This is a genomic window from Pantoea sp. Cy-640 (genome assembly GCF_011752635.1).
GTDB lineage: Bacteria > Pseudomonadota > Gammaproteobacteria > Enterobacterales > Enterobacteriaceae > Pantoea > Pantoea dispersa.
This window is the reverse complement of record NZ_VWXB01000002.1, coordinates 115344-172602: the sequence shown is the minus strand read 5'-3', so window position 1 is coordinate 172602 and position 57259 is coordinate 115344. Positions and strand designations below refer to the sequence as shown.

Annotated in this window: 52 protein-coding genes and 3 pseudogenes (2 of these 55 only partly in view); 30 read left to right on the top strand and 25 right to left on the bottom strand. The window is 57.0% G+C overall.

The genetic code is table 11. The features are described 5' to 3' along the window. The 7 genes from F3J36_RS06315 to F3J36_RS06285 form a co-directional block, all read right to left on the bottom strand. On the bottom strand, window positions 1-579 hold the 5' portion of the coding sequence (locus F3J36_RS06315) for a LysR family transcriptional regulator (RefSeq protein WP_166719227.1). 321 nt of this gene lie to the left of the window's left edge; only the first 579 of its 900 coding nucleotides appear in the window; it begins with the start codon at window positions 577-579; the stop codon falls past the left edge of the window. A gap of 142 nt (window positions 580-721) precedes the next feature. Next, window positions 722-1837 (bottom strand): M20 family metallopeptidase, encoded by a 1116-nt coding sequence (locus F3J36_RS06310; RefSeq protein ID WP_166719226.1) that lies wholly within the window; start codon window positions 1835-1837, stop codon window positions 722-724. After that, entirely contained in the window at window positions 1837-2592 is a 756-nt protein-coding gene (locus tag F3J36_RS06305; protein WP_166719225.1) for a glutamine amidotransferase, read from the bottom strand. The genes F3J36_RS06310 and F3J36_RS06305 overlap by 1 nt, the downstream gene beginning before the upstream one ends. A 14-nt stretch (window positions 2593-2606) precedes the next feature. Next, complete coding sequence (locus F3J36_RS06300; RefSeq protein ID WP_166719224.1) at window positions 2607-3686, bottom strand: phosphotriesterase; 1080 nt, start codon at window positions 3684-3686, stop codon at window positions 2607-2609. A 3-nt stretch (window positions 3687-3689) separates the two neighbouring features. After that, window positions 3690-4691, bottom strand: a complete 1002-nt coding sequence (locus F3J36_RS06295; RefSeq protein ID WP_166719223.1) for an ABC transporter permease — start codon at window positions 4689-4691, stop codon at window positions 3690-3692. A gap of 18 nt (window positions 4692-4709) precedes the next feature. Continuing rightward, entirely contained in the window at window positions 4710-5456 is a 747-nt protein-coding gene (locus tag F3J36_RS06290; RefSeq protein ID WP_021509459.1) for an ATP-binding cassette domain-containing protein, read from the bottom strand. 360 nt (window positions 5457-5816) lie between these two features. Beyond that, a complete protein-coding gene (locus F3J36_RS06285; protein WP_058775032.1) occupies window positions 5817-6854 on the bottom strand; it encodes a LacI family DNA-binding transcriptional regulator in 1038 nt (345 codons plus the stop codon). 340 nt (window positions 6855-7194) lie between these two features. On the opposite strand from F3J36_RS06285, the gene F3J36_RS06280 reads away from it, so the two are divergent. After that, window positions 7195-8145: a substrate-binding domain-containing protein gene (locus F3J36_RS06280; RefSeq protein ID WP_166719222.1), complete on the top strand. Its 951-nt coding sequence runs from the start codon at window positions 7195-7197 to the stop codon at window positions 8143-8145. 35 nt (window positions 8146-8180) lie between these two features. Here F3J36_RS06280 and F3J36_RS06275 read toward each other — a convergent pair whose 3' ends face one another. After that, entirely contained in the window at window positions 8181-9044 is an 864-nt protein-coding gene (locus tag F3J36_RS06275) for a PfkB family carbohydrate kinase (RefSeq protein ID WP_166719221.1), read from the bottom strand. A 27-nt stretch (window positions 9045-9071) separates the two neighbouring features. On the opposite strand from F3J36_RS06275, the gene F3J36_RS06270 reads away from it, so the two are divergent. The 7 genes from F3J36_RS06270 to F3J36_RS06240 are packed head-to-tail and all read left to right on the top strand — an operon-like array spanning window position 9072 to window position 15561. Beyond that, window positions 9072-9917 (top strand): BtpA/SgcQ family protein, encoded by an 846-nt coding sequence (locus tag F3J36_RS06270; RefSeq protein WP_166719220.1) that lies wholly within the window; start codon window positions 9072-9074, stop codon window positions 9915-9917. Then, window positions 9917-10573, top strand: coding sequence for a TenA family protein (locus F3J36_RS06265; RefSeq protein WP_058775030.1), 657 nt, complete (start codon window positions 9917-9919; stop codon window positions 10571-10573). Before F3J36_RS06270 ends, F3J36_RS06265 begins: the two co-directional genes overlap by 1 nt. Then, window positions 10566-11333: an ATP-binding cassette domain-containing protein gene (locus F3J36_RS06260; protein ID WP_166719219.1), complete on the top strand. Its 768-nt coding sequence runs from the start codon at window positions 10566-10568 to the stop codon at window positions 11331-11333. The genes F3J36_RS06265 and F3J36_RS06260 overlap by 8 nt, the downstream gene beginning before the upstream one ends. A 24-nt stretch (window positions 11334-11357) precedes the next feature. Further along, a complete protein-coding gene (locus F3J36_RS06255) occupies window positions 11358-12329 on the top strand; it encodes an autoinducer 2 ABC transporter substrate-binding protein (protein WP_166719218.1) in 972 nt (323 codons plus the stop codon). An 11-nt stretch (window positions 12330-12340) separates the two neighbouring features. Continuing rightward, complete coding sequence (locus F3J36_RS06250) at window positions 12341-13282, top strand: ABC transporter permease (RefSeq protein WP_166719217.1); 942 nt, start codon at window positions 12341-12343, stop codon at window positions 13280-13282. Further along, window positions 13279-14223, top strand: a complete 945-nt coding sequence (locus F3J36_RS06245; protein ID WP_166719216.1) for an ABC transporter permease — start codon at window positions 13279-13281, stop codon at window positions 14221-14223. The genes F3J36_RS06250 and F3J36_RS06245 overlap by 4 nt, the downstream gene beginning before the upstream one ends. A gap of 3 nt (window positions 14224-14226) precedes the next feature. Then, window positions 14227-15561: a M20 family metallopeptidase gene (locus tag F3J36_RS06240; RefSeq protein ID WP_058758757.1), complete on the top strand. Its 1335-nt coding sequence runs from the start codon at window positions 14227-14229 to the stop codon at window positions 15559-15561. A gap of 50 nt (window positions 15562-15611) precedes the next feature. Here the strand turns inward: F3J36_RS06240 and F3J36_RS06235 are convergent, their stop codons facing one another. The 5 genes from F3J36_RS06235 to paoA all read right to left on the bottom strand — a co-directional run bounded on the left by F3J36_RS06235 (window position 15612) and on the right by paoA (window position 20038). Continuing rightward, a complete protein-coding gene (locus F3J36_RS06235) occupies window positions 15612-15899 on the bottom strand; it encodes a type II toxin-antitoxin system RelE/ParE family toxin (RefSeq protein ID WP_058770149.1) in 288 nt (95 codons plus the stop codon). Further along, complete coding sequence (locus F3J36_RS06230) at window positions 15896-16147, bottom strand: type II toxin-antitoxin system Phd/YefM family antitoxin (protein WP_088517619.1); 252 nt, start codon at window positions 16145-16147, stop codon at window positions 15896-15898. The genes F3J36_RS06235 and F3J36_RS06230 overlap by 4 nt, the downstream gene beginning before the upstream one ends. 131 nt (window positions 16148-16278) lie before the next feature. Beyond that, window positions 16279-18468 (bottom strand): aldehyde oxidoreductase molybdenum-binding subunit PaoC, encoded by a 2190-nt coding sequence (gene paoC / locus F3J36_RS06225; protein ID WP_166719215.1) that lies wholly within the window; start codon window positions 18466-18468, stop codon window positions 16279-16281. Further along, the gene (locus F3J36_RS06220) at window positions 18465-19421 is read right to left on the bottom strand and encodes a xanthine dehydrogenase family protein subunit M (protein WP_166719214.1); all 957 of its coding nucleotides are present in this window, start codon (window positions 19419-19421) and stop codon (window positions 18465-18467) included. The genes paoC and F3J36_RS06220 overlap by 4 nt, the downstream gene beginning before the upstream one ends. Further along, window positions 19418-20038, bottom strand: coding sequence for an aldehyde dehydrogenase iron-sulfur subunit PaoA (paoA, locus tag F3J36_RS06215; protein WP_021509446.1), 621 nt, complete (start codon window positions 20036-20038; stop codon window positions 19418-19420). Before paoA ends, F3J36_RS06220 begins: the two co-directional genes overlap by 4 nt. Before the next feature lie 236 nt (window positions 20039-20274). Between paoA and F3J36_RS06210 the strand changes: the two genes are divergently transcribed. The 5 genes from F3J36_RS06210 (at window position 20275) to F3J36_RS06190 (ending at window position 26771) form a co-directional block, all read left to right on the top strand. Further along, window positions 20275-21201: an aminoimidazole riboside kinase gene (locus F3J36_RS06210; RefSeq protein WP_166719213.1), complete on the top strand. Its 927-nt coding sequence runs from the start codon at window positions 20275-20277 to the stop codon at window positions 21199-21201. Between the two features lie 129 nt (window positions 21202-21330). After that, a complete protein-coding gene (locus F3J36_RS06205; protein WP_211072899.1) occupies window positions 21331-22887 on the top strand; it encodes a carbohydrate porin in 1557 nt (518 codons plus the stop codon). Between the two features lie 64 nt (window positions 22888-22951). Further along, on the top strand, window positions 22952-24322 hold the full coding sequence (locus F3J36_RS06200; RefSeq protein WP_058775023.1) for a sucrose-specific PTS transporter subunit IIBC: 1371 nt from the start codon (window positions 22952-22954) through the stop codon (window positions 24320-24322). Further along, on the top strand, window positions 24322-25731 hold the full coding sequence (locus tag F3J36_RS06195) for a sucrose-6-phosphate hydrolase (RefSeq protein WP_166719211.1): 1410 nt from the start codon (window positions 24322-24324) through the stop codon (window positions 25729-25731). Before F3J36_RS06200 ends, F3J36_RS06195 begins: the two co-directional genes overlap by 1 nt. 29 nt (window positions 25732-25760) lie before the next feature. After that, a complete protein-coding gene (locus F3J36_RS06190; protein ID WP_058770156.1) occupies window positions 25761-26771 on the top strand; it encodes a substrate-binding domain-containing protein in 1011 nt (336 codons plus the stop codon). A 24-nt stretch (window positions 26772-26795) separates the two neighbouring features. Here F3J36_RS06190 and F3J36_RS06185 read toward each other — a convergent pair whose 3' ends face one another. Then, complete coding sequence (locus F3J36_RS06185) at window positions 26796-27500, bottom strand: MgtC/SapB family protein (RefSeq protein WP_166719210.1); 705 nt, start codon at window positions 27498-27500, stop codon at window positions 26796-26798. Between the two features lie 387 nt (window positions 27501-27887). Between F3J36_RS06185 and F3J36_RS06180 the strand changes: the two genes are divergently transcribed. Then, window positions 27888-28577 (top strand): hypothetical protein, encoded by a 690-nt coding sequence (locus tag F3J36_RS06180; RefSeq protein WP_166719209.1) that lies wholly within the window; start codon window positions 27888-27890, stop codon window positions 28575-28577. A 144-nt stretch (window positions 28578-28721) separates the two neighbouring features. On the opposite strand, the pseudogene F3J36_RS06175 reads toward F3J36_RS06180, so the two are convergent. Then, window positions 28722-28964 (bottom strand): annotated as a pseudogene (locus tag F3J36_RS06175) (cysteine hydrolase family protein); the annotation flags it as partial. On the opposite strand from F3J36_RS06175, the gene F3J36_RS06170 reads away from it, so the two are divergent. Further along, the gene (locus tag F3J36_RS06170; protein WP_166719208.1) at window positions 28958-29803 is read left to right on the top strand and encodes a GlxA family transcriptional regulator; all 846 of its coding nucleotides are present in this window, start codon (window positions 28958-28960) and stop codon (window positions 29801-29803) included. The pseudogene F3J36_RS06175 and the gene F3J36_RS06170 overlap by 7 nt on opposite strands. A gap of 544 nt (window positions 29804-30347) precedes the next feature. On the opposite strand, the gene F3J36_RS06165 is transcribed toward F3J36_RS06170, so the two are convergent. The 3 genes from F3J36_RS06165 to F3J36_RS06155 form a co-directional block, all read right to left on the bottom strand. Next, window positions 30348-30725: a hypothetical protein gene (locus F3J36_RS06165; RefSeq protein ID WP_166719207.1), complete on the bottom strand. Its 378-nt coding sequence runs from the start codon at window positions 30723-30725 to the stop codon at window positions 30348-30350. Window positions 30726-30727: 2 nt separating this feature from the next. Continuing rightward, window positions 30728-31768, bottom strand: coding sequence for a VENN motif pre-toxin domain-containing protein (locus F3J36_RS24160; protein ID WP_247653146.1), 1041 nt, complete (start codon window positions 31766-31768; stop codon window positions 30728-30730). A gap of 508 nt (window positions 31769-32276) precedes the next feature. Beyond that, complete coding sequence (locus F3J36_RS06155; protein WP_166719206.1) at window positions 32277-33353, bottom strand: LacI family DNA-binding transcriptional regulator; 1077 nt, start codon at window positions 33351-33353, stop codon at window positions 32277-32279. Between the two features lie 195 nt (window positions 33354-33548). Here F3J36_RS06155 and F3J36_RS06150 point away from each other — a divergent pair, with 195 nt between their 5' ends. From F3J36_RS06150 to F3J36_RS06120, 7 genes are all read left to right on the top strand, one after another. Next, window positions 33549-34370: an ABC transporter substrate-binding protein gene (locus F3J36_RS06150; protein WP_166719205.1), complete on the top strand. Its 822-nt coding sequence runs from the start codon at window positions 33549-33551 to the stop codon at window positions 34368-34370. A 73-nt stretch (window positions 34371-34443) separates the two neighbouring features. Next, window positions 34444-35250, top strand: a complete 807-nt coding sequence (locus F3J36_RS06145; RefSeq protein WP_021509434.1) for an amino acid ABC transporter permease — start codon at window positions 34444-34446, stop codon at window positions 35248-35250. A gap of 1 nt (window position 35251) precedes the next feature. Beyond that, entirely contained in the window at window positions 35252-35998 is a 747-nt protein-coding gene (locus F3J36_RS06140) for an amino acid ABC transporter ATP-binding protein (protein WP_021509433.1), read from the top strand. Then, entirely contained in the window at window positions 35998-37071 is a 1074-nt protein-coding gene (locus F3J36_RS06135; RefSeq protein WP_166719204.1) for a Gfo/Idh/MocA family oxidoreductase, read from the top strand. Before F3J36_RS06140 ends, F3J36_RS06135 begins: the two co-directional genes overlap by 1 nt. A gap of 34 nt (window positions 37072-37105) precedes the next feature. After that, window positions 37106-38224, top strand: coding sequence for an FAD-binding oxidoreductase (locus tag F3J36_RS06130; protein ID WP_166719480.1), 1119 nt, complete (start codon window positions 37106-37108; stop codon window positions 38222-38224). 271 nt (window positions 38225-38495) lie between these two features. Next, a complete protein-coding gene (locus tag F3J36_RS06125; RefSeq protein ID WP_166719203.1) occupies window positions 38496-39506 on the top strand; it encodes a GlxA family transcriptional regulator in 1011 nt (336 codons plus the stop codon). A gap of 158 nt (window positions 39507-39664) precedes the next feature. Continuing rightward, window positions 39665-41314, top strand: a complete 1650-nt coding sequence (locus F3J36_RS06120) for a methyl-accepting chemotaxis protein (protein WP_132464012.1) — start codon at window positions 39665-39667, stop codon at window positions 41312-41314. 91 nt (window positions 41315-41405) lie between these two features. Here the strand turns inward: F3J36_RS06120 and alsS are convergent, their stop codons facing one another. Together alsS and budA are read right to left on the bottom strand one after the other, a co-directional pair. Then, window positions 41406-43085, bottom strand: a complete 1680-nt coding sequence (gene alsS / locus F3J36_RS06115) for an acetolactate synthase AlsS (protein WP_058759171.1) — start codon at window positions 43083-43085, stop codon at window positions 41406-41408. Window positions 43086-43099: 14 nt separating this feature from the next. Continuing rightward, the gene (gene budA, locus F3J36_RS06110; protein ID WP_166719202.1) at window positions 43100-43882 is read right to left on the bottom strand and encodes an acetolactate decarboxylase; all 783 of its coding nucleotides are present in this window, start codon (window positions 43880-43882) and stop codon (window positions 43100-43102) included. 104 nt (window positions 43883-43986) lie between these two features. Between budA and F3J36_RS06105 the strand changes: the two genes are divergently transcribed. Then, a complete protein-coding gene (locus tag F3J36_RS06105) occupies window positions 43987-44868 on the top strand; it encodes a LysR family transcriptional regulator (protein ID WP_166719201.1) in 882 nt (293 codons plus the stop codon). A 497-nt stretch (window positions 44869-45365) separates the two neighbouring features. Further along, window positions 45366-47147, top strand: coding sequence for a sensor domain-containing phosphodiesterase (locus F3J36_RS06100; protein WP_166719200.1), 1782 nt, complete (start codon window positions 45366-45368; stop codon window positions 47145-47147). 211 nt (window positions 47148-47358) lie between these two features. Here F3J36_RS06100 and F3J36_RS06095 read toward each other — a convergent pair whose 3' ends face one another. The 3 genes and pseudogenes from F3J36_RS06095 to F3J36_RS24065 all read right to left on the bottom strand — a co-directional run. After that, window positions 47359-48018: a DUF2931 family protein gene (locus F3J36_RS06095; RefSeq protein WP_166719199.1), complete on the bottom strand. Its 660-nt coding sequence runs from the start codon at window positions 48016-48018 to the stop codon at window positions 47359-47361. Next, on the bottom strand, window positions 48009-49883 hold the full coding sequence (locus F3J36_RS06090; protein WP_166719198.1) for a phospholipase effector Tle1 domain-containing protein: 1875 nt from the start codon (window positions 49881-49883) through the stop codon (window positions 48009-48011). Before F3J36_RS06090 ends, F3J36_RS06095 begins: the two co-directional genes overlap by 10 nt. A gap of 55 nt (window positions 49884-49938) precedes the next feature. Further along, a pseudogene (locus tag F3J36_RS24065) lies at window positions 49939-50325 on the bottom strand (resolvase); the annotation flags it as partial. Between F3J36_RS24065 and F3J36_RS24155 the strand changes: the two are divergent. Beyond that, window positions 50315-50452: pseudogene (locus tag F3J36_RS24155) on the top strand (NAD-dependent dehydratase); the annotation flags it as partial. The pseudogenes F3J36_RS24065 and F3J36_RS24155 sit on opposite strands and share 11 nt — an antisense overlap. Before the next feature lie 64 nt (window positions 50453-50516). On the opposite strand, the gene F3J36_RS06080 reads toward F3J36_RS24155, so the two are convergent. Both F3J36_RS06080 and F3J36_RS06075 read right to left on the bottom strand, forming a co-directional pair. After that, window positions 50517-51545 (bottom strand): methionine synthase, encoded by a 1029-nt coding sequence (locus F3J36_RS06080; RefSeq protein WP_166719197.1) that lies wholly within the window; start codon window positions 51543-51545, stop codon window positions 50517-50519. Between the two features lie 27 nt (window positions 51546-51572). Next, window positions 51573-52556 carry a DUF1852 domain-containing protein gene (locus tag F3J36_RS06075; protein ID WP_058776344.1) on the bottom strand — a complete coding sequence of 328 codons (984 nt, stop codon included), beginning with the start codon at window positions 52554-52556 and terminating at the stop codon, window positions 51573-51575. 585 nt (window positions 52557-53141) lie between these two features. Here F3J36_RS06075 and F3J36_RS06070 point away from each other — a divergent pair. The 5 genes from F3J36_RS06070 to F3J36_RS06050 form a co-directional block, all read left to right on the top strand. Beyond that, on the top strand, window positions 53142-54164 hold the full coding sequence (locus F3J36_RS06070; RefSeq protein WP_088517597.1) for a tyrosine-type recombinase/integrase: 1023 nt from the start codon (window positions 53142-53144) through the stop codon (window positions 54162-54164). Between the two features lie 569 nt (window positions 54165-54733). Then, window positions 54734-55702 (top strand): sugar-binding transcriptional regulator, encoded by a 969-nt coding sequence (locus F3J36_RS06065; protein ID WP_088517596.1) that lies wholly within the window; start codon window positions 54734-54736, stop codon window positions 55700-55702. Between the two features lie 327 nt (window positions 55703-56029). Beyond that, on the top strand, window positions 56030-56479 hold the full coding sequence (gene gatA, locus F3J36_RS06060) for a PTS galactitol transporter subunit IIA (protein WP_088517595.1): 450 nt from the start codon (window positions 56030-56032) through the stop codon (window positions 56477-56479). A gap of 18 nt (window positions 56480-56497) precedes the next feature. Next, entirely contained in the window at window positions 56498-56791 is a 294-nt protein-coding gene (locus tag F3J36_RS06055) for a PTS sugar transporter subunit IIB (protein WP_088517594.1), read from the top strand. Window positions 56792-56818: 27 nt separating this feature from the next. Next, window positions 56819-57259, top strand: the beginning of a protein-coding gene (locus tag F3J36_RS06050) for a PTS transporter subunit IIC (protein WP_166719196.1). The gene runs 813 nt beyond the window's last position; 441 of the gene's 1254 nt are visible here — the first part of the coding sequence; the start codon lies at window positions 56819-56821; its stop codon lies off the right edge, out of view.

Here is a 57259-nt window from a genome sequence, read left to right as displayed (position 1 = left end):
CTGCGCAAAATACTCCTGCCAGCTGAGCTGCTGGCGCGTCGCCAGCGGATGATCGCGGCGACAGGCGGCGACGTAAACATCTTCCACCAGCGGCGTGAAGGTAAGCTCCGGCGGTAAATTGCGCGCAAAACAGATACCGAAATCGGCCTGTCCGCTGCTCACCGCATCCATCACGTTGCCGACGCTGCTATCAATCAGCTTGATGCGCACGCGCGGGTAACGCGCCTGAAAGCGGCGGATCACCTCCGGCATAAAATAGTACGCGCCCGAGGGCACGGTAGCGACGGTGATCAGGCCGGTGCGATCCTGGCTGGCGCGCTCGACGTCGGCCAGCATCGATTCGACATTATCCAGCAACTGCTCCGAGCGCTGAGCAAAGTTCTGGCCATACAGCGTTAGCGTGACGCGCCGCGTGGTGCGGTCAAACAGCCGGGTGCCGAGCGCCGCTTCCAGCTTCTCAATTCTGCGGCTGAGCGCTGACTGCGACAGGCAGATTGACTCCGCCGCCAGACGAAAGTTGCCGTACTCCACCAGCGCGCGGAAGGCGTAGAGATCGTTGAGGTCAAAATTGACGGGCATAACCGCGACTATCCTGCGTAATAACGCCAGCACACTGCGCCGCTGACGTTAAAAAGTTGTTATAGCCGACGAGTGTAACAGGCTGCTGGGCGTTTCCGGCGGCGCAGAGGGAAAAAATCCGTTTTAAGCGCATCAGCGGCACTCAGCGCATCCAGTCAGCGATGAGCTGCCCGTAAATCTGCTCTGCCTCGCTCAGACGGCTCACCAGGCAGTATTCATCGGTCTGGTGCGCCTGCGTCGGCTCACCGGGACCGAGAATAATGCAGGGCGGATCGCCGAGCGCCGGCAGCAGCAGCGAGGCATCGGTAAAATAGGGCACGATGCGCGCTTGCGCAGGTTGCTGCGTCACGGCTTCGCAGGCACGGTACACCGACTGAATCCACTGGTGCCGCTCCGGGCTTAGCACCGCCGGCAGATCAACCAGCGTGCTGATGTGCACGCTGTCACCGAGAAAGGTCGCCAGCTGCTGGCGAATCACCGCGTGTTGCAGGTTGGGCGCGCTGCGGATATCCACATCAAACGCGGCGCGGTCCGGCACCGAGTTGATGTTGAGGCCGCCCTCAATGCGGCCGACGTTCAGCGTCGGCTGTTTCATCAGCGGATGCGGCGCGCCCGGTGAAAAGTGACGAATCTTACCCAGCGCATCGGCCGCCAGGTAGATGGCGTTGATGCCCAGCTCCGGCATGGCTCCGTGCGCGGTTTTACCACGCGTTTCGCAGCGCAGCCACAGCGCGCCTTTGTGGCCGATCACCGGCTGGTTGGCGGTTGGCTCGCCCACGATCAGCGCACCAACTTCAGGCAACAGCCCGGCCGCGATCAGCGCCTGCGCACCGTGGCAGCCGGTCTCTTCACCGCCGGTCAGCAGCAGCACCACGCCGCGCCCGGCCATAATCGCCGCTTTGTGCTGCACGCAGGCCAGCACAAACGCCGCGACCGCCGCTTTCATATCGCTGGCGCCGCGTCCGTACAGCCGGTCGCCATCAATGTCGTGACCAAACGGATCAAACTGCCACGGCTGATTACCCAGCGGCACGGTGTCCAGATGGCCGGTAAAGGCCAGCGGTTTGCCCGGCATCTGGCCCGGCAGGCGGGCGATCAGGTTGGCGCGCTGCTCGCCAAACGCCGTCAGTTCGACCACGAAGCCCTGCTCCTGCAGCCACGCGGCGAGGAATTGCACACAGGCCAGCTCATTGCCCGGTGGATTGATGGTGTCAAAGCTCAGCAACTGCTGCGCCAGAGGCAGTGATCGCGCTGGCATCAGTCACGCTCCGTCAGCCAGTCGAGACAGTTAATCCACAGCTGGCGATAGCCCGGCCAGCGGCTGAACTCTTCCGGCAGCCAGTGGGCTGACATGTCACTGGTCCACACCAGCGAGCGGCCTTGCTGATATTCGCGCACCGCCAGCAGCGGATGGCCGGTGCCCGCCACGGTGGCCAGTAGCGTGCCTTCCGGCTGCATCTCCACTTCGTTGTAACCGAGCAGCCACGGCCAGTCGCCGGGAAGATCGGTAACCACTTTGTGTGACGTTGTCACCTCAGTGTAACTGCCTTCCGGCGTTTCGATGCGGTCGTCCCAGGCCAGACAGCGCACCGGCAGCACTTTCTCCACCAGCGTATTGCGATAGCGTGCGCCGCCGTTAATCCCCTGAAAACTGTAATAGCCGCCTACCATCATTAATGCGCCACCCGCGGCAACATAGTCGTGAATCAGCGCCAGGCGATTGGGCGTGCGCCGGCTTTTCAGCCAGGTGTCCGGATGCAGCAGCAGGGTATTGGCACCGATATCGGACAGAATAATCACGTCCCAGCGCTGCAAATCCTCCAGCGTCTGCGGAAAATCAGTGGCGGCGGCGTGAGCCGGCATATGCGTGACGGCATAGGTGCTATCCTGCAGCGCAGCGAGAAAATCCGCCGCACCGCTGTGCCAGGTGGCGGTAGCAAACTGATCAAAGCCTTTTACGTGCATTGCGGTACTGGTCCAGGATTCACCGACCAGCAAGACGTTCTTTTGCATGCCAACTTCTCCGTTTATCCGCCAAACACCCGTTGCGGATTAGTGATCATGAGGGTTTCGAGTTGTTCGCCGCTGACGCCATGACGTTTCAGGCGCGGCACAAAATGTTTGAGGATGTAGCCATAGCCGTGACCGCCGTAGCGCGTCAGCATGGTTTTCAGGAACACGTCCTGGGACAGCAAAATCTGCTGCAGATAACCGTCGTCGATCAGTGCGCAAATGGCGCGCGCGTTCTCCTCATCGGACGGTGACTGCGCCGATTCGTCGGCGTAGTAGTAGCTCATGCCGATCATGTCGTATTCGAGGAACACGCCGCGATCCGCCAGCTCGCGCTGGTAGGTTTTGTCGGCAAAGCTGGGGTTCATGTGACACAGCACGGTGTGGCGCAGATCGGCACCTTCCTGCGCCAGAATATCCAGCACCTTATGGCCGAGCCGCTCCCAGCCTGGCAGATGCACCTGAATCGGTACGCCGGTGGCCGCGCTGGCGCGTCCGGCGGCACGCAGCGATTTTTCTTCATCGGCCGTGAAGCGGCTGGAGATACCGATTTCACCGATCAGCCCGGCCAGCACCTCCGGCTTCTCCGGCAGTCCGCCGAGGTCGTAAATCAGCTTGTCGGTCAGCTGTTCCACGCTGATGGTTTTTACCCACTCCGGATGCGACGGCTCCAGATACAGGCCGGTGCCCATCACAATATTCAGGCCGGTGAGACGGGCGATGCGCTGCAGCGCTTTACCATCGCGGCCGATGCCGATATTGGTCGGATCGATCACCGTTTCGCCGCCCAGCGCGCGGTATTTCATCAGCTCGTCAATCGCGGTATCGACGTCAAACAGCTGGCAGTTGTCGCGACTCATCAGCGGGTTGAGCGACAGCTCGCCTAGGTTCTCGATGCGCACCGGCATTTCAGCAATGTGGCGGTCGCTACAGCAGCAGGGCGGCACCCATTTACCGGAGGCATCCAGTAAAATGTGCTCGTGCATCAGCGTGACGCCCATCTCCGCCACCGGCAGCGGACCGAGCACCGTCATTACCTGACCGCTGCTGACGCCGAGCGGCAACGGATCCGCATGGCGAAAAATTGATCCTTTCATGGGCTATCCTTTGGCGGGCGCGCGGCTCGGGTTGAGAATGCGGGTGTTGAGCCAGATGGCGAGCAGAATGATGGTGCCAGTGGCGATCTGGGTATAAAACGGCGAGATATGCGACAAAATCAGGCCGTTCTGGATAATGGCAATCGACAGCGCGCCGAGCAGCGTACCGATCACAGTTCCAAAGCCGCCAAACAGGCTGGTACTGCCCAGCACCACCGCCGCAATCACCTGCAGTTCAAAACCTTCGCCCTGGTTAGAGGAGCCGCTGCCGAGGCGCGCGGTGATGATCATGCCAGCCAGCGCCGCCGCCATGCCGCTGAGAATGTACACTTTCATGGTCACCGCTTTGGTATTGATACCGCTGCGCCGTGCGCCTTCCGCGTTGGCACCGATGGCGGTGACGTAGCGGCCAAAGCGCAGGTGATTAAGCACAATGTGACCGGCCAGTAGCACCACGATGCCGATCAGCGCCGGCATGGGAATCCCCAGCACCCAGGCGCGACCCATAAATGTGAACAGGCTGTCAGCCGGCACCGGAATCGAATAGCCCTGCGTCACCAGCAGCGCGATGCCGCGCACCACTGCCAGCGTGGCCAGCGTGACGATAAATGCCGGTATCCCTTCCCAGGCGATAAAGAAGCCGTTGATGGCGCCCACCAGCGCGCCGAGCAGCAGCCCGCCCAGCAGCACCACCGGCCACGGCAAGCCCCAGTTATTGAGCGCAATGGCCGACAGCGCGCCCACCAGCGCCAGCGTCGAGCCGACCGACAAATCGATGCCGCCGGTAGTAATCACCAGCGTCATCGCGGTGGCGACGATCAGCAGCGGCGCGCTTTGCCGGATGATATTCAGCCAGTTGGTACTGGTAAGAAAGTTGCTGGTGATCAGCGAAAACACCACGCAGCAAAAGACAAAAAACAGCGCGATGCTCACCACACCCGAATGGTTATGCAACAAGCGGCGCGGCAGAGAGTGCTGGATCATGCGTGAACTGCCTAAATTCATGATGCTCATCCTGTTACCTCAGTGTGCTGCCGCGGACTGCGCGGTAAATTTCTCACCCACGATCAGGTTGACGATATCGCTCAGGCTGGTGTCCGCCACGCGGCGATCGGCGACGTTAGTGCCCTCGTACATCACCATGATGCGATCGCACACCAGGAACAGATCCTGCAGCCGATGGGTGATGAGGATCACGCTGACGCCGCGCGCCGACACGCGGCGAATCAGCTCCAGCACCGCTTCGACTTCCGCTACCGCCAGCGCGGCAGTGGGTTCATCCATAATCAGCACTTTAGGATCGAACGCGGCGGCACGGGCGATAGCAATGGCCTGACGCTGCCCGCCGGAGAGGTTACGCACCAGCAGACGGGTATCGGGAATCGAGATGCCCAGACCTTTAAGCATCTCACGCGCCTGCGCATGCATTGTGGCCTGATCGAGAAACGGCACGCCGAGGATGCGTCTGGTCGGTTCGCGGCCCATGAACAGGTTACCGGCCACATCGACCGTGTCGCATAGCGACAGATCCTGATAAACCATTTCGATATGGCAACGGCGCGAATCCGCCGGATTGCTGAAGTGCTGCTGTTCGCCATCAATGCGGATCGCGCCGCTGGTAGGGATCACCGCGCCGGACAGCACTTTGGTCAGCGTCGATTTGCCAGCGCCGTTGTCGCCCACCAGACCGAGCACTTCACCGGGGGCAAGCTGCAGATTGACGCCGCGCAGAGAACGAATTGAGCCGTAGGTTTTGGTGATGTTAATCATCTCCACCCGGGCCGGAAGAGCTGGTAATTGCTGCATTGGATCACTCCCATCAACGCCTGTGGGAAATGTTTAGCCGGTCGCGAAAAAGAGGCTATCTGACACGATTTACAATCTAGTAAACCGGTTTACCTGTCAGATAAACCCTTAACTCACAGCAACAGGGTAAACGCTACAATGATATTTACTCGCCAGGTATGACATTGCAGCATCCATGCCAGCCTGAATAACAGGCACTGCACTCGCGGCTAACTTGTTGTAATACATCGTATGTTATGTAATCAGCAAGTAAACCGGTTTACTCACTATACCGCTAACGGAAAAAATCGCTCACTTTTTGCGCCATGATTGTGCAGTTTTGCCTCATTTTGGGACATCGCTAACAAATCCCACCGAATCGCGACCGATCCATTCCACCGGTAATCGTGTCTCCATCGGGATGCTGCTGTCGTTGTTGAGCAGGCGCAGCATGATGCTCACCGCCGTGTGGCCCAGCTGGCGCGCTGGCTGGCGGATGGTGGAGATGCGCGGCTGGGTCAGATCGCTGTAGTTGGCGTCATCGAAGCCGACCAGCGATAGCGCCGCCGGTGCCTGCAGGCCGATGGCGCGCAGACCGTCGAGCAGTCCCAGCACCAGATAGTCACTGGCGGCGAACACGGCGCTAGGGCGCGGCGTGCAGCGGAACAGGTGCTGCAACGCCTGCTGACCAAATTCGCGTTCGTAGTTACCATACATCACCCATTGCGGCGGTACGGTTAAACCGGCCTGCTGCATCGCGGTGCAAAAGCCAAGATAGCGTTCGCGCACGCTCATCAGCTGCTCCGGGCCGCCGATAAACGCAATCTGTGTGTGCCCGGCGGCGATCAGCTGCTCGGTGGCCATGCGGCCACCCTGCACGTTATCCGCAAAGACCTTCGGCACGTTACTGCCGGGAATGTCTTCATCCAGCAAAACCACATGGCGCTGGCGCTGGATCTCGTCGCGCAGCAGGCCGTTGTCCGGCCGGTTGGTGGTGAACAGCAGGCCATCCACCTGGCGTGTATCCAGCCAGCGGATAAACTGCGCCTCTTTGTCCGGGTTGTTGCGCGTGATGCACAGCACCAGACTGTAACCGTGCGCTGACGCCGCTTCTTCGGCGGCATCCGCCAGTTCGGCAAAAAACGGGTTAGTGATATCCGGCAGCACCAGGCCTAAGGTTTCGCTGCCGCCTTTGCTTAAACGCCGCGCAAGAGAATTACCGCGATAGTCCAGCGTACGGATCGCGCTTTCAATGCGGTCAACGGTGTCCTGCGGCAACACAATACTGTGATTCAGATAGCGTGACACCGTGGCTTTTGACAGGCCAGCCAGCTTTGCCACGTCAGATAACAACACGCGTTTTGTACTCATCCATTTCGCCATGTTTGCCGGGGTGGCTTATCTGTAACACAGTTAAGCGCGACTAATACAGCGCTTTCCCGATTGCATTGCTGGAGAAATAAACACTTGACAAAAAAATTCGTCGGGCGAATTGTATAAAGCGTTTACCGCAGTACCGGGATTAACTTCCCAACCCGACATTGTTTTTTTCACCCCGCACTCCCAGTGGATGGGATGCCGAAAAAGATAACGCCGGCGGCATCAAAACACGGCATTATCGCCGTGCTCAGAATCATTGAACTGATATTTACCTGCCAAAAAAAACGCTCAGCGGTACGTCGCTGAGAAGCGCTGGTTATTATTATTCCCGACGAGGAACTCAATGATGTCATCTTTCAGCGGAAAACTGCGTTCACTGTTCATCGCGAGTGGTTTACTCGCCGCAGGTTCATTATGCGTTCAGGCTCACGCCGCACCCACTTATGCGTTAGTCCAGATTAATCAGCAGGCGCTGTTTTTTAACCTGATGAATCAGGGCGCACAGGAAGCGGCCAAAGCCAGCGGTAAACAGCTGGTGATTTATAACGCCAACGATAATCCCGTGGCGCAAAACGATGCGATTGAAAACTATATTCAGCAGGGAGTGAAAGGCATTCTGGTGGATGCGATCGATGTCAACGGTATTATGCCAGCGATAAAAGAAGCCGCAGCGGCGAATATTCCGGTGATTGCGATTGATGCGGTATTGCCTGCCGGTCCGCAGGCAGCGCAGGTGGGCGTAGATAACCTCGAAGGTGGAAAAATCCTCGGTAAATACTTTGTCGATTATGTTGCGAAAGAGATGGGCGGCAAAGCGCGACTGGGAATTGTCGGCGCGCTCAATTCGGCCATCCAAAACCAGCGCCAGAAAGGCTTTGAAGAGACGATTAAAAGCAATAGCCAGATAACGGTCGCCGATGTGGTCGATGGCCAGAATATTCAGGATAACGCCATGACCGCTGCCGAAAACCTGATTACCGGCAACCCGGATCTCACCGCGATCTATGCCACCGGCGAGCCGGCGCTGCTGGGTGCCATTGCCGCAGTAGAAAACCAGGGGCGGCAGAAGGACATTAAGGTATTCGGCTGGGATCTGACGGCAAAAGCCATCAGCGGCATTGACGGTGGCTACGTTACCGCCGTGCTGCAGCAGGATCCGAAGAAAATGGGTGAAGAAGCGCTGAAAGCGCTGAATAGCCTGACGGCCGGTAAAACCGTGAGCAAAACCATTCTGGTTCCGGCCACGGTGGTGACCAAAGCCAACGTCGATGGCTACCGTTCGCTGTTTAAGTAACCGCCAGGCGCAGACGCGAACGTCTGCGCCCAGGCTTAGCGCTGTGCCAGAATACGTTGTAATTCATCAGCATCGGGAAACGCGTTCAGCGTGCCGGTGCGACTGACGGTGATCGCCGCCGCCGCGCTGGCATGCTGCAGCGCCAGCAGGTCGGGCGCGACGCCGCGCAGCAGAGCAGACGCCAGCAGCACGGCGAGGAAGGTGTCACCGGCGCCGGTGGTATCGACGGCCGCGACGTTGATCGCCGGGCAGAATACGCGCTGATTGCCGCGTATCAGCAGCGCACCGGCAGCACCCTGGGTAATCACCAGTGTGTTAATGCCGGCGGGTTGCAGCAGATCGGCTTCCGGTTGATTGACTACCGCGATGTCAATCAGTGGCCAGAGATCGGCGAAGTCCGGATTGACCGGTGAAGGATTAAATACCGTGGTTAAGCCGTGCGCTTTTGCCCAGCGAAATAACCGGCGGGTTTTATCCGCAGAAAAATTGCCCTGCTGCAGCAGAATATCGCCGGCAGCGGCATCGGCTAAGTAAGCCAGGATAATATCCGCTGCCAGCGCGTCGGCCGCGGCGGTGGTAGTAATAATGGCATTATCGCCATCGCTGCTATTAAAAATAATTGAGGTGTCACTGTGAGCAGACAAAAACTGAGGCGGCAGTAGGGTTAATTTCTCGTGCCGGATGCGTTCGCGGATCCACTGGCCGTTAATATCATCGCCGGTGGCGCTAATTAAGCGCGTATCGATGCCGCAACGCGAAAGTATGATTGCCTGATTGGCGCCTTTGCCACCGATATCCTGCGCAATTTTTTTGCCATGAATTGAGGCGCCTTTTTCAGGGAGTTGATCGATGGACCAGGTTTCATCCACCACAATATTGCCTGCAACATAGACATGCATAGTTTTCTCGTTAATAAGGTGAAAGAGATGGCTTCTATATCAGCAGAAAAAAGTAACGCGATACAAGATATTTTTTCACGCAGTAAGGCGGTGATTGGTGTTATTCACTGTGATGCTTTTCCTGGCTCGCCGAAATATCGCGGCAAACCGGTGAGTGAAATTATCGATTGCGCCCTGCGCGATGCGGATAATTATCTGGCTGGCGGCGTGCACGGTTTAATTGTTGAGAATCATGGCGATATTCCCTTTGCCAAGCCCGACGATATTGGTCCGGAAACGGCGGCATTTATGGCGGTGATCACCGATAAAATCCGCGAGCGTTTTGCTGCACCGCTGGGAATTAACGTGCTGGCCAATGCGGCAATCCCGGCAATTGCCACGGCATTAGCCGGCGGGGCGGATTTTGTGCGCGTTAACCAGTGGGCCAATGCCTATATCGCCAATGAAGGTTTTATCGAAGGGGCAGCCGCTAAAGCGCTGCGCTATCGCAATCAGCTGCGGGCCGATCACATCCGCGTGTTTGCCGATAGCCATGTTAAACACGGCAGCCACGCAATTGTCGCCGACCGCTCGATTCAGGAGCTGACGCGTGACGTCGACTTCTTCGAAGCCGATGCGGTGATCGCCACCGGCCAGCGCACCGGCGACAGCGCCACGCTGAGAGAGATCGACGAAATCCGCGCCGCAACGGCCTTGCCGCTGCTGGTGGGCTCAGGCGTGACGCCGGACAACGTCTGCCAGATCCTTGGCCGCACGCAGGGGGTGATTGTCGCCAGCACGCTAAAAGTTGATGGCGTGTGGTGGAACCCGGTGGAACTGGCGCGCGTGAAGCACTTTATGGCGGTGGCGCAGGCTGCGCTGGAGGAGGCGTAATGGAAAGCTTCAGCGATCGGCTGCTGACGCAGCATCAGGCGCTGTGGCAGGCGATGCAGCAGCACCGCTTTGTCGTCGACATTGAGCACGATCGGCTGCCGGCCAGCGTGTTTAATCGTTATCTGGTGTTTGAGGGTAACTTCGTCGCCACCGCCATCGCTATTTTTGCGCTGGCGGTGAGCAAGGCGCCCGGCATTCGTCAGCAGCGCTGGTTGATTGGCGTGCTCAATGCGCTGGTGGATACGCAAATCGCCTGGTTTGAGGCGGTGCTGGCGCGGCGCGGCATTCAGCCAGCGGATTATCCCGACGATCTGCCCGGCGTCAGCGCATTCCGCGATGGCATGCTGAAAGTCGCGCAGCAGGGCAGCTATGCGGAAATCATCACCCTGATGTTCGGTGCCGAGTGGATGTATTACCACTGGTGCCTGCGCGTCAGCGCGCAATCGCAGCAGGACGCTGACGTGCGCCGCTGGGTAGAGATGCATGCCGAAGACGAGTTCCATCAGCAGGCGCAGTGGCTGAAAACCGAGCTGGACCAGTGCGCACTGACGCTCAGCGCGGCGCAACAGGCGCAGCTGTCGCAGCTTTACGCCCGCGTGCTGCAGTGGGAGATCGATTTCCACAGCGCGGCTTACCCGGAGAGCGCCCATGACTAGCTGTTTCATCGAAGCGCGCAACATCGGCAAACGCTTCGGCGCGTTAACGGCGCTTAGCCAGGTCAATCTGTCGATCCATCGTGGCGAAGTGCTGGCGCTGCTGGGTGACAACGGCGCGGGCAAATCGACCTTTACCAAAGTGTTATCCGGCGCGTACAGCGCCAGCGACGGCGAGCTGAGGGTAGACGGCAGGGCGGTGAAATTCACCTCGCCGCGCCAGGCCGCCGAGCACGGTATTGCCACCATCTATCAGGAGCTGGCGCTGGCAGAGAATCTGTCGATTGCCGAGAACGTGTTTCTTGGCCGCGAGCTGAAGCGCCGCGTGCTCGGCATTCCGTTTCTGCGCCGCCGCGCGATGCGCGAAACAGTGGATCGACTGCTGACCGAGCTCGATGCGCACATTTCCGATGCCGAAGCGGCGGTCGGCAGTCTGTCCGGCGGCCAGCGCCAGGCGGTGGCGATCTGTCGCGCGCTCAATCTCAACGCGCAGCTGGTGATCATGGATGAACCCACCGCCGCGCTGGCGGTCGCGGAGACGCAGAAAGTCCTGCAACTGACGCGCCGCCTGGCGGAACGCGGCTGCGCCGTGGTGCTGATCAGCCACAACATCAGCGATGTATTTGCCGTGGCCGATCGCATGGTGGTGTTTCGTCGTGGTCGCAAAATCGCCGAGCGCCGTCACGCGGACACCACGCCAGACGAAATCGTTGCACTCATTACCGGTGCGCATCCTGATGCGCGCATTTTCGAAAACACCTAAGCACTCACACCAGGGGAAATCATCATGCATCGCATTGCTACTGCTGTTTGTTCGCTGTCATTGCTGCTATCGGGTTACGCCTTCGCGGCACAAAAGGTGGCCTTCGTGCCGCAAATTATCGGTATTCCCTATTTTCAGGCGATGGAGGCGGGCAGCAAGCGCGCCGCGCACGATCTCGGCGTGGAGTTTGTCTACAGCGGTCCGGTAGATACCAACCCGATGGATCAGCTGCAGATCGTGCAGAACCTGATTGCGCAGAAGGTCAATGCGATTGGCATCAGCGTGCTGGATGCCTCCAGTATTGCGCCGGTGATGGCGCAGGCGCAGGCGAGTAATGTGCATCTGTTCACCAGCGACAGCGATGCGCCCGACAGCGGGCGGCCGGTCTATGTGGCGCAGGCCACCGATGAGGGCCTGGGCGATACGGTGATCGATGAGATGGTCAAACGCGTCGGCGAGCGCGGCAAAATTGGCATCGTCTCCGGCGAAGCCACCGCGTCCAACCTCAACAGCTGGATTGGCTTTATGCAGCAGCGGGTGAAAAGCAAATACCCGCACATTACGCTGCTCAAACCCCAGTACGCCGGCGGCTCCGCCAGCCGCGCGGCGCAAATCACCACCGATTTGATGTCCGCTAACCCCGATCTGAAAGGGGTGATTGCCATGGCCTCCACAACCTGTCCGGGCGTGGCGCAGGCCATCGAAACCGCCGGCAAAAACGGTAAGGTGATTGGCAGCGGTTTCTGCAGCCCGAACACCGCGCGCGCCTACCTGAAAAGCGGGGCGTTTGGCTACACCGTGCTGTGGGACCCGGAAAAGCTTGGCTATCTGACGGTGTGGGCGGGCAAACAGCTGATCGACGGGAAAGCGTTTGCTGCCGAAAATCACGTTCCCGGCTTCGCTCAACCGGTGACCTTTGACAGCAAAACCGGTGTGCTGCTGCTCGGCAAGCCGGCGGTGTTCACCAAAGATAACGTCGACCAGTTCAAATTCTGACGAGGCCTGTGATGCATATGACTTCGCGGGAAATCGTCCTGCTGGCGATCGCCGTGCTGGCTGGCGCCTGCTTTACGTGGTTTTCACCGTGGTTTGCCACCGCTGACAACCTGTTGACCATTCTGCGCAACAGCAGCGAACTGCTGCTAATTGCGCTGGGTATGACGCTGGTCATCGCCATGGGCGGCGTGGACGTCTCGGTGGGCGTGGTGATGGGCGTGGCCGCGTGGGGTATCGGACAACTGCTGATGCTGCAATCCCCGCTGCTGGCGGCGCTGGCCGGACCGCTTATTGGCCTGCTGGCAGGGCTGATCACCGCGCTGGTGGTGGTGATCGGCCGCATTCCTGCGATTGTTGGCACGCTAGGGCTGTTCGGCGTCTGGCGCACGGCGCTGTTTGTGTTGCTGGGCGGGCAGTGGCTTTCCGGTCTGCCGGGCGATCTGACGCATGCGCTGATGCGGCCGCTGCTGGGGCTGCCGCTGATGGCCTGGCTGATTGTCGCGGCCTGGGCGCTGGTATGGCTGGCGCTGCGCCATACGCCGTACGGGTTATGGCTGCTAGCCGCCGGCAACTCCGAAGAAAAAGCGCGGCTGGCGGGCATTCCGGTAACTCAGGTGCGTGTCGCGACCTTTGCCCTCAGCGGCGTGCTGTGCGGCCTGGCCGCCACCTGCTACATCGCCACCTATCGTAACGTGGAGATGACCGTCGGCGGCACGCTGGCACTGGAGGCGATTGCCGCAGTGGTGCTGGGCGGCACGCGCATTACCGGCGGCTCCTGCAGTCTGCTCGGCACGCTGCTCGGCGTGCTGCTGTTGCGCATTCTGCAAAATGGCCTGCTGCTGATTGGCGTGCCCTCGCTGTGGCAAACCGTGGTCACCGGAGCGGTGCTGTTGCTGGTGCTGAGCAGTGAAGCAGCCAGTGGGCGGCTGTTATCGCTAAGGAGGCTGGCATGAAACTGTGGCGCAAAGCCCCCGATCTGACGCTGCTGATGGCGCTGTGGCTGTTGCTGCTGGGCGCCATCGCGATTGTGCTGCCGCAGATGCTGGCGGCATGGTCGCTGACCTCCATCCTGCAGTTTGCCACGCTGTTGTCGCTGGTGGCGCTCGGGCAGTCGCTGGTGGTGATGACTGGCGGCGGCGGCATTGATTTGTCGGTTGGCGGTAACGTTTCGCTCTCGGCGGTCATCGGCATGCTGGCACTCGATCAGGGCATTGCGCCCGGCTGGCTGCCGCTGATTTGCCTGCTGAGCGGTAGCCTGGCCGGCGCACTGAACGGCCTGCTGGTGGCGCGCTTACGCCTCTGGCCGCTGATCGTTACGCTGGGCAGTTTTTATCTGTTTTCCGGCCTGGCGCTGGCATTAACCGGTGGCGCGGCGCTGGCCGGCGTGCCGCCGCTGCTGACGCAGTGGGGCCGGGCGGCCATGCTGTCCGTTCCGTTGCCTTTCTTAACCTGTGTCATCCCGGCGTTTCTGCTGGCGTGGCTGATCCTCAGCAACAGCGCGTGGGGCAAATGGATCTACGCCTGCGGCTTCAACGAGAACGCCACGCGGCTGGTGGGCATTCCGGTCGATCGCCTGCGGCTGCTGGTTTACTGCCTGAGCGGCGCGCTGGCGGGCTGCGCCGGCTTTATTTCCCTGTGCTGGCTCGGCAGCGCCCGCCCGGAAATCGGCGTCAATCTTGAGCTGGAATCGCTGACTGCCGCGCTGCTGGGTGGCGTGGCGATCTTTGGCGGGCGCGGCAGTGTCATCGGCGTTCTCGCCGCCGCGCTGATGCTGGTCACCCTCAAAACCTGCATGTTGCAGCTGGGGCTGAACAGCGTGTGGCAACTGGGCGTGGTGGGCATGCTGTTAATCATGGTGTTAATGGCACAACGACTTTTTATCTATCGGAGATAACACATGAGTCTGACTGAAAAAATTAGCGCGCACGTCGATGCCAGCGCGCAGCGTATCGCGCAGACATTATGCGACCTGCTGGCGTTTCCCTCGGTGGTAAAGGTCGATCCGCGCGAGGCCGGGCCAGGCGAGCGCGACTGCCAGCGCTATCTGCAGCAGCGGCTGATGGCGCTGGGCATGGACACCGATCTGTGGGATCCGGATGGCCCGGCGCTGTACCAGAAGTATCAGGGCCGCCCGGGCGCCAATAAAGGCCGCACCTTCGAAGGCCGTCCCAATCTGGGCGGCACCCTGAGCGGATCCGGTGGCGGCAGGTCGCTGATGCTTACCGGCCATATTGACGTGGTACCACCGGGTCCGGCGGAGCACTGGCACAGCGATCCTTTTGTGCCGGAGATCCGCAACGAGGCGGTATATGGTCGCGGTGCGGTGGACATGAAAGGCGGCGTGGCCTGCATGCTGATGGCGGTGGAGCTGCTGCAGGATCTCAACGTGCAGCTGGCCGGCGACGTGGTGTTCACCACGGTGGTGGATGAAGAGATCGGCGGCATGGGCTCGCTGGCAATGGTGGATCGCGGCTTCAAAGCCGATGCCGGTATCATGACGGAGCCCACTGCCAATCGCATCGCGCCGATTTGCCACGGCATTTTGTGGGCGCGCATCATCCTTGATGGCATCGGCGGCCATGCGGAATTAACGCCGAACAGCTGGGACAGCAGCGGTCCGGTTGATGCCGTGATGTTGTGTCGCCAGATGCTGGACGGGCTCGATGTGCTGAACCGCCGCTGGCAGACGCAGCCCGACAAAAACCATCCACTCATGGATCTGCCCAACCAGATTATCGTGACGCAGCTGAAAGTGGGCGAGCATCCGGCGTCAATTGCCGGCCGCGCCGAGATCGTCATAGACGTGCAATATCTGCCGGCAGAAAAGGATGAGATGGGGCTGGGCGGTAAGGTAAAACAGGAGATTGAGGCGCACGTGGCGAAGGTATGCGCGCTGGATCCTTACCTGGCAAAGCATCCGGCGCGCGTGGAGTGGATACTGGACGCCGACTGCGCCGAGATCCCGGCCGATCATCCTTTTGTCAGCGCTTTTCAGCAGGGCGTGAGTGACGCGGCACTGAGCCCGCAGCTGGCCGGCTTTGGTGCCCACAGCGACATTGGCCTACCCAGCACGCTGGGCCAGACGCCGACGGTCAACTTTGGTCCCGGCGATCCGGCGCTGTCGCATCAGCCTAACGAACATGTGCCGATTGCCGATCTGGTGGCCTGCACCAAAGCCATTGCGCTGACGCTGGTGCACTGGTGCGGGCTGGCGAAGGAAGCGGGGCGCTGAGAGCATTAACCACCGCCGTGACGCTGGCCGCAGAGGGCCGGCGTCATGCGTTAGCGCATTCTGTCACTGGCAAGATGATAAACGTCGCTGCGCTCGCGTTTACCCACCGCGACCACGGCGATGATCAACTGGTCATCAATTACCTGATAAACCAGGCGAAACCCGGAAGCCCTGAGTTTAATTTTGTAGCAGTCTTTAATGCCACGCAATTTGGCTGAGGGGATATGAGGATTTTCACAACATTTTTTGAGCTTTTTGGCAAACTGCTGCTGAATGGCTTTATCCAGCTTATGCCACTCCTTCAGGGCTTCTTCCCTGAACTTAACTGTCCATGTCACAGAAAGCTGTCCAAATCCACGTCAATCAGCGGCTGCTGGTGGCGTTCAGTTACCTTTTTAACCAGTTCCTGATCGTCCAGCGCTTCCAGCATTTGCTCGTAAAGTTGTGCGGGAACACAATAAAAGGCGGGCTGATTACGATTGAGAATCGCCACCGGCAAGCCTTCTCCCGCATTGACGGTCGCCATAGGATTCTTTTTCAATTCACTGACGCTGGCGCTCATATCGCTGAGAATGATGTTTGGCATACGTCTCTCCAGACTGGTTAACAGGTCTCAATATTATCAGTTTGGTGACCCGTTAACCAGTCCTGACGGCTCAGCCATTCACGCGTTTCCACCCTCCGCCAGCCAGCATGCACTGGCGGAGGGGACCTGCATTACGGCTGAACGGGCAGCGCGGCGAGCAACTTATCCAGTGTCACCGGATAGTCTCTCACCCGAATGCCGGTTGCATTGTAGACGGCATTAACCAGCGCAGCACCGACGCCACACAGCCCCAGTTCACCAACGCCTTTGGCTTTCATCGGCGAAGAGACCGGATCGGTGTCATCGAGGAAAATCACCTCCTGCTCGGGCACATCGGCGTGTACCGGCACTTCATAGCCTGCCATGTCGTGATTGACGAAGTAGCCGAGCCGGGTGTCCACTGCCAGCTCCTCCATCAGCGCGGCGCCGAGGCCCATGGTCATCGCGCCGATCACCTGACTGCGCGCGGTTTTGGGGTTAAGGATGCGCCCCGCAGCACACACCGCCAGCATACGCCGCACGCGCACTTCACCGGTGGCACTGTCGACCGCCACTTCAACAAAATGGCCGGCAAAAGTGGATTGCTGGAAGGTTTTGTCCAGATCGCCGAATTCCATGGTCTCTTCCGCCATCAGCGGACCCGCCGCAGTGAGCGGCAGGCGCTGCCCGCTGGCGTGAACGTGCCCATCGGCAAACTCTGCGCTTTCTGCATCCAGACCCAACTGAGCGGCAACCTTCTCGCGTAGCCGGACGCAGGCCGCATACACTCCGGCCGTGGAGGTGTTGGCTCCCCACTGGCCACCCGAACCCGCCGAGACAGGAAACGCCGAATCGCCGAGCCGCACGCTGACCTGCTCAATTGGCACGCCCATCATCTCGGCTGCCGTCTGGGCGATGATGGTATAGCTGCCGGTGCCGATATCGGTCATGTCGGTTTCGACGGTAATTGTGCCTTGCGCATCCAGCTGCACGCGCGCGGCAGAGGGCGCCAGCAGGTTGTTACGAAAACCGGCTGCCACGCCCATGCCCACCAGCCAGCGCCCCTCGCGCCGTTGCCCGGGTTGAGAACTGCGCTCAGCCCAGCCAAATTTGCTGGCGCCGGTGCGCAGGCATTGCACCAACTGGCGGCGTGAAAAGAAGCGCTCCGGATGCAGCGGATCGACCTGTGTATCATTGATGATGCGAAACTCAACCGGGTCGATACCGGCGATGGTGGCCATTTCATCCATGGCAATCTCCAGCGCCATCAGACCCGGCGCTTCACCCGGCGCACGCATTGCGTTGCCCTCGGGCAGATCGAGTTCGGCGAGTCGCAGCCCGGTAAGCCGATTGGCGGCGGCGTAGAGTAATTCAGTCTGCTGCACCGCAGTTTCCGGCGTTCCGCCCGGCAGGTTACCGGACCAGCTTTCATGGGCAATGGCGGTGAGATGGCCATGCGCATCGGTAGCTAATCGGATGCGCTGCCGCGTTGCTGGCCGGTGCGTAGTGTTGTTGGGGATCATCGGGCGCGGCACCATCACTTTCACCGCCCGTCCCACGGCGCGCGCGCCCAGAGCCGCCAGCAGCGCATCGCTTCGTAAAAACAGTTTGCTGCCGAAGCCACCGCCGACGTAAGGAGAGAGCACGCGCACCTTTTCCATCGGCATGTCGAGCGTGTGCGCCAGGTCGGTGTGGCACCAGTTAATCATCTGATTCGAGGTCCAGACCGTCAGGTGATCGTCCTGCCACAGCGCCATGGAAGCGTGCGGTTCCATTGCCATATGGCTTTGATCGGGCGTGGTGTAGGTGGCGTCCAGCGTAAAGGCTGCGCTGTGTAGGGCAGCATCGACGTCGCCCAGCGTTTTATCCGGCTCACCTTCGGGTGACGTTGTCACCTCTGGCTGGGCCGCTGCGAGATCGTAAGCCCCCGTTTCAGCCTGGCAGTTAACCTTAACCAGCTGCGAGGCGGCACGTGCCTGCTCAAAGGTCTCCGCCACCACCAGCGCCACGGCCTGGTGATAGTGTTCGATTTTATTATTCGCCAGCAGCGTCGCGGTATTGCGCTCTGCCTTGTTGAGCTTGCCGGCGGTTGCTCCGGTGACGATGCCGAGCACGCCCGGTGCCTGTGCTGCGGCGTGGGTGTCAATCGAGAGAATGTTGCCTTTGGCAACTGGCGCGCCGACCACATAACCGTAGGCCGCATCCGGTGCTTCAGCGTGCCATTCATAGGCGTAATGCGCCGAGCCGGTGGTTTTTAACGGCCCGTCGATGCGCGCCAGCGGCTGGCCGACGACGCGCTGCCGATCGATAGGATTGGCGGTTGCTGGTGTGTCAAATTTCATGCGTTGCTCCTCGCTTCCGCGATCGCTGAGGCGAGCGTGCGCTGCGCCAGCAACAATTTGTATCGGTTGGCTTCAGTGGGACGTGCATCAGCAAACAGCACATCGCAGACCGCCTGCGCCCCGTGAGGAAGTTCAGCATCCGCCGCCGCGCTGCGCCACGGCTGATGGGCCACGCCGCCGACGGCCACCCGGCCGCCACCCTCAGGCAGGATAACCGCTGCTACTGAGACCAGCGCAAAGGCGTACGAAGCGCGATCGCGCACCTTACGGTAAATGTGCGTGCCACCCAGCGGTGCAGGCAGGGTAACCGCAACGATCAGCTCACCCGGCTGCAGCACGGTTTCGATATGCGGCGTGTTGCCCGGTGCGCAGTAGAATTCAGCGATGGGAATAGCGCGCTGGCTGCCATCAGGGCTGACGGTTTCAATCACCGCATCCAGCAGTCGCATCGCCACCGCCATATCGCTGGGATGGGTGGCAATACAGGCTTCGCTGACACCCACTATCGCATGCTGGCGGCTGAATCCTTCGCGTGCGGCACAGCCCGTCCCCGGCTGACGCTTGTTACAGGGTTGATTAACATCGTAAAAATAGGGACAGCGCGTGCGCTGCAGCAGGTTGCCAGCGGTGGTGGCCTGATTGCGCAGCTGGCCAGAAGCGCCCGCCACCAGCGCGCGCGTCAGCACGGCATAGTCGCGCCGGATGCGCGCATCTGCCGCCAGATCGGTGTTGCGCACCAGCGCACCAATACGTAAGCCGCCCCCGGCGGTGGGTTCAATGCTGTCCAGCGCCAGTCCGTTAACATCAATCAGGTGCGCCGGGGTTTCAATTTCCAGCTTCATCAAATCGAGCAGATTGGTACCGCCGGCAATAAAGCGTGCGCCCGGATGCTGCATCGCGCTGCTGGCAGCCTGTGCGGGCGTCGCTGCTCGTTCAAAGGTAAAGGCTCTCATGCTTTCTGGCCTCCGGCGTACTCTTCAATGGCGGCAAGGATGTTGGCATAAGCGCCGCAGCGGCAGATGTTGCCGCTCATGCGCTCACGAATTTCTTCATCGCTCAGCGCTGGCGCGGCGGTCAGATCGCCCGTGACATGGCTGGGAATGCCCGCTGCAATTTCCTGCAGCACCGCCAGCGAGGAGCAGATTTGCCCCGGCGTGCAGTAGCCGCACTGATAGCCGTCGTGGCGGATAAACGCGGACTGCAGCGGATGCAGATCATCCGGCGTGCCGACGCCTTCGATGGTGGTCACTTCGGCATCCTGCTGCATCACCGCGAGAGTGAGGCAGGCGTTGATGCGCCGGCCATTGACCAGCACGGTACAGGCACCGCACTGACCGTGATCGCAGCCTTTTTTTGTGCCGGTCAGGTGTAAATGTTCGCGCAGCGCGTCCAGCAGCGTGGTACGGGTATCCACATTTAGCTGCTGAGGTTCGCCGTTCACCTGCAGCGTGACCGGCACCGTGACGGGGGCCGGCGCGGCGGAACCGGCACCGGCTGTCAGCCGGGCTCGCTCTGTCTCTTCCTGCTGCGGTGAATACCGCTGCGTCTTCTCATCGCGTGGGTTGCTCATGCCTTTGCCTCCGGACAAGTGGCGAAATGAAATCTCAATGACACCGATTTTTATAAGGTTTTGGAAAACTTTAAGCATAGACGTCAATACGCAGACGACCATGCGGCAGGGCAAAACCGATCCCAGCAACGGACAAGTCTCAAGCCTGTCGGACTGTTCACGGTGACAAATACCCGCATTCATGATTAATATGCATGCTTTGCTAAACCGTTTTAGCGATTAAGTGAGACTGAATCATGATGAAACGTATCTGGTGTCTGGGTGATGCCGTAGTGGATTTGCTGCCTGATGACGCAGGCCGTTTGTTGCAGTGTCCCGGCGGCGCGCCCGCCAATGTGGCAGTGGGTATCGCCCGGCTGGCGGGTAACAGCGGATTTATCGGACGGGTGGGCGACGATCCTTTTGGCCGTTTTTTGTGTCAGACCCTGGCGCAGGAAAAGGTGGATGTTTCCCACATGCGCAAAGATGCGCAGCAGCGCACCTCCACGGTGGTCGTGGCCCTGGATGAGCAGGGCGAGCGTACCTTCACCTTCATGGTGCGCCCCAGCGCCGACTTATTTCTCACGCCAGACGATTTACCGCGGTTTCAGTGTGGCGAGTGGCTGCACTGCTGTTCGATTGCGTTACTCGCCGAGCCGTCGCGCACGGCGGCGTTAACCGCCATGCAGCGTGTGCGTGAGGCGGGCGGTTTTGTCAGCTTCGATCCCAATATCCGTCTTGATTTGTGGTCCGATCCGCCAGAGTTGTTGCAATGCCTCAGTGCGGCCCTGCAACGGGCGGATGTGGTGAAGCTCTCCGTGGAAGAACTGGCCTTTATGACGGACACCGCCGACATTGACAGCGGCATCGCGCAACTGGCGCAGCGCTTCTCCGTTAAATTGTGGTTAGTCACACAGGGCAGCGCTGGCGTGCGTGCTTATTTTAATGGCCGGCAAACTCACTATCCCGCGCGCGCGGTGATCAGCGTGGATACCACCGGTGCCGGCGATGCCTTCGTGGCGGGACTGCTGTGGGAACTGGCGCAGCGGGGTCTGCCGGCGGATGAAGCGCAGCTGGCGGCCTGCCTGCGCACGGCGCAGGTGTGCGGGGCGCTGGCCACTACCGCCAAAGGCGCGATGACCGCGTTACCCAACTATCAACAGCTACAGCAGCACAGTATCTGACCCCGCCGTTTTCCCTGTTTTGCGATGTATCTCACATCCACTAAATCGGTTTAGCAAAATCCATTGCGCTTTAAAAAATGGCACCGCTATGATGCGGTGCCTAAACCGGTTTAGCAAAAAATACATCTGATGATAGCCTTGCCTCAGGGATGCAAAACAGTGAAAAAAAGCATAATCGCTATAACCCTTAGTACCGTATTAGGCTCAGGCCCAGCCTGGGCGGCAGACGACATGAGCAGTATTGAAGCGCGTCTGGCGGCGATGGAAAAACGGCTGGCCGCGGCTGAACAGCGTGCCAGCGTGGCGGAGCAGCGCGCGCAGGCGGCGGAACAGCAGGTGCAAAAGCTGGCTGCGGTGCAGCAGCAGAACCCGACGCCGGTTGCCGTGGCACAGACCGAACCGCAGGCCGCTCAGCCTGTTGCGCCTGCCGCCAGCAGCGAGTCAGAGGGCTTTGAGTTTCATGGCTACGCGCGTTCCGGCCTGTTGATGAACAGTTCCGCCGCCAAAACTCAGGGCGGGCCCACCGTCACGCCAGCCGGTGAGACCGGCGGTCACGTCGGGCGGCTCGGCAATGAGCCGGATACCTACGTTGAACTTAACCTCGAACATAAACAAACGCTGACCAACGGTGCCACCACGCGCTTCAAGGCGATGCTGGCCGACGGACAGCGCACCTACAACGACTGGACTGCCGCCAGCAGCGATCTCAACCTGCGTCAGGCGTTTGTCGAGCTGGGGCAGCTCCCGACCTTCACCGGCGCGTTCAAAGACACCACGGTGTGGGCCGGTAAGCGTTTCGACCGCGATAACTTCGACATCCACTGGATCGATTCCGATGTGGTGTTTCTCGCCGGAACCGGGGCCGGTATTTACGACATGAAGTGGGGCGATGACGCCCGCAGCAACCTGTCGATTTATGGCCGCACCTTCGGGGACATCGAAAATAACGACAACACCGCGCAAAACTACATTCTGTCGCTGAATAACTTTGTCGGGCCGCTGCAGCTGATGGTGAGCGGCATGCGCGCGAAAGATAACGATCAGCGCACCGATATTGACGGCAACCGCGTGAAAAGTGATGCCGCCAGTGACGGTGTGCACGCCCTGGTCGGATTGCACAACGACAGCTTCTACGGCCTGGGTGAAGGTTCAGCGAAAACCGCGCTGCTGTACGGTCATGGCCTCGGTGCAGAAGTGAAGAGTATTGGTTCCGACGGCGCGCTGTTGCCGCAGGCGAACACCTGGCGGCTCGCCAGCTACGGCATGACGCCGCTGGGCGCTGGCTGGCACATCGCGCCGGCGCTGCTGGCGCAGAGCAGCAAAGACCGCTATCTCAAAGGCGACAGCTATGAGTGGGCCACCGTGAACCTGCGCCTGATTCAGGAATTTACGCAGAACTTTGAGATGCAGTATGAAGGCTCATATCAATACATGGATCTGCGGCCTGAAGGCTATAACAATCGCCAGGCCGTCAGCGGCAACTTCTACAAGCTCACCGTCGCCCCCACGCTCAAAGCCAGCGATGTGGGCGAATTTCTCAAGCGTCCGGAAATCCGCCTGTTCGCCAGCTGGATGGACTGGGATCATCGTCTGGATAACTACGCCAGCGATGACGCCTTTGGCAGCACCGGCTTTAATTCCGGTGGCGAGTGGAACTTTGGCGTGCAAATGGAAACCTGGTTCTGATGAAACGGCCCGCATGCGGGCCGCTTAGCGCATGATGGCATAACAACCAAAAACAGAGGTTACTATGGATTTTGTTACTCTTTCCCGGTCGCTGCTGCCGCTGCTGGGAGGCCGGGAAAATATCGCCAGTGCGGCGCACTGTGCCACACGTTTGCGCCTGGTACTGGTGGATGATGCCAAAGCCGACACCGCCGCGATTGGCAAACTGGAGGGTGTGAAGGGCTGTTTTCGCAATGCCGGACAGCTGCAGGTGATTTTTGGCACTGGCGTGGTGAATAAAGTGTATGCCGCGTTTATCCGCGAAGCTGGCATCAGTGAAACCAGTAAATCTGAAGCCGCGGACATCGCCGCGCGCAAGCTCAATCCGTTCCAGCGTATTGCGCGTCTGCTGTCGAACATTTTTGTACCGATCATCCCGGCGATTGTGGCCTCTGGCCTGCTAATGGGACTGCTCGGCATGGTTAAAACCTACGGCTGGGTTAACCCCGACAACGCGCTGTATATCATGCTGGATATGTGCAGCTCGGCGGCCTTTATTATCCTGCCAATCCTGATTGGCTTTACCGCGGCACGTGAGTTTGGCGGTAACCCGTTCCTCGGTGCCACGCTCGGCGGCATCCTGACGCATCCGGCGCTCACCAACGCCTGGGGCGTGGCGGCCGGCTTCCATACCATGAACTTTTTCGGTATCGAAGTGGCGATGATCGGCTACCAGGGCACGGTGTTTCCGGTGCTGCTGGCGGTGTGGTTTATGAGCGTGCTGGAGAAGCAGCTGCGCCGGGTGATTCCGGACGCGCTGGATCTGATCCTGACGCCGTTCCTGACGGTGATTATCGCCGGCTTCGTTGCGCTGCTGGTGATTGGTCCGGCAGGGCGGATGCTGGGCGATGGTATTTCATTCGTCCTCAGCACGCTGATTGCCCATGCCGGCTGGCTGGCCGGACTGGTGTTTGGCGGGCTTTACTCAGTTATCGTGATCACCGGCGTGCACCACAGCTTCCATGCGATTGAAGCCGGGCTGCTGGGCAATCCGGCGATTGGCGTCAACTTCCTGCTGCCGATTTGGGCGATGGCTAACGTGGCGCAGGGCGGTGCCTGTCTGGCGGTATGGTTCAAAACCAAAGATGTGAAAATCAAAGCCATCTCGCTGCCGTCCGGCTTTTCAGCGCTGCTGGGTATTACCGAGGCGGCGATTTTCGGTATCAACCTGCGCTTTATGAAACCCTTTATCGCCGGCCTGATTGGCGGCGCGCTGGGCGGTGCCTGGGTAGTGTCGGTGCATGTGTATATGACGGCTGTCGGTCTCACCGGGCTGCCGGGCATGGCGATTGTGCAGGCCAGTTCGTTGCTTAACTATGCCATTGGCATGGTGATTGCCTTCAGCAGCGCATTTGTGATCTCTTATCTGCTCAAATACAAAACGGACGCGGAATAATGGCGGCTTCTACATTGTTACCCGATATTTTACAGGCGGTGATGCGCGGTCAGCCGCGCGCGCTGAGCGACCCGCATTATCCGGGCTGGCATCTGGCACCCGTCACCGGATTGCTTAACGATCCGAACGGCTTTATCCACTTCGCCGGGCGTTACCATCTGTTCTATCAGTGGAATGCGCTGGGCTGTCAGCATCAGCATAAATGCTGGGGCCACTGGAGTTCCGCCGATTTGCTGCACTGGCAGCATGAACCCATAGCGCTAATGCCGGATGAAGAGTATGACCGCAGCGGCTGCTATTCGGGCAGCGCCGTTGATGATAATGGCGCACTGACGCTGATCTATACCGGCAACGTGAAGTTTGCCGATGGCGCGCGCACCGCCTGGCAATGTCTGGCGGTGCAGAATGCGCAGGGCGGCTTTGACAAGCTCGGGCCGGTGATCGCGCTGCCCGACGGCTATACCGGACACGTGCGCGATCCGAAAGTGTGGCGGCATGGCGAGCACTGGTTCATGGTGCTGGGTGCGCAGGATCAACAAAAGCAGGGCAAAGTGTTGCTGCTGCGCTCGGCGGACCTGCGTGAGTGGCACAATCTGGGCGAGATTGCCGGCAGCGGCCTGAACGGGCTGGCGGCAGCCAGTTACATGAGGGAATGTCCGGACATGTTTACCCTCGGCGATAGCACGTTCCTGATTTGCTGCCCGCAGGGCATCGCGCAGGAAGATCATCGTTTTCTCAATGCGCATCCCAGCGCGTGGCTGTCCGGCGATCTGGATTATGCTAACGCCCGCTTTAGCCATGGCGAATTGCATGAGCTTGACGCCGGTTTCGAATTTTACGCGCCGCAAACCACGCTAACCGCCGACGGACGCCGGCTGCTGGTGGGCTGGATGGGCGTGCCGGACGGCGAGGAGATGCTGCAGCCCACGGTGGCCAATGGCTGGATCCATCAGATGACCTGCGTGCGCGAACTGGGCACGCGTGATGGCCGGCTGTTCCAGCGTCCGGTTATTGAACTGCAGGCGCTGCGCAGCGCTGAACAGCACTATCAGGGGCCAGCCGCCGATGCGCCGGTCATTGATGCGCAGCGGCTGGAATTACTGCTGAGCGGGCAGGGCGACATCACCCTGGATTTCGCCGACCAGCTACGGCTGGAGTGGCGCGCCGACGGGCTGCGGCTCGCGCGGCGCAGTCTGGCAAACGGCGAGTGGCAGTTCCGTTACTGGCGCGGCGCGGTGAGTCAGCTCCAGTTACTGTGCGATCACTCCAGCGTCGAGATTTTCATTAATGAAGGGGAAGGGGTGATGAGCAGCCGCTACTTCCCGGCGCATCCGGCGCAATTAACCCTGACCGGACACGCAGAAGTGACGGCGCGCTACTGGTCGTTGCGGCCGTGCATGGTAGAATAAGTCATTGTTTCCTTAACCGATGCACTGACGTGAGAAAAACCAAACGCGTTACCATAGCGGATATCGCCGCGCTGGCGGGGGTGTCCAAAGCCACCGCCAGCCTGGTGCTGAATGGCCGTGGCAAAGAGTTGCGCGTGGCGAAAGAGACGCGTGAACGGGTATTAACGCTGGCGCGCGAACATCACTATCAGGCCAGTATTCACGCGCGCTCGCTGCGCGATAATCGCAGCCATACGCTTGGTTTAGTGGTGCCGGAGATCACCAACCATGGTTTTGCCGTGTTCTCGCACGCGCTGGAAAATCTGTGTCGCGAGGCAGGCTTACAGTTGCTGATCTCCTGCACTGACGAAAACGCCGGGCAGGAGCGGGTGGTAGTGGATAACCTGGTGGCGCGTCAGGTTGATGGGCTGATTGTGGCGTCCAGCATGTTAAGCGACAGTGACTACGTCAAACTGAGCGATCAGCTGCCGATCGTGCTGTTTGACCGCTACGTTAATGACACGCAGCTGCCGCTGGTGATGACCGATTCGGTCACGCCGACTGCCGAGCTGGTGGAACGGCTGGCGCGTGCCAATCCGGATGAGATTTATTTCCTCGGCGGTCAGCCGCGTCTGTCACCCACCAAAGATCGTCTGGCCGGTTTTATGCAGGGCCTTGAGCGGGCAGGTGTGACGCCACGGCCGGAGTGGATCATTCACGGCAACTATCACCCGAGCAGCGGTTATGAAATGTTTGCCGCGCTGTGCGCCCGGCTGGGGCGTCCACCCAAAGCGATTTTCACCGCCGCCTGCGGCCTGCTGGAAGGGGTGTTACGCTACATGAGCCAGCATCACCTGCTGCACAGCGACATCCGCGTGGCCAGCTTTGACGACCACTATCTGTATGACTCACTAACTCTGCCGATCGATACCGTCGAGCAGGATGTGCCGCGCCTGGCGCAGGAGTGTTTTACGCTGCTCACTACCATGATTAACAGCGATGAACCCATCAGCCAGCATACCGTGCTGCCGGCAACGCTGCGGCTGCGCTTTGGCAGGTAGCGCAGCCGCATCGCGTTTAACGACTCAATCGGTCTCCGGCTCACACACCTGCCATCTGACCGAGCTGACGCCTTTTTCCAGGCTGATGCGGCTGACCAGATTTTCCAGCTGATCGGTCAGGCTGGGTTTACCCAGCACTTCCGCATTTACCGCCATGCGGTGTGAGGGTTCCAGATCCTCACTGTGCAGGGATTGCAGCCGCAGACCGCTGCCACCGAGGCTATGCAGCATCAGGCTGCGCACCTGCACCTCATCGGCCGCCAGACAGATGATCTGCACTTTGTAATACTGGCTGGCGTCTTCCGCAGTAATGATGCTTTGCCGATTGATGCCCTGTGCCAGCTCGCGCAGCAGGATGTTGGCGCACAGAATAACCACACAACCGATGCCTGCTTCCAGCAACAAGCCCATGCTGCAAAGAATGCCAATCGCCGCGGTACACCACAGCGTGGCAGCGGTGTTAAGGCCGCGCACATTCAGGCCATCGCGCATGATGACGCCACCGCCAAGAAAGCCGATGCCGGAAACCACATAGGCCGCGACGCGCGAGGCATCTGCGGCAATACCCGGTACGCTTTGCGTCATCAGCACAAACAAACAGGCACCGGTGCTGACCAGCGCATTGGTGCGCAGCCCGGTCAGGCGCTGGCGCAGCTGGCGCTCGCTGCCAATTAGCGCGCCCAGAATCAGCGCGACCGTGACGCGCAATAAAAAGATTTTCCAGTCCATGTCAGACCTCACTCCATCACCGCCGGGCAATGAATATTCAGGGTTATAAGAATGGATTACAGCGGGGCCAGACAGAACGCAGGAAAAAGGGGGAGGGAAATCCACCGTCTTAACGCAGGGCTAAGACAGCGATGAGGCTATCTCAGCATCGGCACCGATTGTAATCGTGTGGGACAGGTGTCCAATTGTGTATCCTCATCAGTAAAAATTTCGCCGGCATTGTAGATGCTTTGATCCGCCAGAGCGAAGACAAATCGCGCATCGTTTAAGTAGGGTTGAATAGGCATGAGATAATCACGCGTTTGCACCACAATCAGGCTGGAGTATCTGCTAAAAAACGTTTCATAATTAATTATCTGCGCTCATCCAAATACCCTAAGGTCTGACATGCAACCAATCAGTCTGCAAACCCGGTACCGTTCTGCGAACGAAAACACGATTGCGCGGTGGGCGAAAAATGCAGGCATCGGGAACATCCGTGAAGAGAATTACTACGATCCGTTTAAACTGGCGCTTGCCGCAGGGATAAAGCCGTCAGTTTCCTTACCGGTGTTACGTCTGATTGATGAATTGCAACGACTCACACAGGCTGATCCGCTTGCCGATACCTTGCCAGTGCAAGGTCTTCATTTTACTTTTTTGCCTCTGACTTTGCCGCTTTACAACATCAATGAGCCTTTACCAGCGAAAGTGGCGCAACTGACCACGATCTGGCAGGAATTTGCTGCGAAAAAAATCGTTATCCGGGATCTGCGCTTAGTGGCGTTGCCCAGTCAGTTATTGCTTGCGGGTATACCTGATACGCCTGCGATTGCCATGCGCCAGTCATTCTGCGACAAGGTTCTGGATTCAGACTGGGAAAATGAATTGCTGATGCGGCATGGCAACAGCCTGTTGCCGGCACCATTCTGGCACAGCACGTTACTGCGCTACGGCGCTGAGTTTTTACCCGCAGTTTTGCGTCAATTCTTTTATGAACGTCAGGACATCAATTTTGGTGCGGTGGCGGGAGAACTGATGCTGGCGAAGACTAACTACAACTGGACGAAGTGTTATCCGTTGCCAGCGAGGGCGTGATCACCGGAATATTCTCGCTCCACGTTTGCAAGCCGCCTGGCTGTCAGCGCGTCGCCATTCGCCATGCAAACATGCAGTGCAGCTTTCTACGTTCTCATTAACAGCGCCTGAAAAGAGTGCCAGGCGCCGTCAGTAATGACGATTTTACTTTACCGGCATGGCCAGCACGGTATCGGTGGTTTTAATTTCCGCGAACACATCGGCTACACCGGCCAGCGCGGCCTGCTGGAGAACGTTGTGATCCACGACATTATTATCCCAGGTGGCCAGATCGCGGGTTGCCGTGGCATCTTCCGGAATAATCACAGAGAAGCCCAGCGGAACCGCGTCACGTGCGGTGGAAGAAACGCACATATGCGTCATTAAGCCCGTGACGATCCATGATTTGTGCCGCGCATCGCGCTCCGTTAAAGACCAGCAGTGGTTTTTCGATTCTGGCGGACCATGGGCTGGAGAGCGTACGCGAGGCGGATATGGTGATTGTGCCGAGCTGGAGCGATCCTCACGTGCAGCCTCCTGCGTTACTGATAGAAACATTACAGCAGGCTGCCGCACGGGGCGCGACCATCATCGGACTGTGTCTTGGGGCGTTCGTGCTCGCCGCAGCCGGTTTGCTGACGCAATCGCGTGCTACGACTCACTGGCGCTGGATGGCAGAATTTGAACAGAATTATCCGGAGGTGGCGATTGACCGCGATGTGTTGTATATCGATGAGGGCCAGATTGTCACCTCAGCCGGCACCGCCGCCAGTATCGACTGCTGCCTGCATCTGGTGCGTAAGCAATGTGGTGCGGATATCGCCAATAATGTGGCACGCATGTTGGTGGTACCGGCACATCGTCAGGGCAGTCAGATGCAGTTTATTCAACAACCTGTTCATGATTCCACTGCCAACGATTGTTTTATGAATGCGCTGGCCTGGGCGAGCAAAAATTTAAAACATACCCTGACATTAGAAGATTTGGCGCAAAAGGCGTTAATGAGTCCGCGCAGTTTTTCCCGCCGTTTCCAGCAAACTACCGGCAACTGTTTTAGCGACTGGCTATGTAATCAGCGCCTGGCGCTGGCACAACGTTATCTGGAAAAAACCGATCAACCGATAGAGATTATCGCCATCGAATCAGGTTTTTCTACACCGTTGAGCATGCGCCGGCATTTTAAAATTAAGCTGGGCATCTCTCCCGCAGAATATCGAAAAAAGTTTTGCGGCAAGCTGAGTCAGTAAACTCTTTGTTCACATCGTGTCTGCAGGAGAGTTTGATCCTGAGATGCTTCTGACGTTTTTCTGCGGCAGTATGGCCCGAAACCAACGTAATTTTCACGTAGCAGCGTCAGTTTGCGGTGGGGTGAAGCTTCATCAATGTGATGGGTTTCGGGATTACCAGTAAGACTGACGGTATCAGTGTCGCGGTTGAAGTTCATTTGCTGCTACTGGTGACATTGAGTGACAACAGGCTGGGTGCTGCATCAGCTAAGGTAGCAAACGCTCCGTATCCGGGTGACATTATTGGCTAGCTAAAAAGTGACATCATCAAATTGGATTGTGAAGTTAAGTGCGCATAATCATGATTATGTTAAATATGATTTTTAATCATGCATTACGCACTAAGTCATATGCTCTACTCTCCAATTATTTTATTTTCATCTACATTAAGTGTAGAACATCAAAGGCTTTGAGAGTAATAAACTTCATCCACCGCTAAGAATATTATTATAAATTAAGGTTTTGGGTTGCAATCTCCCTTAATATTGATGTGATAAAAGGAATATTAACCCCCAGAAAAATTCCCCCATGCCAAAGCATGTTTTTTTGTCTCAGGCCCTAAAAAAATGAATATTTTTTCCCATTTAACACAATCTTCACCAATGGAGCCTAATAGCGCTTCGATTAGTCCCGTGGCTATTGCGGTAGAAACTGTATGATCATTTGATGCAATTCCATTCTCAATAGAGTTGAAAAGGCGAATTTTATCTCTTTCATCCAATTCATTTATATTAGAACCAATAGATCTTCCTATTGCTGAAAAAATAAGTAGCGCGGGTGGGGTTTCAGGGGTCCAAAACTCAAAGCATTTTTGCACATCCTCATCAATTTTAATTGATAAGGACCTATAGTAGTTAATGAGCTTTTCAATTTCATTAGTCATATTTATTTTCCTGATAAAGCATTTTGCATATCTTTTAAAACATTCTCTGCTGCAGCACGGTCATTTGGTGATGCATTAGGGTTATTTTCAAGCCATTTGGTTAACGCTCTTGAGTATGTTTCAGCCTTTTCGATGTGTCCTCTACCCCCTACCTGCTCTCCAGTCCTTAACTCATATCTAACTGCGTCTGCAGTGCTACCGCTTCCTACTTTTGCATTAGGCCGATATAGGTCATCAATAAGATTTTTAAGTGTATCATCTTTTACATTCGGTTTCTCCATTGATGCCCGAAGTGAGTCTAAGTAATCTTCATGTTGGGCTCGATTATTAGGGTCAAGATTATCTTTGCTATCGCTTTTGCTATCTTCTTCATCAGGCTCCCATCCATTCGGAGAACTACCTCCACCGCCTGCAATTTCTTGCTTATGTTCGCCTGATATATCATGACCTAAATTTGGCTCTTTTCTACTATCATCATCTTTCAACGATTCTGCAATTGCTGTTCCAGCGGAAACCCCTATGGCTGCTCCTGCTGGAGCGCCGCCACCGGAAGTATTTGCTTCAAGTGGGTTGGTGAGGCATACTGCGGCGCTACATAGTGCATTATTCTCAACCGAATTTTTCCCGGCGCTGACTCCGGTTCCAATCCCCATTGACGAATCCGACGCAATACCGCCAGCCAGTCCTGCTGCAAGCTGGCTCAACGTACTTACCATCTGCTTCTGACTTTCGGACAGACTGCTGATGTCTGTGTTCGGATACATCACTTTTACAATTGCACGTGCTGCCAGCTCACCACCCGACGCTCCGGCAGCGCCTGCCGCCGCGCTGCTGCCGGACATCTGAGCCAGCACAGCACCCGCTACGGCGTGGGCCATAGTATTTGCTACGAGGTTGACGTTCTCAGTGCCGTCAGCATTATGAGTTGTAGTGACCTGTTTAATCGCGTTAGCGATATAAGGGGCCATCGCCCCGCTGGCCGCCGCGCCGAGATTGCTGGCACTCAGTCCGCCCAGAGCACCCGCAACCGCCGTTGCCACCATCGAATAGGTACCACCTGTGCCCCACAAATCTGCTACTGCTTTATAGGCAGGATCGCTCTGTACGCGCGCATTAAACTCATCTTTCGAGAGGTTTGCGTATTCAGGATATTCTTTAACAAGCGCTGAGATTTATTCGGGGTTATTACAACCATCTCATTAATGGTGGAACTGGATATAAAAACTTACCCACTCTGGCGAATTAATGAAACGGGGGAATCTGCTTGATTACGCCTATGCAGGATTATCCAGGTGCGCATCAATGCGCACCCTACAAGGCATTGCACAATTGAATGTTTCTCCGGTGCGCATGAATTTATACCCTACGAGATATCGCACAACTGAATGTGTTACCGGTGTGCATGAATGCGCACCCTGCGAGGCATCGCACAATTTACTGTTTCTCTGAGGCGTATGAAGAAACAAAACCGCGCGGTTTTCCGTAGGGGCGCCATTCATGGCGACCAAAAAAGCAGGGAGAAATTGCACAAACCCGCCGCCGCACATTGTATCACCGGGCCGACGGGTTTGCCCCCACTGAGCCGCGCACCACCATCCAGCTGTCAAACGCGGGTAAGGCGCCAGCGGATTGCTGGCGGATGTGGCAAATCAACCGGCGCGCGGCTTCGCGCCCCATTTCATATACCGGCTGGGCGACCACGGTCAGCGGCGGTGACATCAGCTCGGTCCAGGGAAAATCGTCGTACATCACAAAAGAGATATCTTCGGGTACGCGCAGGCCGCGTTTGGCCAGACCGCGCAGGATGCCCATCGCAATCAGGTTATCGGAGGCAATCAGCGCGCTGGGTGGTTCGGCGAGCGCCAGCAGTTCAGTCAGGATCTGCTCAATGATGGCTTCGCTGAGTGCATTAAGCCGAATCAGCGCCGGATCCAGTTCCTTACCTGCGGCCCGGTAGGCATCAATCATTCCGCTAACACGTTGCGCCACCGGCGTGGGGTCCAGCGTGATTGCCGGCGAATACGCTGCAGCGCTGCGCATGCTGGAGAGATAAGCAATTCGCTGATGCCCGGCCGCCAGTAACAGCTCCGTCGCCTGTTTTGCCACTGCGACAAAGTTTGCCTGGATGGTCTCCACCTCCATCCCCTGCACTGCCCGGTCAAACATCATTAATGAACGCCCTTCTGCCAGCACCTGGCGAAGATGTTCGTTATCCTCAAACAATGAGCTGCACGGCGCGACGATGATGCCATCGACGCGCTTATCCAGCATCACGCGCACGGCTTCCCGTTCCTCGTCCAGCGTTTCATCGCTGTTACTCAGCAGCAGGTGAAAGCCCGCCTGGCGCGCGACGTCCGCCATGCCGCGCAGCGCCAGGCCAAAGTGCGGGTTTTCGATGTCGCCGACAATCACCCCGATGGTATTGGAGCGGCCGGTGTTCATGCTGCGCGCCAGCTCGTTCGGTCGGTATCCCAGCGCTTCAGCCGCCTGATTCACCCGCGTCTGCACGTCTTCACTGACGGAACCATACCCGCCCAGCGCGCGTGCCGCCTGAGCTTTGGAAACATTGGCGGCGCGGGCGACGTCGGCGACGGTCGGACCGCGTGAACGAGCATTTTCATTGGTCATAATTATTTCGAATCACAAGTTGATAACAACATAATTGACGCTGCTGATAGCGTGTGCTTAATATCAGTATACCCGAATGAGACCGGTCTCACAACCACAGCCGGTTTCATTTTGCCCCGCGTTGAGACCGGTCTCAATAACAATAAACCGGCTTGGCGAACTCTGAAGTTTCACCTGCACAGACGGAAGAGCCTTATGACATCGCACAAACGTTTCAATCACCTGACCGCCGCCCTGTTCGGCACGGCAATGCTGGTTTCCGCCAGCTGGAGCGCCCATGCCGCCAGCAACAGTAATCCCTGGGGTTTGATCGAACCCGGTCATCTCCGCGTTGCCAGCCTCGGCGACGCGAAGCCCTACACCTTCACCGATAAAAGCGGCAACTTCACCGGCTTTGACGTCGAATTCTTCAAAAATGTGGCGCATCGCATGGGCATCAATCAGGTGGATTTTATCGGTCAGGACTTCTCCGCCATTTTGCCGGCGGTGGCAAATGGCCAGTATGATGCCGGCGTCGCCGCGATTGGCATCACGCCGCTGCGCGAAAAAACTGTCGATTTCTCCACCGGCTATCTTGCGGGCTATCTGACGGTGCTGACCCGCAGCGATTCCGGGGTGAAAAACGTTGAAACCCTGGCGCATAAACGGCTGGGGGTGATTCAGGGCACGCTGCAGGAGAACTATGCGCTGCAGCACTTCAAACAGACCGATCTGGTGCGTTTCCCCGATAACAACGCAGCGGTGTCCGCGCTGAATAACGGCACGCTGGATGCCATGTTCCTCGACTACGAAGCCGCCAAAGATTATGCCACCCGCTTTAAGCTGGTCACGGCGGCGAACATCCCTTCATTTGACGCGCCTGCGGGTGTCGCCATCGCCAAAGGCAAGCCCGAGTTCAAAGCAGCGCTGGATAAAGCCATCAAAGCGGCAATGCAGGATGGGACCTGGAAACAGCTGTACCAGAAGTGGTTCCCGGGTTCGCCAATGCCGCAACAGTATCTGCCCGGCGGCCAATAACCCTGCGCATCGTTATGCGTGAGACTGCATCCGGTGACGGCGCATGTCCGTCACCCGCAACCGAGAATCGGCTATGGATCTGATCACTATTCTTTCCCGTACGTTTTTTGATATTCCATCGATGATGGACGTCCTGCCACAGCTGCTGGCAACCGGACTGGTCAACACCATCATTATCTCCGTGGCGGCCACCGTGCTGGGCACGTTATTCGGCCTGATACTGGCGTTGATGGGCATTTCGCCCTCGCGCTGGCTGCGCGTGCCCGCGCGGCTGTATACCGATCTGTTTCGCGGCTTGCCTTCCATCCTCACCATTCTGTTGATTGGTCAGGGCCTGGCGCGTTTCAGCTATCAGCTATTTGGTCCGACGCCGTATCCGCTCGGCATTTTTGCCCTGAGCCTGATTGCCAGCGCTTACATGGGCGAGATTTTCCGCTCCGGTATCCAGAGCGTGGAACAGGGGCAGATGGAAGCCTGCCGGGCGCTGGGAATGAGCTATGGCCGGGCGATGCGCCTGGTGATCATTCCGCAGGGCATCCGCCGCGTGTTGCCTGCGATAGTCAATCAGTTCATCGCAATCATCAAAGACTCGTCGCTGGTTTATCTGCTGGGCCTGATGACCGGTCAGCGTGAACTGTTCCGCGTCGGCCAGGATGCCGCCGTGCTGAGCGGCAACCTGTCACCACTGATGCTGGCCGGGCTGTTCTATCTGGTGATCACCGTGCCGCTCACCCACGCCGTGAACTATATCGACGTCCGCTACCGTACCGGACGTCGCCGCGCCACCGCGCCACAAAGCGGCCTGAAGGAGCTCGATGAAGTGCAGCAAAAGCGCAACGTGGTCCCGGCGGTCTCCCTTACCAGCGAGCGAGGACACTAATATGGCCATGCCATCTGCATTTCACGGCGCCAGCCTCGAGCTGCGCAATCTGACGCTGGCGTACGGCCCGATTGAGGTGCTGCGCAATGTGTCGCTGAGCATCGAACCGGGCACTACCACCTGCATCATCGGTCCCTCGGGATCGGGAAAATCCACCTTACTGCGCGGCATAAATCGCCTGCATGAACCGAAGAACGGCGATGTCTTACTGGCCGGGCGTTCTGTCCTGAAGGACAAGCCCGATGCACTGCGGCTGAGAATTGGCATGGTGTTTCAGCATTTCAACCTGTTTCCCGATCACAGTGCGCTGGAAAACGTGGCGCTGGCACCGTGGAAAGTGAAAGGCCGCCCGAAAGCCGAAGCGCTGGAGATTGCCCGTCAGCGGCTGGCCGAAGTGGGCCTTGCTCAGCGAGCCGATCACCGGCCGCGCGATCTCTCCGGTGGCCAGCAGCAGCGCGTGGCAATAGCGCGCGCGCTGGCGATGGAGCCGGAAGTGATGCTGTTCGATGAAGCCACCTCGGCACTCGATCCTGAGCTGGTGAAAGGCGTTCTGACGCTAATGGCCGATTTGTGCCAGCGCGGCATGACCATGGTAGTCGTGACCCATGAGATGGGCTTCGCCCGGCGCGTGGCCGACCAGGTGGTGTTTATGGATGAAGGCGAAATCGTAGAAGCCGGCACGCCGGAACAAATCTTTGACCGTCCGCAATCCGCGCGTCTGCAGCGTTTTCTGTCGGAGGTACTGTAATGACACATCTTCAGGTTAGCGGCCCAATCCGCACGGCGCTGGTAGGTTTTGGCGTCGCCGGCAGCGTGTTTCATGCACCGCTGCTTGCCCATAACGCCGACTATCGTCTCGACGTTATCGTCACTGGCGATGCCCAACGCGTAGCGACCGCGCAGCAACGTTACCCTCAGGCGCGCGTGCTGCCGGACTGGCCAGCGCTGCTCAAGGCCATTGATGGCGGCGAGATCGGCATCGATCTCATCGTGCTGGCCACGCCGCCGGCGCAACACGCGGAGCAGGCTGTACAGGCCAGCCAGCGCGCGATCCATCTGGTGGTGGATAAACCGTTCGCACCAGACGTGCAGGCGGCAGAAATGATGATCGCTGCCGCGCAGCAGGCCAATACCTTGCTCACCGTGTTTCATAACCGACGCTGGGACGGTGACTTTCTGACGTTGCAGCGCCTGGTGCACCAGGAAGCCTTCGGCACCGTAAGGAGTTTTGAGTCGCGTTTCGAGTGGTGGCGACCGCAGGGATTCGGCAACTGGCGTGACAGCGTCACGCTGGCACAGGGCGGTGGTTTATTGCTGGATCTCGGCAGCCATCTGATTGATCAGGCCATCCAGCTCTTTGGCCCGGTCGCCCATGCCACGGCAGAGCTGGCGCGCCATTCCGGCCCGCAATCGGACAGCGACGAGGACTGTTTTGTCTCATTGCTGCACCACAACGGCGTGCGCTCGCGGCTGTGGATGAATGGCCAGGCGGCACTGAATGCGCCGCGCTTTCACCTGCTGGGCAGCAAAGGCGCTTTCACCCACTGGGGGCTGGACAATCAGGAGCCGCAGCTGGCGGCGGGCATGTCGCCCGGCGATAGCCAGTACGGCGTCACGCCGGCAGAAAAGGCTGCCCGGGCCGGCACGGTCGGGGCAACCACAACGGTGCCGATTGAACGTGGCCACTACCCCGCTTTCTATCAACTGTTAGCCAACGCGCTGGTACATGGCGGGCCGCCGCCGGTTGATGCGCGTGAAGCGCTCGGCGTTTTACAGCTTATTGAGCAGCTCCATCGGCAGCATCGCGTACGTATTGCCTGAAGGGCGAACATTTTTTTAACAGAAGGAATGAATGATGTCTGACAAAACCGTGGCAAAAACCGTCATTGTGCTGGGTGGCGGCATCCTCGGCGTCTCAACCGCCTGGCAGCTGGCGCAGGCGGGCGCGCAGGTCACGCTGGTGACGGAAGCGGCACTCTGCTCCGGCGCCACCGGCCGATCCCTCTCCTGGCTCAACTCCGCGGGCGAGCGTTCGCAGCCTTACCATGCGCTGCGCATGGCGGGCATTGACCGCTATCGCACGCTGTTTGCCCGCCATCCGCAGCTCGACTGGCTGCGCTTCGACGGCGCGATTTACTGGGCCGCAGACGATGACGCGGGCACCCAAGCGCGTCATCACTATGAAAAAGCGCAGGGCTACGACTCAAAGCTGATCAATCGCGCCACGGTCGGTGATGTCGATGCACAGGTGAATCCGGCCAGCCTGAGTCAGGTGGCGATTGCTAACCCCGGTGAAGGCTGGGTCAGCCTGCCGCATCTGGTTGAGCATCTGGTTCAGGCATTGCGCGCGCTGGGCGGAGAGATCGTTGAGCACGCCGGTAAAGCCAGCGTGATCACCAAAGACGGCCGGGCCAGCGGCATTCGCAGCGAAAAGCGCGGTGAGCTGCTGGCCGATCGCGTACTGGTAGCGTGTGGCCCGTGGACGCCGGAAGTGGTTGCCCCGCTCGGCGTGCACATCCCCAACGGTTCCCCGGTCTCAATGCTGGTAACCAGCCAGCCCGGCGATCACCGGCTGCAGGTGGTAATGAATACGCCGCGCGCGGCGGTCCGGCCTAATCCCGGCAACACCATCGCCGTCGATCATGACTGGTATGAAGAGCACATCGTCGCGCAGGCCGACGGGCAGTACAGCATTGATACCGCAGTCATTAACCAGCTGATGGCGGAAGCGGGTAACCTGATCGCTGACGGCGCGCCGCTGAAAGCCAGCAGCTGGAAAATCGGCCTCAAGCCGATTCCTGGTGATGGCGAACCGGTGGTCGGTGAGCTGCAGAAGGTTCCCGGCTGTTTTGTTGTCTTCACCCATTCCGGCGCCACGCTGGCGTTGATCCTCGGTGAGATATTGACGCAGGAGATACTCACCGGCGTTAAACACCCGATGCTGGCGACCTTCCGCCCGGAAAGATTCAGCTAACGTCAGCACCAGCGCCACGATGATGGTGGCGCTGGCTACACGCCCTGTTGTCTGTCACACACCTCTCGTTTGCCCGATCCCATCGCTTCATCCACGCGCCCTTTCCGCTTCCCTTCTGGTCTGATATCCGCTTATTGCCGGTTTCTTTTCCGATGACAACCGCCAGGGCCAGATAAAATAAGAGTCCGCTATTGAGGCCACAAAGCTTCAGCGGCGGAAAATGTCACATTTTTCACGCAAATCACGACAATCTGAACACAGGAAACCCCTTATGCGTATCGCCATACTCGCCCTGGAAGGCAGCGTACTGTCCGCCGTTGCCGGAATGACCGACCTTTTCTGGATAACCAACAAAGCGATTGCCTCTTCCCCCGTGCACGCCGCACGCTTTCCCGATAAAGCTTTTGAAACGCTGATTGTCAGCGCCAACGGTGACCCGGTGTGGGATACGGAAGGCCGCCTGATTCACATCGACAGCTCATTTCAGGGGGCCGGTGCGGTTGATGTGGTGATTGCGCCCGGCATGTTGCTGGGGCCCGACCTGCAACCTATCAACCTTGACAGTATCCGTCAGGCTGCCGGCTGGTTTAACAAACTCTATCAGCAGGGTGTCTGGGTGGCAGCTGCGGGCACCGGTGGCGTGATCCTCGGCGAGGCGGGTTTGCTGAATGACCGTTCCTTTACCACCACCTGGTGGGTCAGCCATATGCTGCAGGCGCGCTATCCGCAGGCGCGACTGGCGAAAGGCAAGACGCTGGAGGAAGACGATCGCGTCATTACCAGCGGTGGCTGTTTTTCGTGGATATCGCTGGCCCTGTATATCATTGAAAAAAGCGCCGGCAAGGCGGTGGCGGATCTCACCCGGGAGATGTCGCTGGCCGATAACCCTGTGCTGCACACCCACCTTCCCGGCTCGCCGGGTACGGTGAAAAGCAGCACGCCGTTTCTGGTGCGGGCGCAGGAGATCATCCGCCTGGAAAATCCCGCCATCAATGCCGCGCAACTGGCAGCCGCACTGAACGTTACCGGGCGCACCCTGCAGCGCAGAATGAAAGCCCTGTCGCAGGAAACGCCAAAAGAGTTTATTACACGCATCCGCATTGAACTGGCCTGTACCATTTTGGCCAGCACCGACGTCAGCGTGCGTCAGACCGCCTTGCAGTGCGGTTACAGCGAAGATACCGCCTTTCGTAAAGCTTTCCATCAGGTGATGGCGATGACGCCGGCCCAGTATCGTGAGTGGATAGCACACCGTAAGGCGCAGGTAATTAGCGCAAAATAATACGTCACGCATTTTGAAAGTTATTTAATTACTTCAAAATTAATGATCCTGAAAAGTTAATTTATTCATAATTTTTGAAATAACCTTTTGTGAGGTCCTGCCGATGTACGGTGGGTTGTCGCTTTATTCCTTTTAACTTTTTACCAGGTAACAATATGATGAATATTACTCAAAGACTTACCCTGGCTTTCATTTTACTCTCAGCTTCACTGGTGGTGACGGGCATTATTTCTGTACGACTGTTAGGCGGTTTTCAGGAGCGCTTTGAATATGTTCAGGTCAATGCGATTCCCTCTATTCGCGATCTGTCCGAACTGATTGATCGCAGCAATAAACTGTCTCTCTCCCTGTATAAACATCAAAGCCAGACTGACAATGCGCGCATGCCGCCGGTCGAGAAAGAGATCGCCCAGCGCCTGGCCGACATTAAAACGCTGGCAGAATATTATTTAGCCAATGATATCTCCAGCGACGAAGATAAGCAGATGACCATTAAAGGCCTGGCGACGCTGCGCGTGGTTGAGTCACGGTTGCCGGCCTTTCTGGCTGCTTCACACGCTCATCAGGATGACGTCACGCTCGGCATGCTGGAAGCCGAAAGTGGTATTGGCGGCGCCATCAGCCAGTTAAAAAATGATTATCGCCAGCAGATGGCGCTTAATTTGTCGCTGGGTGACGGCTTGCGCGTGGTCAACCAGGAGATTTATCACCGCACATTCTGGGGATTGAGTGCCGGGGTCGCGGTGACACTGCTGTTACTGGGTACGCTCACCGCGTTAACTCTGGTGCGCATTCGTCAGAGTCTGAAAGCGATTGGTCAGGTGATGGATCACGTTGGCAGCAGCCTTGATCTGAGCGTCACCGCCGATGACAGCAAAAAAGACGAAGTCGGCAATATGGCCCGCGCCTTTAACCAGCTGCTTGACCGGGTTGGCAGCGCGCTGGCGCAGGTCAGTACCGCTTCTCACGCCGTCAGTTCGGCGTCGGCACAAATCGCCGCCGGCAACGAAGATCTCTCCTCGCGGACGGAACAGCAGGCCGCCTCGCTGGAACAGACGGCGGCCAGTATGGCGGAACTGAGCGAAACCGTGCGTCAGACGGCCGACAATACCCGGCAGGCTAATCGTCTGGCCGGTAACGCGACAGAACTTTCAGACGCCAGCGCGGTGTCGCTGGGCAATATGCTCAACACCATGGCGGAGATCCGCTCCAGCTCGAAAAAAATCACCGAAATTGTCACGCTGATCGAAGGCATTGCCTTCCAGACCAATATTCTGGCACTGAATGCTGCTGTCGAAGCGGCGCGCGCCGGCGAACACGGCAAGGGCTTTGCGGTGGTTGCGGGTGAAGTGCGCAATCTCTCGCAGCGTTCAACCCAGGCGGCCAGGGAGATCAAACAGCTGATTGATACCTCCTACAGCCTGGTGGAATCGGGTGCGGTACAGGCCGAAGCGGTGGAAGAGAACATGACAGGACTGAAAACCGCGTTCCGTCAGGTGAATGACCTGGTAAGCGAAATTGCTGCCGCAGCCGAAGAGCAAAACACCGGCATCTCGCAGGTGCACCTGGCGATTAATCAGATGGATGATGTCACGCAGCAGAATGCGGCGCTGGTAGAGGAGGCCTCTGCCGCATCCGCGTCATTGCAGGATCAGGCGCAAACCCTGTCCGGCCTGGTGAACCAGTTTTCACTGGCCGGGTCCGCGCGACCTGCTGAGCGCCCGAAAACGGTCTCCGCGCTGAAACGTCCGGCTGCTGTACCCGTAGCCGCCGGGCACGGCATGGACGCGGACTGGCAGAGCTTTTAACCCCATCCGGCCAGCCTGGCGCTAAATAGCGCATTATTCCGGACCGCCGTGACGTTGACGGCCGGTCCGGACTGGCTCAGGTGACAGCCGATTAAAGCAGCTGGCTGAGGTGCAGCTGCCCCATCAACAGCGGGTTATCGCTGTAATCTACCGGGATGGCCACCACAGCCGGTCCTTCCACCTCCATCGCCCGCCGCAACGTGGGTTCCAGTTCAGCGGCGCTGTTCACCGAAAATCCAGCGGCACCAAACGCCTGCGCGTAAGCTTTGAAATCCACCGGCCCGAAGTTCACACCGGAGACGCGCTGGTATTTCTTCTCTTCCTGAATCGCCACCATGTTATAGCCATTGTCGACCCAGATGATGTGCAGAATATTGGCCTTTAACCTAACGGCGGTTTCCAGCTCCATGCTGGATTGCAGAAAGCCGCCGTCGCCCGACACCGAAACCACTTTACGGGATGGATCGACCAGCCAGGCGCCAATCGCCCACGGCAGCGCCACGCCCATGGTTTGCTGCCCGTTGGAAATCATGATTTGCCGTGCCCGGAAGCTGTAGAGGTAACGGGCAATCCAGATATGAAAACTGCCCATGTCGACCGTCAGACTGACGTCACTGTTAATGATGTCCTGCATCGCCCGGACGATACGCAGCGGATGCAGGGCGAACTGATCGAGGCTGGCACCCTGCATCGCCAGCAGCTGACGCTGTTGCTGCCGATCCTGCAGAATGGTGGCGGCAGCGTCGCTGAGCTGCAGCGGCGACGCGATTTGCGCGGCGATTTTGCGCACTGTCCCGGCGATATCACCTACCAGCTCAGCGTCGGGTTGATAGTGGTTATCGGTCTCGGCGGGCAGCACGTCGATGTGCACCAGCAAGGCATTGCTGCTGTTCCACATGGCCGGTTCATACTCGACCGGGCTGTAACCAATGGTGATAATCAAATCCGCCTGCTGGAGCAGGCGGTCACCGGCCTGATTGTTAAACAGGCCAACCCGCCCGGCAAAGCGTGAGAAGTGCTCCTGCCGCACCGCGCCCGCCGCCTGATAGGTGCTGGTCACCGGAATACGGCTTTTGCTCAGCAGTTCATGAATCGCCGCGCTGTTCTCCGGCTGGCTGGCCATCAGGCCCAGCAGAATCACCGGATTTTTCGCCCGCGCAATCTCGCGGCTTACGGCATTCACCAGCGCGTCGGGCGCAGCGCCCAGCGTGATGTGTCCTGAACGCTGTAACAGGCTGCCTGACACCGGCTGGTCAACAATGTCCTGCGGCAGACTGAGGAACGATGCGCCGCCGCGCCCGTTTTCGGCATGGCGAAACGCGTTCGATACACACTCCGCGAGCGCCGAGGCATCAGTGACTTCTACGGCAAATTTGGTCACCGGGCGAAACATCGCCACCGTATCCATGCTTTGATGCACCTGTTTGGCACTGTCGGAGCGCTTAACCGCCCCGCCGATCGCCACCACCGGATCGCCTTCGCTGGTGGCGGTAGCCATACCGGTCACCAGGTTTGAGCAGCCAGGCCCGGAAGTCACCAGCGCTACGCCGGCGTGGCCGGTCAGGCGGCCCATTGCCGCAGCCATAAACGCCGCGTTAGCCTCATGACGCACCGGAATCAGCTGAATGGAAGAGTCCACCAGCGAATCAAACACCTTGTCGATTTTGGCGCCGGGAATGCCAAAAATATGGTTTACGCCCTGCGCTTCCAGCTGAGCGACAACCAGGTCTGCACCACTGTTCCACAGCGTCTGGGTTTTAAGCTGTTTCATGATCACCTCTGCGATTAACTTTCGACGGAACGGATCGCGGCATCCAGATCCTGAGGATTAAGATCGGCCTGTAAAAACTCGCGATCCTGCGGCAGGTCGACCACCAGCTTGCTGATGGCACCAAACGTCAGCGTGCCCTGCTCCAGCACATAATCGAGGATATGCCCGCCGCCCTGACGATCGTCGGTAATGAAGTGCTCGTGATAGCCGGCGACGTTAATCCCCTGCATATATTGCGGCGTGCGGAATCCAATCAGCTCACCGTCACGCTGGCGAAAATCAAAGGTGGGCTGATTGCTCAGCACTTCCGGCATCGAGCGATACGGGCGGCACTGGCAGGGCACGGTGCGCGTCTGTACCGAGGCAAATCGACCGCTCAAACGCAGCGCGCAGAAATGGTTATCGGAGGTGATGATGCGATCAATCACCTGATGGACGTCATCGCGCGTGGCGGTATGCGCAAAGCGGTGCTGATGTTCCGGTTTAAAGAAGGTCATCACGGCGAACGGGGTTTGTTGTTCAGGCCGTGCCGGGCTGGCGCTGCCATCGGCGCGCAGCTGATAAACCTGCCGGTCAAATGCCACCAGTTCACCATCCAGCTGATTAAACGTGCCGAGGCCAAAATCGCCCTTCTGCAACAGCTGCGCGACGGTGGTAGAACCGTCATAGACGCCGTTGAGCAGCGCACTCATCAGGGAGGTCTGATAGATAACCTTTTCTGGTGATTGCTGTCCCAGTTGAGTGACGGATGCCTTTAGCTGATCTTCGCATGAACAATCAGATACAAATTTACACATTTGCTGCCTCACAATCAGATAGTTAAGCCGTGTTAATATCATGGTGGGCTACATAGCTCACAGAATCCAATAGTGAAAACTGCCAACTTCGAGACGTTTTTGATATGGAACTTCGCCACCTGCGTTATTTCGTTGCCGTTGCTGAAACGCAGCACTTTACCCGCGCTGCCGAGTTGCTGGGCATGTCGCAGCCGCCGCTCAGCCAGCAAATCCAGCGGCTGGAGCATGAGATCGGCACGCCGTTGCTGAAGCGCCTGACGCGCGGCGTGGAACTGACCGATGCGGGCCGCGCGTTTCTGCCCGATGCGATAGCGATTGTGCAGCTGGCCGATATGGCGCTGGAAAAGGCGCGCGGCGTGGCGCGCGGCATGAGCGGCCAGATGTCACTGGGTTTTGCCAGCTCGGTGGCGTTTGGCGCGCCGGTGTTTGAGCTGATTCGCGCCTTCAAAACGCGCTACCCGGCGATGGAGCTCATCACCCGGGAAGAGAACATGGCGCTGCTGATGCAGGACTTAGGGGAAGGTTTGCTGGATGCGGCGTTCATTCGTCTGCCGTGTGAGAGCAGTAAGGCGTTTAACCTGAAAGTGATCGCCACGGAGGAGATGAAAGTGGCGCTGCCAGCCAGCCATGCGCTCAGCCAGCAGCAAAGTGTTGCGCTAACGCAGCTGGCCGAAGAATCACTGATTATTTTCCCGCGCGAGGTTGCGCCCAGCCTGTACGAATTAATCGTCAGTGCCTGTCTGCGCGCCGGCTTTGATGCAACCCGCTTTCAGCAGGCACCGCAGATTACCTCCTCGCTCGGCATGGTGGGCGCAGGCTGCGGGATTGCGCTGGTGCCGGCTTCGCTGTGCTGCGTCAATAATCCACAGCTGGTATTTCGTGACATTGAAAACAATACGCTGTTCACCGACATTGCCTTTGCCTGGCGGCGTAATCATCCGGCCAAAACGGTGTTACACCTGCTGAGTTTGATTAACGGGGAATAATTTGAGGGGGAAATCTGACGTCTGCGGTGACAGAGCGGACTGAACAATATGCTTATATAACATTAGCCGGGGTAATAAATATACCGGCAGGTGCGTTTTTATCAGGATAATAATACGCAGCGATACTATTATTTTGCTCATCAATCACTAAAAACCAGCATTATTACCCGACTCATCCCTGCCAGAAATTAATAACGTCTTCATTGGCAATGTCTAATACCTGCACCTTCTACTTAATTAGAGTTAGCAGTAAGGACGCGTAACCTGTTATCAATCAGACTGATAAAAATATTACGATAAATTATCAGAATCGTCGCTGCTTAAAAATTTCGTTAAAGAAAATAAAAATGACAGATGCCGGTGTTAAGCCTACCATGAGAAAGACCATTATAATATTTACGCTTATTAACCACGCCAGCGGCAGGGTGTTGCAGGCCGCATACTGTACTTTTTGCTGTTAAATTTCGCACCGGAACCAGGCCGGCGCGGAGGAAATTATGCTGATGAATTTCAACGGTGACGACGATCGCCGCGCACGGGCATTGAAGGCGCTGCGCAGTCGCGACGAAAGCCGTGACGACGTATTACAAAACTTTGTCCGGCTGACCAGTCAGGCACTGGGTATTCCAGGTAGCTTTGTCTCCGTTCTGGATGATGAACATCAGTATATCTGTGCCGCCCACAATTTTGCGTTGAAGCACTCGTCCCGTGACGACTCGCTGTGCCGCCACGCCGTGGACAGTGACGGCGCGGTAGTTATCTCCGACACCCTGCTGGATGCGCGTTTTGCCCGCCATCCGCTGATCATCGGTGCCCCTTTTATCCGCTTTTACGCCGGTGTGCCGCTCAGACATCGCGATGGCTATGTACTGGGCACGCTGTGCGTCACGGACGTGGCGCCACACGCGTTCAGCGCTGATCAGGTGAAGGTATTACAGCTGCTGGCCGATCTGGTGATGTCCTTCCTCGAAGCGTGGCACTGCGCCGGCTTCACCGATCCGGTCACGGCACTGCCTAACCGCCAGCGCCTGATTCGCGACCTGCAGCGGCTGGCCTCCATCGGGGACCGGACGCCGCAGCGGCTGATCGTGATAGACTGCATTGATATGCCGCGCGCCTACGAGCTGGCGCGCTCAATGGGCATGGGGCCGGTGGAAAGCCTGCTGAAGCACGTCACCACGTTACTGCCTTTGCGCCTGCAGCCTGGTGCGGACGACATCATTTATACCGTCGCCACCGGGCGCTTTGCGATTCTCACCATGGATAACAGCCCGCTGAACGCCGCATCGGTGGCGGAAAACCTGTCAGGGATCAGCGCGGATTTGGGCGCGGGTATCTCTGTCGCCCTCACCTGCTTTACCGGCGAGGTCATTTTCACGCCAGCAGAATTTCGCGCGCAGGAAGTGCTGCGCCGGGCGGTAAGTGCGCTGCATGAGGCGATTGGCAACCGGGTGCCCGCCATGAGCTTCAGCCTGGTGGCCGATCAGCGCCGCACTCAGGACTTTCTGCTGATGAACGATCTGGCTGCGGCACTGCAACAGGATCAGGGCCTGTGGCTGGCGTTCCAGCCGAAGATCTGCCTGAACAGTGGCCGGCCCATTGGACTGGAGGCACTGGTGCGCTGGCGGCATCCGCAGCGCGGCGAACTCGCTCCCGATCTGTTTATCCCGCTGGCGGAACAGACCGAGCTGCTCAGCACCTTAACCAGCTGGGTGACCGACAAGGCGATCGCCAGGTTAAAACGCCTGCAGCACAGCCCCCTCCAGCTGCCGGTGACCATCAATATCAGCAGTCGCGACTTCTCAGATCCCGGTTTTGCCGATGCGCTGGAAATGAAAATGCTGCAGGCCCGCCTGCCGACCTCGCTGCTGGGCATTGAATGCCTGGAGACCGAGCAGATTATTAACAGTCCCGCGGCGCTACAGGGGCTGGAGATGCTGAAGCTGCGTGGGTTTGGCATCTCGCTGGATGACTTTGGCACCGGCTACAGCAATATCGGCTACCTGCGACGGATGCCGCTGGATGTGATCAAGCTTGATCGCGCGCTGATCAGCGAAATTGCCTCAGATACCGCGTCGCGGATTATCGCGCGCAGCATCATTACCATGCTGAAACAGCTGGATTACACCGTACTCGCTGAAGGCGTAGAGAATGTCGACACCGTTGCCGCGCTGGCGGAGTACGGCTGCGATCAGGCGCAGGGTTACTTTTATGCGCGCCCGCTGCCGGAAAGCGAACTGGATGCGTGGCTGACGCGCCAGCTTGCGGCACAACGCTGAGTTATGGTTCAGTGTACGCCGGGAAGCGTCCGCAGTACGCTTTCGACCAGCTGAGTAATCCGCCGCGCGCGTTGCGAAATAAAGCGACCGTCGGGATAGATGACGTAAAGGGTTCAGTTTAGGAAACGGAAAATATTGTACGTTAAGACTAAAAATTGACCACCAAACCCCAAAGGATCCTGGGAAGATCCTTCAGGGGTAAATAGGTTTCTTACCAACTACCGTAAGGATATTTTTTCCCTTTGATAAAATCTTTTATATCTTTGTCATACCCATAAGAAAAATCACTCTTGGTTATCCCTTTGCAAATATCTAATTTATCCCCTGATACGGTTTTCAGGACTGACGGGGTGACGCGATAATTAGGCTCAGAACCACTTCCCTGTAACCAGACTACCACTTTCCCCTCCGGAGCCAGACCAATTTGTACTCTGTCGTAATACGCAGTTCTTCCCCGATAATCCCTGTACTCACTCGGCCTGAGCATTTTCTCCAGTACAGGTTTAGGGATCGTCAGGTGAGTTTCATACACTTTTTTATCGATAATCGAGTCCCAGCAAAAAATAATATGTCTGGGAGGCCGTTTAACGTGATTCCAGTAGCCACCAGGCGCACGGTCTTTGTCGTTCCACTCGCCGATAACATCGGGCAGGTCGGGCGTACTGTTCAGCGTGTTAAAGCGATAGTCCTTTCCATCAGAATCAAGAATAGCGGCAAACGTCACCACTGCTGGCAACGCTTTAGGTGTGAAAAAGTTAAAAGTCCACTCTGCCGGTACATTGCTTTGCGCGGCGGTGTCGGACAAAGATTTCCCCTGACAGGCCGTCAGAATCAGCAACGGAAAAAACCAGGCTGCACGGATTATTTCCATATTTTATTCCCGTCCATATCATAAACTGTACGTTGCCAGCGCTCGTCTGGCCGGTTGGTGAACGTTACCAGCTTCGCTGGTTTGACTGCACCGCTGATACTCCCCTGGCCGTCTCTCACCACGCTATTCCAGTTGGCTGAGCAGTGAATATATTTTTCGGCCAGCATCAGAATTTCTGGCGTGGTAAAGCCGGGGGCAGGTTGCCCTCTCCTTATGGCACGGCCCATTACAATCGCTTTTTCACACAAGCTATTCAGTTCTGGCCGGAGTTTTAATTCTGCATTTGTATCTCGGATAGGATCAAACAACACCCCGGCATCCTGCGCCGCATCGAGCATCACCCGCAATACCACCTTCGACCAGTCGTTACGCGTCGGACGGTCGATAACCAGTGCGGCACCGCTACGTTTCTGTAGCGTTCCGTAACGGTCGGCGGGCATTCTGTCGTCATACCAGGTAGCAACATTCACCTCTACCGCATTCAACAAGGGCGCTATCGCCGGATAGCCGTCGAGTGCTGTAAGCTGCGCGCAGGCCTGCCGATAAATCCGGGTTTCCGTATCAGGGGTGGAGTGAGGGACGGTTTCAAACTCTGGTCGGGTAAGAAAGTATGCTTCTTGTTCGTCGGGGTTGTAGCCACCACCAATGTCGGAGTGTGCACCGGGCAGCGCCAGCTCCGGCCACGCCGGTTTTACGCTATTCAGCGCGAAGTTAAAGCGGCATTCGTGCTGGGCGGTGATATGGAACACTTTGTCTGCCACGCCCGGACGCAGCACCAGATTGACATCCCCGGTGTCGGCGCTGTGCGGGTTGAGGCCGTTAACTGGTGTCCCGATGGCGGCTACGGTATCGAATATACCCACAAAGCGGGTTTTTCCTCCGGGCGTCCCGGAAAACTCAATAACATTCAGACCTGCTTTAATCGCCGTGATAATGGCGTGATCCTGGCTGAACACCCGATTGGCAAAGTGGCGCGCCGCCGCTGCTCCCCGGCTGAAGCCAAAAATATCAAACTGCAGCTCTTTAATGGTGCAGGAACTGGTGTTGGCATGCTGGAGTAAATAACCCTGAATACCGGAAGCCAGTGCTGCAACTGCTTTATCGGTTTTTCTCACTACGCCAGTATCGCCCCGGCCTGTTCCCATTCCGTAAGTGCTGTCGCCAGCTCCGTCTTCCGTACCGATACCCTCGATATAAATAGCGTACTGACCGGCTCCTGTATCGGGCCTGATATCCTGTCTATACAATGTATTCAACCAGTGTACGTTGCTGTAGTAACCGATATAGCTCCCTGCAGCAGTGCCGCTGTAGCCACGTTTTAGTCTCACGCACTGGGAATACGCAGATCCAGCATCAGCATCATTCATCCCGTAATGTTCACCGGAACAGGCGGCCTGACGATCACCGCTGTTATTCGCATTGTTGCCTGTGCCATCAAAGAACACGCCGATGGTCAGCGTAATTTCCCGTTTCTTCTTCGCGGCCTGCGCTCGCTGTTCAGGCTCTGACTCCTGCGCTTTTTTCCTCGCGGTCTCGGCCCGTTCGGCTACCCGTCCGGCGTTGCTGTCGCGCTCGTAGGTGTGCGTCTGGACTGACGGAATAAAACGGGCGCGGCACGGGCAGGAGCTGTAGCTGTCCAGCGAACCCGCCCACTCTTTCAGCTCTCCGCCCACCTCATAGGTGTCCCCAGTGCCGCCGCACACCCGGAAGCGCCCCTCATGCTTCCCGCACGTCACCGGGTCGCCCTCCCTGACCTGCTGCCGCACAATGCCACCGATTTCGTAGGTGTCGTCAGACGCACCGGAAAGGATCCGTCCTCCACAGGTGGTTTTATCCAGGTGATACAGAAAAAATCCCGTTGCCATAATCCCTCATGAATGAAGTGGTTATTAAGTCAGCGCATCATACCTCAATCATGACTTAACCAAAATCTTCGGCTTCAGGTTGCCTGTACAACGCCTGAATACGGCAGGTTTGCGAAGGGCTGTAACCTGTTGCATCTGGTGTTTTCCGGATACTGAGTTTTTTGACCTGCTAGTAGTACAGGACTTTCTGGTGCCGCGCCTAATGGGCCTGTTTGCCCCGGTATATTCCTTCAATTCCCTGTTTTTGCCGCTGACGGCGGCTCAGCAAATCCTTATGCGACATTGAGGTCATCAGGTCGATAAGCATATTATTGACGGCGTTTATCACGGCTCGGGTAATCGGGTCGGCCTGTGATCAGTCTTTATCTGACAGCGCCTGCCATGAGGTAGGTACATCCAGACTGACAATCCGCAGCTCGTGTTGTTCTATATTCGTTTTTAGCTGGGATTACGACATGTTCGGAGATGGCAGTAAAATACGCCGCGCGGGCTTTCAGCACGGTCGGGCAACGGACGAGATGTTTATGAGTTTGTTCCGGCAATTCCGTCAGGACGGTGTGATTCCCTGAGCGCAACGCTGGCGGAGGTGTGATGATACGGCGGCCAGCGACCGCCGTATTTATTGCTGGTGCATTAGCCCTGCAGTTCTTTGCGCACAATCTCTGCGCCGGCACTTAATGCCTGCAGCTTGCCGTAAGCCACATGACGCGACAGCGGCGTCATGCCACAGTTGGTGCTTGGATAGAGTTTATCGGCATCTACAAACTGCAGCGCTTTACGCAGCGTGGCAGCCACTTCTTCCGCTGTTTCGATGGTGTTGGTAGCGACATCAATCGCGCCAACCATGACTTTTTTACCGCGAATCAGTTCAATCAGATCCATCGGCACGCGTGAGTTCTGACACTCCAGCGAAACGATATCGATACCGGAACTCTGCAGTTTAGGGAAGATCTCCTCATACTGGCGCCACTCGGTACCCAGCGTTTTCTTCCAGTCGGTGTTGGCTTTGATGCCGTAGCCGTAGCAAATATGCACCGCGGTCTCACATTTAAGCCCTTCGATGGCGCGTTCTAAGGCGGCAATACCCCAGTCATTCACCTCGTCGAAAAAGACGTTAAAGGCGGGTTCGTCAAACTGAATAATATCAACGCCAGCGGCTTCTAATTCGCGCGCTTCCTGATTGAGAATTTTAGCGAATTCCCACGCCAGCTTCTCACGGCTTTTATAGTGATCGTCATACAGCGTGTCGATCATGGTCATCGGGCCCGGCAGCGCCCATTTAATTGGACGCTGCGTCAGCTGACGCAGGTATTTGGCATCATCGACAAAGACCGGTTTCTGCCGGCTCACTTCGCCCACCACGCCGGGTACGCTGGCATCATAACGATTACGGATGCGCACCGTTTTGCGATTTTCAAAGTCAACGCCGTTGAGGTGTTCGATAAAGGTGGTAACGAAGTGCTGGCGCGTTTGCTCGCCGTCGCTGACGATATCAATACCGGCCTGCTGCTGGTCGTCCAGACATAAACGCAGTGCATCCTGTTTGCCCTGAATCAGCTCATCGCCCTGCAATTTCCACGGCGACCATAATGTCTCTGGCTGTGCCAGCCAGGAAGGTTTTGGTAAGCTGCCAGCCGTTGACGTCGGTAATAATGTTTTCATTAATCAATAACCTTATTTATTCGTTAATCAAAGAGCGAAATGATCAGACCACTGTTTCAGAATGCTGTGGTAAGGCTTAATAAACTGCTCTTCGGTAAATTTACCCTGCTCAATCGCCAGGCGGGTACGCTCTTCGCGATCGTAAACAATTTTGGTCAGCGAGTGATCCTGATGATACAGGTCTGGCTGATATTCAATGCCCGCCGGTGAGTTCGCATTGTAAATCTCCGGGCGGTAAATTTTCTGGAAGGTTTCCATGGTACTGATGGTGCTGATCAGCTCCAGATTACTGTAATCACTGAGCAAATCACCGGCGAAGTAGAAGGCGAACGGCGCCACGCTGTTGGCCGGCATGAAATAGCGCGCCCTGAGTCCCATTTTGGCGAAATAGAGATCGGTCAATGAAGATTCATTTTGCTGATACTCAATGCCCAGCACCGGATGCTGGTTACCGGTACGACGGTAGATATTTTTGCTGGAGACGCTGAGGCAAATGACCGGCGCTTTGCGGAAGTTGGCTTTATACGTCTCTGAGTTGACAAAATGGCGGAAAATATTGCCGTGCAGCACGCCGAAGTCATCCGGAATACTGAAACCGGAACGGCCTTTATTATGCTCGGACAGCAGAACGCTGAAATCATAATCACGCACGTATGAAGAAAAATTGTTGCCGGTGATGCCTTCAATGCGCTCACTGGTTTTTTTATCAACAATATTGGTTTTCAGGATCTCAATCGCCGGAAAGCTTTTGCCCTCGCCGCCTGCACCCAGATTCATTTCCACAGAAATGATATCCAGTTCAATCGCATAACGATCGCCTTTCGGGTTGTCCCAGTTCGCCAGCGAATTGAAACGGTTGTTCATCATGATCAGCGCGTTGCGCAGATTCTCTTCACGATTGCTGCCGCGCGCCAGGTTGGCAAAATTGGTGGTAATGCGCGTATCTTTGGAGGGATTGTAATTCTCATCGAAGCGCGTGCTTTTTATACTAAAGGTAAAATCATTTTTCATCGCGAGCGGGCATCCTGATTTCTGCTTGCAACCTGACGCTGTTCTCTCCTTCACCGGAGTTCTCAAAACGTTTACAGGTTTGCAAATTCAGCAGTGGTCATATTGTCGAAAATATTTAACATGACCTTAGTTATGCCAGAGTCCCTGCGTGAGGAAAAGTGATTAAATTTCAAAGCAAGATGAGCTAACTTCATGTTGCCTGCACCAGACTCGCGCAGAGGATAGGTAAGCAAAGGTTGGGCAAAAAACCTGCAAAATCAGGCGCTAATCTGAACCATTGAGCTGGCAACCCTTAGCCTGTCAGCTGACGGCGCGATTGTCAGGTGAAAAAACTTCACCATCACCGTTTTCCATCCCCTTTACCACTGTCTATCCAGATTTTCAGCGGTTAGAATAGCTGACTTCATATAATTGGCATTATATGACGCTGGGATCCTCCCGAGGATCCGGGTATGATGATGATCCGGCCTGCTCGGGGCCAGAACGAACAAAAATGCGGCAGCGCTGCATGAATTCTGCAGGGGTAAGCCCCTGCTTTCTTCTCAGAATTCACGTAGCGACGCCAGGTGGATAATCGGCGGAAACATGACACATACGGCACTCCTGCCGGGCCTGAACGGCCCGGAGGACGGCGACATCACCGGGCGGCTGCGCGAGTTCGTCAGCGATCGGGAAGCCTTCTCGGACAACACGTGGCAGCAGCTGCTCAGCGTAATGCGCATTGCCGGCCGCTGGGCGGCAGAGCACGGCCGGGCGCTGCTGCCGATGGCGCCGTCCGATCTGCGCGATTACCTGCTGTGGCTGCAGGCGTCCGGACGCGCCTCTTCCACCATCAGCACGCACGCCGCGCTCATTTCAATGTTACACCGTAACGCCGGTCTGATTCCGCCCAATGCATCGCCACAGGTATTCCGGGCGGTCAAAAAGATTAACCGCACCGCTGTCATCGCTGGCGAGCGTGCCGGTCAGGCCATTCCCTTCCGGCTTCACAACCTGCTCTCGCTCGATGCGAGCTGGTCAATCTCCGATCGCCTGCAGCAGAGGCGCGACCTGGCGTTTCTGCACGTGGCCTACTCCACCCTGCTGCGTATCAGCGAGCTTGGCCGCCTGCGGGTGCGTGACATCTCGCGCGCGGCAGACGGCCGGGTTATCCTGGATGTGGCGTGGACCAAAACCATTGTGATGACCGGGGGGCTTATCAAGGCCCTGGGCGACCTCTCCTCGCAGCGCCTTACGGAATGGCTGACGCTTTCGGGGCTGGCCGGCGAACCTGACGCCTTCATCTTCGGTCCGGTTCACCGCTCGAACCGGGCAGTCGCTGCGACTGAAAAGCCGCTTTCCGCCCGGGCACTGGAGGATATCTTTGCCCGCGCCTGGCTGGATGCCGGCGACGCCGGCAGTGTGCGGCCAAACAAGAACCGCTACCGCGCCTGGTCAGGTCACAGTGCGCGGGTCGGCGCCGCCATCGATATGGCCACGAAAAAATACAGTACCGCGCAGATCATGCAGGAAGGAACCTGGAAAAAACCGGAAACGGTGATGCGTTATATCCGCCACGTTGACGCGCATGCAGGGGCAATGATCGATCTGATGAAGCAGTTCGACTGATTTCCGGCAGCAGATGCCGTGAGTGACTATTGCTGAGTCTCAAAATGCAGACAAGGTAGAAAGCGAAAACCCCAACAGGGGAGCGTTTTGCGTGAAACTGTGCTCTCTGCAGCAATAATGTGGCTGGTTATTAGCGCCTGCGCCTTTCTTTGGTATGAACCTCTTCCTCTACATGGTAAGCCATCGCATCAAGTATGAATCCCCCCTAACCCGTCGGGCCAGCGGAAAGTTGTATATTTTCATGCCGTTGTTAAGAAATACGTCGCACGTTATTGTCCCGGTATGCATCCGGATCTCGCGGATGAGGCTGCGTGCTGTCAGCTGGCATGTCCGACGAACGCTGATATCCAGCTGGTTCAGGTCCTTTGCCGGTGTGCAGTCACACACCTGTCAGGAGTGCTGTAATCTCAGCTTGGCGTTAAATAAAAGTGTTTGATATCACATATTTGTCAGTTATAGCCGATATCTTCATATCAAAAGAGCAAGTTAAATAGTACTCTTTTGAGATATTTTGCAGGGAATCAGTTTACTGAAACTGGTGTTGTCTCTGATTAAAGATGGAATGTGCGATGTCGAAACGCAGAAAGAACAGCCGCTGGTCGGCTTACGATCCCCGTTATATCTATTCTCTTGTGGTCAGACGTTATTTTGTTGAGATGAAGACGAAAACTGAAATCGCCGAGGAACTTGAGATTTCACGCTTCAAGGCTGCGCGTCTAATCGATGAAGCGATTGAACAAGAATATGTGAAATTTCTTTTTCCTAAACAACAGATGCTGGATGAAGAGATCGCCTTTAATTTGTGTGAAAAATACGGGCTGGAAAAGGCGGTCGTGCTCTCTGTTTCAGAATCGTGGGACAGCCAGGAGCAGCTCAACGACAAACTTGGCGGTATCACAGCTAACTACCTCAGCGATAATCTGACTGAAGGAATGAAGGTGGGTATCGCCTGGGGGCGCGTGCTATCCAGTACGGTCAGCCATTTGAACAGCCTGCCCCCACTTGACGTGGTGCAATTGTCCGGCGTACATCCCGGCATTGAGTTTAGCCAGGGGCCGATTGACCTCATTCATCGTTTATCTGCCATTTCCCAGGGCAAAGCCCACCCTATGTATGTCCCGATGTGGGTAGACGATGAAAGTCTGGCTGAAAAACTGGCCAGCGATCCTGCGGTGGTGGATACTCAACAATTCTATTCGCAGCTCGATGTGGTGATCACCGGTATTGGTGCGTGGAAAACCGGATCATCCAGCCTGTGCGATATCTTCCCGGAGTCCTGGCAGACACCGCTGTTCGAGGACGACATTGCGGCGGATGTGTGTATTACGCTGGTGAATAGTAAGGGTGAGATTCTTGATAGCCCTATGAATCGTCTGGGCTTTGGGATCTCCACGGAGCAGTTGCGGAAGACAAAAACCGTGATTGGTGTTGCCGGTGGCGAGCAAAAATATGAAGGTATCGTTGCATCGCTGAAATCCGGTCTGCTGGATGTGCTGATCACCGACTTCGACACAGCGGTTAAGCTCGTTAACGGCTGATATTTCTACTCATTTCAGGGGCGCGAATGCGCCCTCTCTTCCTGTTCGGCTCATATTTTAAACTCGACCTGCTGTGTCATCCATACAATCTAAATCTGTATTTTAATTATTTGCATTTAAATCAATTGCTTAATCTTTAGGTCAGGATACAGCCACTGCTGGTTTTGCTCATATGAGCAAAAATTAGATTGCTCTAATGATATTTTATGTGATCGAGCTAAAACTTTTGCACGCTGCTCATTTGCAGGAAAAATTGCTGTGATATATATGCTCATATGATTTTATGTTTTGCTCACCTGAGCAAAAAAATGAATTGAGGAGAAGTTGGTGAGTACAGTAACGATCAATGTTGCGGATGGTGCGGCGTTCCAGAATTACGATGACGTGCTTCAGCACATCCATGAAAAACTCAGTGCTGAAGGAATTGTGAAAGCAACCTACCTGGGAGCTCTGCGTGAGCGTGAAGCCCTGTACCCCACCGGGATCCAGCTTGAGGGTTATGCTGTGGCTATCCCGCATTGTGATGCGGATCATGCCAATAGACCGTCCATTTATATCATTCGCTTGCCGCAGCCGGTGCTGGTTAATCAGGCAGACGGTGATGAACAATTGCCGGTAAGTCTGGTGATTAATCTAGTAGTGACCGATCCGGCTAATCAGTTGCAGTTGCTGAAAGCCTTATTCAACAATCTACAAAGCGAAGCGTTCTACCATAATTTACTTGAGCTTCCTTCTGAAGAAGCCAAATCGCTGTTTATTTCAACCATCCTGCCATAAGCGTACCGGAGCATAATGATGATTAATATTCTTGTAGCCTGCGGAAGCGGCGTTGCCACTTCAACTCTTGCCGCTGATGAAGTGAAGTCGGTGTGTGCTGAATATGGCATCACCTCTTACAAAGTCAACAAATGCAGCATGTCAGAATTGCCCTCTGAATTGCAGCATGCCGATGTAGTACTCACTACTAATAACTATAAAGGAGAAATCGGAAAACCTCATATGAGCGTAGCGGGTTTTATCACCGGAATTAATGAAGGTGCGTTACGTAAAAAACTGGGGGATTTATTAACTGAGCTTTCAAAAAACTAATAATAAAAAATAACTGGGGATGACAAGATGGACATGTTAAAACACATAATGCTGACGATAACAAGCATGGGGGCGACTGCCATCCTACCACTTGTCATCTTCATATTAGGCCTAGTTTTCCGCATGAAAATCGGTGCGGCGATTAAATCCGGTATTATGGTCGGTATCGGATTTATCGGTCTTGGCTTAGTGGTTAATCTGCTCAGCACCTCATTAGCACCTGCAATTGCCTATTACTCGAAAATGGGCAGCGGATTTACCGTGGCCGACATTGGCTGGCCAGCGGTAGGGGCCGCTGCGTGGGTTGCACCTTTTGCGGCCCTTGTGGTGCCTGTCGGTATTATCCTTAACCTGCTGTTGGTGCGGCTGAAATTAACCAAAACGCTGAACGTAGATATCTGGAACTACATGCATTTCCTGGTGCCTGGCGCACTGGCTTATTTCATCTTTGACAGCTTCTGGATTGGT

Coding starts and splice junctions, on each gene's coding strand:
- budA (WP_166719202.1), bottom strand. CDS start 43,882: ATGTGTAAATTTGTATCTGATTGTTCATGCGAAGATCAGCTAAAGGCA.
- F3J36_RS06295 (WP_166719223.1), bottom strand. CDS start 4,691: ATGAATTTAGGCAGTTCACGCATGATCCAGCACTCTCTGCCGCGCCGC.
- F3J36_RS06105 (WP_166719201.1), top strand. CDS start 43,987: ATGGAACTTCGCCACCTGCGTTATTTCGTTGCCGTTGCTGAAACGCAG.
- F3J36_RS06245 (WP_166719216.1), top strand. CDS start 13,279: ATGAAACTGTGGCGCAAAGCCCCCGATCTGACGCTGCTGATGGCGCTG.
- F3J36_RS06220 (WP_166719214.1), bottom strand. CDS start 19,421: ATGAGAGCCTTTACCTTTGAACGAGCAGCGACGCCCGCACAGGCTGCC.
- F3J36_RS06265 (WP_058775030.1), top strand. CDS start 9,917: ATGGAAAGCTTCAGCGATCGGCTGCTGACGCAGCATCAGGCGCTGTGG.
- F3J36_RS06255 (WP_166719218.1), top strand. CDS start 11,358: ATGCATCGCATTGCTACTGCTGTTTGTTCGCTGTCATTGCTGCTATCG.
- paoC (WP_166719215.1), bottom strand. CDS start 18,468: ATGAAATTTGACACACCAGCAACCGCCAATCCTATCGATCGGCAGCGC.
- F3J36_RS24160 (WP_247653146.1), bottom strand. CDS start 31,768: ATGGTGGCAACGGCGGTTGCGGGTGCTCTGGGCGGACTGAGTGCCAGC.
- F3J36_RS06290 (WP_021509459.1), bottom strand. CDS start 5,456: ATGATTAACATCACCAAAACCTACGGCTCAATTCGTTCTCTGCGCGGC.
- F3J36_RS06195 (WP_166719211.1), top strand. CDS start 24,322: ATGGCGGCTTCTACATTGTTACCCGATATTTTACAGGCGGTGATGCGC.
- F3J36_RS06090 (WP_166719198.1), bottom strand. CDS start 49,883: ATGGCAACGGGATTTTTTCTGTATCACCTGGATAAAACCACCTGTGGA.
- F3J36_RS06075 (WP_058776344.1), bottom strand. CDS start 52,556: ATGAAAAATGATTTTACCTTTAGTATAAAAAGCACGCGCTTCGATGAG.
- F3J36_RS06150 (WP_166719205.1), top strand. CDS start 33,549: ATGACATCGCACAAACGTTTCAATCACCTGACCGCCGCCCTGTTCGGC.
- F3J36_RS06170 (WP_166719208.1), top strand. CDS start 28,958: ATGATTTGTGCCGCGCATCGCGCTCCGTTAAAGACCAGCAGTGGTTTT.
- F3J36_RS06095 (WP_166719199.1), bottom strand. CDS start 48,018: ATGGAAATAATCCGTGCAGCCTGGTTTTTTCCGTTGCTGATTCTGACG.
- F3J36_RS06285 (WP_058775032.1), bottom strand. CDS start 6,854: ATGGCGAAATGGATGAGTACAAAACGCGTGTTGTTATCTGACGTGGCA.
- F3J36_RS06125 (WP_166719203.1), top strand. CDS start 38,496: ATGCGTATCGCCATACTCGCCCTGGAAGGCAGCGTACTGTCCGCCGTT.
- F3J36_RS06055 (WP_088517594.1), top strand. CDS start 56,498: ATGATTAATATTCTTGTAGCCTGCGGAAGCGGCGTTGCCACTTCAACT.
- F3J36_RS06200 (WP_058775023.1), top strand. CDS start 22,952: ATGGATTTTGTTACTCTTTCCCGGTCGCTGCTGCCGCTGCTGGGAGGC.
- F3J36_RS06310 (WP_166719226.1), bottom strand. CDS start 1,837: ATGCCAGCGCGATCACTGCCTCTGGCGCAGCAGTTGCTGAGCTTTGAC.
- F3J36_RS06205 (WP_211072899.1), top strand. CDS start 21,331: ATGATAGCCTTGCCTCAGGGATGCAAAACAGTGAAAAAAAGCATAATC.
- F3J36_RS06130 (WP_166719480.1), top strand. CDS start 37,106: ATGTCTGACAAAACCGTGGCAAAAACCGTCATTGTGCTGGGTGGCGGC.
- F3J36_RS06065 (WP_088517596.1), top strand. CDS start 54,734: ATGTCGAAACGCAGAAAGAACAGCCGCTGGTCGGCTTACGATCCCCGT.
- F3J36_RS06080 (WP_166719197.1), bottom strand. CDS start 51,545: ATGAAAACATTATTACCGACGTCAACGGCTGGCAGCTTACCAAAACCT.
- F3J36_RS06270 (WP_166719220.1), top strand. CDS start 9,072: ATGGCTTCTATATCAGCAGAAAAAAGTAACGCGATACAAGATATTTTT.
- F3J36_RS06070 (WP_088517597.1), top strand. CDS start 53,142: ATGACACATACGGCACTCCTGCCGGGCCTGAACGGCCCGGAGGACGGC.
- F3J36_RS06180 (WP_166719209.1), top strand. CDS start 27,888: ATGCAACCAATCAGTCTGCAAACCCGGTACCGTTCTGCGAACGAAAAC.
- F3J36_RS06140 (WP_021509433.1), top strand. CDS start 35,252: ATGGCCATGCCATCTGCATTTCACGGCGCCAGCCTCGAGCTGCGCAAT.
- F3J36_RS06250 (WP_166719217.1), top strand. CDS start 12,341: ATGCATATGACTTCGCGGGAAATCGTCCTGCTGGCGATCGCCGTGCTG.
- F3J36_RS06230 (WP_088517619.1), bottom strand. CDS start 16,147: ATGCCAAACATCATTCTCAGCGATATGAGCGCCAGCGTCAGTGAATTG.
- F3J36_RS06300 (WP_166719224.1), bottom strand. CDS start 3,686: ATGAAAGGATCAATTTTTCGCCATGCGGATCCGTTGCCGCTCGGCGTC.
- F3J36_RS06275 (WP_166719221.1), bottom strand. CDS start 9,044: ATGCATGTCTATGTTGCAGGCAATATTGTGGTGGATGAAACCTGGTCC.
- F3J36_RS06210 (WP_166719213.1), top strand. CDS start 20,275: ATGATGAAACGTATCTGGTGTCTGGGTGATGCCGTAGTGGATTTGCTG.
- F3J36_RS06145 (WP_021509434.1), top strand. CDS start 34,444: ATGGATCTGATCACTATTCTTTCCCGTACGTTTTTTGATATTCCATCG.
- F3J36_RS06135 (WP_166719204.1), top strand. CDS start 35,998: ATGACACATCTTCAGGTTAGCGGCCCAATCCGCACGGCGCTGGTAGGT.
- alsS (WP_058759171.1), bottom strand. CDS start 43,085: ATGAAACAGCTTAAAACCCAGACGCTGTGGAACAGTGGTGCAGACCTG.
- F3J36_RS06120 (WP_132464012.1), top strand. CDS start 39,665: ATGAATATTACTCAAAGACTTACCCTGGCTTTCATTTTACTCTCAGCT.
- F3J36_RS06260 (WP_166719219.1), top strand. CDS start 10,566: ATGACTAGCTGTTTCATCGAAGCGCGCAACATCGGCAAACGCTTCGGC.
- F3J36_RS06280 (WP_166719222.1), top strand. CDS start 7,195: ATGATGTCATCTTTCAGCGGAAAACTGCGTTCACTGTTCATCGCGAGT.
- F3J36_RS06165 (WP_166719207.1), bottom strand. CDS start 30,725: ATGACTAATGAAATTGAAAAGCTCATTAACTACTATAGGTCCTTATCA.
- F3J36_RS06155 (WP_166719206.1), bottom strand. CDS start 33,353: ATGACCAATGAAAATGCTCGTTCACGCGGTCCGACCGTCGCCGACGTC.
- paoA (WP_021509446.1), bottom strand. CDS start 20,038: ATGAGCAACCCACGCGATGAGAAGACGCAGCGGTATTCACCGCAGCAG.
- F3J36_RS06100 (WP_166719200.1), top strand. CDS start 45,366: ATGCTGATGAATTTCAACGGTGACGACGATCGCCGCGCACGGGCATTG.
- F3J36_RS06305 (WP_166719225.1), bottom strand. CDS start 2,592: ATGCAAAAGAACGTCTTGCTGGTCGGTGAATCCTGGACCAGTACCGCA.
- F3J36_RS06240 (WP_058758757.1), top strand. CDS start 14,227: ATGAGTCTGACTGAAAAAATTAGCGCGCACGTCGATGCCAGCGCGCAG.
- F3J36_RS06185 (WP_166719210.1), bottom strand. CDS start 27,500: ATGGACTGGAAAATCTTTTTATTGCGCGTCACGGTCGCGCTGATTCTG.